The following is a 57,671-nucleotide window of genomic DNA, read 5'->3' on the forward strand; positions in this document are numbered from 1 at the left end:
CTGGACTGAGCGTAGCGAGGGAAGCGGCTCGGCCCCGCCCGCGGAAAGCGACCACCCGGAGTGGAAATCAACCTACACTATTTACCTATTTCTATTCTAAATGAAAAAAAACTGTAGGCAAACTCGAAAATCTTCGAGTTTGTCTACAGTCTGAACGTACTTCCATTGAGGAAGTACGTTTTATAATAGAAATCCCATAATTTTCTTTCGCCTTCTCGGTTTTTGGACTGGAGGTTCTATTTTAAGTGTCGTTTCCCTTTTCATGTTACGTCTTTCATTTTCTAATACTTGAATATAATCTTCTAATTGTTTTACCTTCTTCTGTAGCTCATCTAATTCATTGCGATGTTGAAGAAGTTGGTAGGAAACAACATCACTTGCTTTTGATTCAATCCTTCGTTCGTTTTGCTCAACTCTTTCAAGCAGTTTTGCAACTAGTTGCTCAACAGGCTGATCGGTGCCTTTTTGCATCGTTCGGACGGTCCCCTTTCTAGGTTGTTTTACTTTTGCTTTTATTTCATCGTTTGGAGTGCCGTTCTTTAATTGATCACGAATCTGATTGTAAAATGTGAGATCTTCATCAGTAAAAATAAAGTGTCCATACTCATTTTTTTGGCAAGGGATGTTATAATCCCTAATCCATCTTCTTATTGTTTTTGTAGATACACCTACTATACCTGCAAGCTCAGCTGTATTCACAATAACCACTCCCCTTTCCTTTTGTCATACCTATTCTCTCTTTATAATTGATATCCTTCACAGAAGACAAAACTAGTATTCATTCGGCAAAGAAAGAAGATAACCCCTCAATTTCTAATGAATTCGACAACAGGGAACGAAGTGTACATTTGGAAGACTATGAGGGTATATATGTTTGTGAAATTGCTTTGACGGGTATAGTAAACCTATACTATAATTAGACTGTTATGGACAAAATTTGAGGTGAAGCCCATGTTTGATCGTTTAGAAGCGACAGAAGCTCGTTATGAAAAATTGAATGAATTATTAAGTGATCCAGATATCGTTAATGATACTACGAAATTACGTGATTATTCGAAGGAACAATCAGATATACAAGATACTGTTGAAGCATATAGAGAGTACAAGGAAGTTAAGGAACAGCTCGATGATGCGAAGGTTATGCTTGATGAAAAGCTTGATGCTGAGATGAGAGAGATGGTAAAAGAAGAAATAAACGAACTAGAAGAACGTGTAGAAGCACTTGAAGAGCGAATGAGAATTCTCTTACTTCCGAAGGACCCGAACGATGATAAGAACGTTATTATGGAGATTCGTGGTGCTGCTGGTGGGGATGAAGCAGCTCTATTTGCTGGTGATCTATATCGTATGTATAGCCGTTATGCAGAAATGCAAGGCTGGAAGACAGAAGTAATGGAAGCCAATACGACTGGAGTCGGAGGCTATAAAGAAATCATTTTTATGATCAGTGGTAAAGGTGCTTATTCTCGCTTGAAGTTTGAAAATGGTGCCCATCGTGTTCAACGTGTTCCTGAGACGGAATCAGGTGGACGTATTCATACGTCTACAGCAACTGTTGCTGTATTACCAGAGGCGGAAGAAGTAGAAGTTGAAATCCACGAGAAGGATATTCGTGTGGATACATTTGCATCTAGTGGTCCTGGGGGTCAAAGTGTTAATACGACAATGTCTGCAGTACGACTAACTCACTTACCTACTGGTACGGTTGTTTCATGTCAGGATGAAAAATCGCAAATTAAAAATAAAGAAAAAGCAATGAAAGTTTTACGTGCACGTGTATATGATAAAATTCAACGAGAAGTTCAAGCAGAGTATGATCAAAACCGAAAGCAAGCTGTCGGAACTGGTGACCGCTCTGAACGAATTCGTACCTATAATTTCCCGCAAAATCGTGTTACCGACCACCGAATTGGATTGACCATTCAAAAGCTTGATCAAATTCTTACAGGTAAGCTTGATGAAGTAATTGATGCACTTGTAATGGAAGATCAGGCATTGAAAATGGAGCAAGCAGAGTAATGCAAGATTTTCAAAAAGTGTATGAAGCCCTCAAATGGGCTTCTTCTTTTTTAAAAGAAAATAGTCGGGATGAAAATACGGGTGAGTTGCTTTTATGTCATTATCTAGGTCAAAGTCGTGCGCAGCTTCTTGCAGATCTTCGGGAGGAACTGGATGAAGCGGTTAAGATGAAGTTTATCGAGGCAGTACAGCAAGTTGTAAAAGGGACTCCTCCCCAGCATATTATTGGCTACGAAGAATTTTATGGACGTAGGTTTATTGTGAATGAAGAAGTACTGATCCCGAGGCCAGAAACGGAGGAACTCGTACAAGGTCTATTAGAACGGATCAAAGGGAATTTTCGAGAAAATGTACCGGTAAGTGTTGTAGATGTCGGAACTGGGAGTGGGGCTATTTCGATTACATTAGCGTTAGAAAATCCTACCCTAGAGGTGGTGACAGTCGACATTGCCAAGGCTTCATTACAGGTAGCGAAGGAAAATGCTTTGAAGCTAGGTGCAGATGTAGGATTTCTAGAAGGTGACTTATTACAACCTCTCATTACAAATGGTGTTAGGGTCGATGTGGTTGTGTCAAATCCACCATATATACCTGAAGAAGATATTAACACCTTATCCACAGTTGTGAAAGATCATGAACCGATAAGGGCACTTGTAGGTGGACGTGATGGTTTAGATTTTTATCGGCGCTTTATGGTGGAGATCCCTCTTGTATTAAAGGAGAAAGGGATTGTCGCTTTTGAAGTTGGTGTTGGACAAGGGAATGATGTAGCCACCATGCTTAGAGGGACATTCCCGAAAGCAAAGATTGAGGTTGTAAATGACATTAATGGCAAGGATCGGATGGTATTTGCTGAAATAGGATTCAATTGAAAAAAGGTCGCTTGGACATTTGTCTTAGCGGCTTTTCTATACGCGGATGTCAGTACTATTGTGGATATGTGGCAATGTAGGTACATATATTCAAAGTTTCATAGAATTCGTAAATGGATTACTAGATTTTTTTATTTTGCTAGTTTAAGAAGTTGGTTTCCTGTCCACAATGGATTAGTGAAGGGGCGGTGCTAGTAAAATGAGAAAACAATATGCAATCATCTTTTTTATTCTATTATTATTTATCGGTGCAAATAGTCACTTATTTTTAGAGAAAACAAACGCAAGTGGGCCAACAGAAATTCCAGACGAGGCCATTCGTCTTCGCATATTAGCTAATAGTGATTCAGATGAGGATCAAGCGTTAAAACGATTAATCCGTGATGAGGTTAATAAAGAAATTACCAAATGGGTCGAGAAGTTAACATCGGTTGAAGCTGCTAGAACCCTAATCCAAGAGAGATTACCTGAAATTGAAGAGATTGTTAAAGATGTACTTGAGAATGAAAATAGTAACCAAACTTTTTCGGTGAAATATGGAAGCAATGTAAGCTTTCCGACAAAATTATATGGTGAATTTCTTTATCCAGCAGGTAATTATGAAGCCATTCTTATTTCACTTGGAGAGGCAAAAGGGGCGAACTGGTGGTGTGTGCTTTTTCCACCTTTGTGTTTCCTAGACTTTTCTAATGGTGAAGCAGTTGATACTTCTGGTGATAACAAAAAAGAAGAGAAGAAAGTTGTGTCAGTTGAAAAACAGGAAGATAAAAAGAAGAATAAAAAGATAGAGAAAAAAGATGAGGATGAGGTGGAGGTTCGTTTTTTCCTCGTTGATTTCTTCACATCCTTATTCAGTTGAAAATTCTAGTAAGCTGTTCTATTTTGTATAAATCCTCATAGAGTAGATAGTAGTAATCTATCAAATGAGGTGAATGATAATGAAGCAAATACGAATTGCAAATGTACAAGATATTGATAACATAAAGAGATTTTTAGGACGAGCCGATGTAAGTTCGGAGGGAATTGATTCAATCATTGATCATTTTATCGTGATGGAGGATGTTGACTACAATATTCTTGCAACAATCGGAATTGAGCGCATTGAAAAGGACGGACTTCTTCGCTCACTGGTGATTACACAAGGACTTGATCAAACGGAAGTTCTTGCACTATTTAAAAGTGTTCTATCTTTAGCTAAAAAGAAGGAATTGGAGCATTTATATTTGACAACAAACATAGAAGCTTCAATCCAATTTTTTGAGTTACTTGGGTTCACAAAAATAGATATGTGTGAATTACCTACTCACTTGCAAACATCTGACCATATTACACAGCTCTGCCATTCTGTAGAGCCAATGTTCATGTTCATTAAGGTTGCGTGAATTTCTTTACACATGATGCTTGCCACCATCTTACCCAAAAATGTGCATATCCACAAAGTTATCCACATTAAAGAAGGTATTATCCACAAATTGTGGATAATACTTGTTTTATGTTGTTGAGATAATTATAATTTCTTATATTGTGATTAAAATAAATGAGGCATTTTATATGGAAATTTGCCCAATTTAGATATAGGAGATGCTTGAAATGGACACGAAATATTGGGTTGTGGATAAGCAACTGGAACAACTAGAGGATTATCCACAGATTAAAGAAGCCGCCAAGCTTTTACAAGAAAATGAAGTAGTTGCCTTTCCTACGGAGACGGTATATGGTCTAGGGGCAAATGCTAAATCAGATGAAGCTGTGGATAAAATATATCAAGCAAAAGGTCGACCGAGTGATAATCCACTCATCGTTCATATTGCAAAAATTGAACAAGTAGACGAGATTGCGGAAGATATTTCAGAAACTGCTCGGAGTCTAATAGCTCATTTTTGGCCGGGACCGTTAACGCTTGTGCTTAAGAAAAAGGCAAATGCTGTTTCGGAAAAGGTTACACCTGGCCGTAACACAGTGGCAGTTAGAATGCCAGATCACCCACTTGCACTTGCATTAATCAGACGAGCGAATCTACCACTTGCGGCACCGAGTGCCAACCTCTCAGGGAAACCAAGCCCAACTTTAGCAGGTCATGTTAGTGATGATTTATCCGGCAGGGTTGCGGGTATTTTGGATGGAGGTGCAACCGGTGTAGGCTTGGAATCAACAGTGCTTGATTGCACTGACGAGATTCCGATCATTTTACGTCCAGGTGGTGTTACGAAGGAGCAGCTTGAAGAAATCTGTGGAAAAGTTGAAATTGATAGAGCTTTACTTGAAGAAGGACAGGCTCCAAAAGCACCAGGGATGAAATACAAACACTATGCACCGACTGCTCCACTATATATTGTGAATGGAACGCTACGTTTTATGCAGGCACTAATCGCAAAAAAACAACAAGAAGGTTATCGAGTAGGTGTATTAACAACAAATGAAAATGAAGTAAGCTATGTGGCAGATGCGGTGATTAGTTGTGGGACACTTCAAGACTTGCGTACGGTTGCAAGTAATTTATATGAAGCACTACGCTTATTTGATAAAAGAGGTGTAGACGTTATCTATAGTGAAGACTTTCCATCTGTGGGAATTGGCCAAGCTATTATGAATCGCTTGGAAAAGGCTGCAGCTCACAAGTTTATTTATGAGAATGAAGGACAAAATGAATAGTCTTAGTCTTATTTAATGCTTTACATTTTAAAACAGATTATTCTAATTCCTTTTGGACTTGCATATGTTGATATAGGCAAGTCCGAGGGGGTAGAAAATGGAGATAGCAGCAGTTTTAGGAGAGTTCTTAACTTTATTTGTAATGGCATTTGCCTTAGGAATGGATGCATTTTCCGTAGGACTTGGAATGGGTTTAATTCAATTACGGCTTAAGCAAATTTTTTCGATTGGATTGATAATTGGATTATTTCACATGTGGATGCCACTTCTAGGAATGGTTATTGGAGGATATTTATCATCACAGCTTGGGGTAATTGCGACATATATTGGTGGAGGACTTTTACTTTTATTAGGGCTACAAATGATTATTTCGTCATTCAAAAATGACGATAAAAGAATGATCACGCCTGAAGGGTTTGGATTATTTATTTTTGCATTAAGTGTAAGTTTGGATAGTTTTTCAGTGGGATTATCATTAGGGATATATGGTGCAAAAACTATTATTACTATTTTCATGTTTGGAATTGTGAGTATGTTTTTGACGTGGGTCGGTCTTTTACTGGGGCGTAAGGTACAAGCTTGGTTTGGAAAATATAGTGAAGCTTTAGGTGGCAGTATATTATTTGCTTTTGGCATCAAATTACTATTTCCCCTGTAAAAATTATAACAACTTTGTGAGCATGGGTGAAAATTCATGCTCTTTTTTTCATTTTAGACTATGTCTCCTTATACATGTGCTTTATAATAGTGGTAATATCAAAATTTGTCTATTTTTATCGATTCAAATAAAATGAAGACAAAATTATGAAAGTGGGCTTGTATGATGACACAAATATTATTTGTATGTACAGGAAATACGTGTAGAAGTCCAATGGCGGAAGCATTGTTACGTTTTAGAGCTGGTAACGATTTACAAGTTAAATCGGCGGGTCTTTTTGCTAGCGATGGTCATGATGTATCAACCAATACAAGATTAGTATTAGAAGAGAATGGAATTAAGTGTGACCACAAATCTTCTTTTTTAACTGATGATAAGGTAGAATGGGCTACTTATATTTTTGCAATGACAAATAGCCATAAGCAAGAAATCCTTTTTCGCTTTCCTAAAGCCGCTAGTAAAGTATTTACATTGAAGGAATTTGTGGCTAAAAATGGGGATGTTTCTGATCCATATGGAGGATCATTAGACATATATAGAGATACATTCGATGAAATGGTTCCATTAATCGATTCATTACTTTTGAAACTAACTTTATAAATATGTACCAGGGGGAGAACAAGTTGGAGGAAAAAAAGAGATACAAATTTGGGCTTAGGAAAAAATTGGTTTTGTTCATTACGGTGTTGGCGGTTGTAACATTTTCATCAACCGCGGTGTTTATTTATTTTCTATATAATTTTGTAGATCAGATGTTCAGTGAGCAAGTATTTACGGCTGCAACATTAGTAATGGGGATCTTTTGGTCTGGGGTATTGGCTTATTTTGCTGCAGGATTTATTACGAGGCCATTACAACGATTAGAAAGGGTTGCAATAAAAGCGGCAAATGGACAAATAAGTGAGGATGTAACAGTAGGAACATCAGATGATGAAATTCGCTCTTTAAGTCTTGCATTCAATAAAATGTTGCATAATCTTAGGGATATGGTACAAAATATTGAAGAAAATTTTGAACATACAAATAAAAAGGTAATTGATATTTCAAATGCATCTAGTTTAGCATCTGAACAGGCTGATAGCATTTCTCGGACTATTTCAGAAATATCAAAAGGTGCTGACAGCTCAGCGGTTTCAATTCAAGAAACGGCAGAATCAGTTGATGATGTTATTAAAATCGCTGAAGAAGTTCAAAAGAAAGCAGTTACATCAGAACAATTATCGATTGAAATGGTTGATTCATTGAATGATAGTAAGGAGATTATCCATTCATTAATTTCAGGTATTAATCAACTTGTTGAAAATAACAAAACATCCTTAGAGGCGGTTAATCGTCTTGAAACGAATGCGAGAAAAGTAGAGGATATTATCTCGTTAGTTGGCGATATCGCTGGACAAACCAACCTCTTAGCTTTGAATGCTTCGATTGAAGCTGCACGTGCAGGTGAGCACGGAAAGGGCTTTGCAGTTGTTGCTGAGGAAGTACGAAAACTAGCAGATGAAAGTTCTAAAGCAGTGCAAGGTATTTCTGAACTTATTGAAAATATTCAAATAGAAGTAGGTAATGTCGTGGTTCAAATCGCTGAACAGGTTGCTGCTGCAAATGAGGAGGCGAAAAAGGGAACTGTTACGAATGAGGCAATTGCCGAAATGACGGTTTCTGTTCATGAGGTTGCTGATGCAGTCAAACAAATTGCAGTTCTTGTGGAGAAGCAGATGGAAAATATCCAAGTAACAGCAACACAATCACAGGAAGTAGCAGCTATTGCAGAGGAAACATCAGCAGGTGCACAAGAAGTCAGTGCAGCTACACAACAACAAGCCAGTGTGATTGAAGATGTAAGTCAATTAGCTCAAGAACTAGCAGAACAAGCTGGAAAACTTAAGAAGACAATTTATCGATTTACTTTATAATATTTTTAGCGTGATTGATAATAAAAAGTAGACTCCCGCACAATTGGCGGGAGTTGCTTATTTGGAATACAATAGTAATAGGATTATTATTCAGGGGGGCTGTCAAATGAAAATAGCAATAGCATCTGACCACGGTGGATTAGTATTACGTGAAGAGATTAAAAAAGTAATGGATGAGCTCGAACTTCAGTATGAGGATTTTGGTTGTGACTGCACAACTTCTGTTGATTACCCAGATTACGGGATACCTGTTGCTGAAAAGGTTGCTAGTGGTGAATTTGACCGTGGAATTTTAATATGTGGAACAGGGATTGGAATGAGTATCTCAGCTAATAAAGTAAAAGGAATTCGCTGCGCACTTGTCCATGATGTTTTTAGTGCAAAGGCAACACGCGAGCATAATAATAGCAACATTCTTGCCATGGGTGAACGTGTCATCGGGCCAGGACTAGCAAGAGAAATTGCAATCGCGTGGCTTACAACTGAATTCCAGGGTGGCCGGCATGAAAACCGCATTAATAAAATAGCTGAATACGAGAATAAATAAGACGTGGCATCATGTGTACTATAATGGTGTCAGCAATAGTTGCAGAAAAACCCAATGAAGGTATGTATGCTGTTGAAAGGATGGACTAAACATGTCAGAGGAATTAGAGCAATGGCGTAGCCAATTGAAGACGGTACTTTCTGATTTGAATGAGCATGTGTCATTGACAGAAGATATGCTTCTTGTTGTTGGATGCAGCACAAGTGAAGTAATTGGGAAAAAGATTGGAACTGCTGGAACATTGGAAGTTGCCGAAATGATCTTCAGTGAAATCAAAGAAGTTCAGTCAAAGACAGGTGTTCAAGTTGCCTTTCAATGCTGTGAACACTTAAACAGGGCATTGGTAGTTGAAAGATCAACTGCAGTGAAAAAGAATTTCGAACTTGTAACAGTGACGCCAGTAAGGACAGCGGGTGGAGCAATGGCTACATATGCATTCGATCATCTGAATGACTCTGTTGTTGTCGAGTTTGTGAAGGCAGATGCTGGAATCGATATTGGTGATACCTTTATTGGCATGCACCTTAAGCATGTGGCTGTACCTATCCGAAGCAAGGTCAAGGAAATTGGCGGAGCACATGTGACATTAGCCAAGACAAGACCTAAGCTCATTGGCGGTGAAAGAGCTGTATATCCGAATAAAGAAGAAAATAGGAAGTGTTAATGGTTCAAGTTTAAAAAGGGAAATCAAGCTGCAAAACGTAGCTGAATTCCCTTTTTTCATCCCTAAACACAAACATTACTACATAAAAATGTTTTAATGTACGAAAATAAGGCGAAAAATATTTTAAAATCTACCACCAGTATCTTAAAAGTGATACAATGGAAAGGAATTTTCACAAAAGTATAAAAACCATTGGAAAATAGAGTAAAAGGAGGATTCCAAATGAAACATGTATCGGAGCAAGATCAGCAAGTATTTGCTGCAATTCAGGATGAGTTAAAAAGACAACGTACAAAAATCGAGCTAATAGCTTCTGAAAATTTTGTAAGTGAAGCTGTAATGGAAGCACAAGGGTCTGTGTTAACAAATAAGTATGCTGAAGGATATCCAGGGCGTCGTTATTATGGTGGTTGTGAGCATGTCGATGTCGTAGAAAACATTGCAAGGGATCGAGCTAAGGAAATCTTTGGTGCAGAGCATGTCAATGTTCAGCCACATTCAGGTGCACAAGCTAATATGGCTGTTTATTTTACAATTTTAGAGCCAGGTGATACGGTACTAGGAATGAATTTAACTCATGGTGGTCATTTAACACATGGTAGCGCGGTTAATTTCAGTGGGGTCCTCTATAACTTTGTTGATTATGGTGTAGATCCAGACACACATCGCATTGATTACAATGATGTATTAGAAAAGGCTAAATTACATAAGCCAAAACTTATTGTAGCTGGTGCTAGTGCATATCCACGTGCAATTGATTTTAAGAAATTCCGTGAGATTGCTGATGAGGTTGGCGCATATTTCATGGTTGATATGGCTCATATTGCAGGTCTGGTTGCAGCTGGCCTTCATGAAAACCCTGTACCATATGCTGACTTTGTAACAACGACTACACATAAGACATTACGCGGTCCGCGCGGTGGGATGATTTTTTGCAAAGAGGAATTCGCAAAGAAAATTGATAAATCGATTTTCCCTGGAATTCAAGGTGGCCCATTAATGCATGTAATTGCAGCTAAAGCAGTTTCATTTGGTGAGGCTCTTCAAGAGGATTTTAAAGTATACGCGGAAAATATTATTAAAAATGCTGCTAGACTTGCAGAAGGATTGAAAAAAGAAGGTTTACAATTAGTATCTGATGGAACAGATAATCACCTTGTATTAGTAGATGTACGTTCGTTAGGAACTACAGGGAAAGCTGCAGAACATGTACTTGATGAAGTTGGAATTACTGTAAATAAAAATACAATTCCATTTGAAACAGAAAGTCCATTTGTCACTAGTGGTATTCGGATTGGTACAGCAGCTGTTACAAGTCGTGGATTTGGTCTTGAAGAAATGGACGAAATCGCTTCGATCATTGGGTTTACATTGAAAAATGCTGACAGTCCTGAAAAACTTGAAGAAGCCAAACAACGTGTTGAAGCATTAACAGCTAGATTCACATTATATAAAGAATATTAAAAGTGCGTGTTCAAAAAGGAGGATAAAAAGGATCGAGAAGTTCGAGGCGGCGCAGCTTTGAGTAGCGAGCCTACTTCTGCGCATAACTTCTTTGCTGGCTTGCACCGAGGAATGAACTTCCTCGATTCAGCTAGTAGACGCAGGTGCAGAATGCTTTTTACGTATGGGGTTAATACGTGAGCAGACGCTCTTGCACACAGGAAAAGTACATTTCTTTTCCAAGGAACGTAAAAGCAAGCCAACGAAGAAATTCGATGTGTCATTTTTACCGGACTTTTTGAACAACCTCTAAAATGTAAGAGGGGGTAGCTCTATATTGTAGAGTCTACCCCTTTTACATCATTCTTTGTCCTTCTTTGTCCTTCCCGCACGTTTGGCGGCATCACGGAGAAGGTATTCAATATGACTATTTACACTCCTAAAATCGTCAGCAGCCCATTTTTGAATAATTTCATAGAGGTCAGGGTCAAGTCGTAGCGGAAAGCTTTTCTTTTTAGCCATTGGATTCGCTCATTAATAGAGAGTCCCAGCGTTTATAACGGGCTGTGTTGACTTTTCTGAAACGATCGCAACGAGTAAATTGTTAACCATTTGAACTTTTCTTTCATCATCAAGTTCAATCGTACGATCATTTTCAAGCTGTTTGATCGCCATTTGTGCCATACCGACTGCACCCTCAACAATTTTGTGCCTGGCTGCAATAATAGCAGATGCTTGCTGGCGTTGCAGCATCGCTTGGGCAATTTCAGTAGAATAAGCAAGGTGAGTAAGGCGAGCTTCGATTACTTGAACACCAGCAACATTTAACCTTGCTTGGAGTTCGGCAGTCAGCTCATTTGAAACCTCCTCGGAATTTCCACGTAATGTTAACTCGACATTTTCGAATGTATCATATGGATATTTTGTTGCAACATGACGGATTGCTGTTTCACTTTGAATTTCTACAAATTCTTCATAATGATCAACATCAAATACTGCTTTTGCTGAATCAATCACCTTATATACAACAACTGCAGCAATTTCGATCGGATTACCCTCTACATCATTCACCTTTAATTTTTTACTGTTAAAATTATTCACACGTAATGATACAGTTCTTCTTGTTGAGAGTGGTACAGTTAAAAATAAGCCACTTTCACGAATTGATCCAAGATATTTACCGAAAAAAATAACGACACCAGCTTGGTTAGGTTGAACAATTGTAATGCCTGAAGCAAGGAGAACTGCGATTACTAAAAAGGCAATTGCAATAACAATCTGTGTGTTCAGGAACATAAAGAATGCGAGCCCGCCAAGAACTGCAATCGTCAATATTCCTAAAAATCCATTTATTCTAAATGCCTGATTTTCTTTCATATACTCATCTCCTATTCATATTATTTCTATATCATTATGATATCACTTTTGTATAAAACTGTAAATTGAAATATGGAGAGTATTCAAATTTTTTTCATCTATCTTGAACATGGGTTTGTTTTTCTGTAAAATCAATTGAAGTAAAACGAGAAAGAGCACCCGTAATGAAATACAAATAAAAGGAGAGATCGTACAAATGGGCAAGGTATATGTCTTTGATCACCCACTTATTCAACACAAGCTTACATACATCCGGGATAAAAATACGGGAACAAAAGAATTTCGTGAATTAGTAGATGAAGTTGCAAGTTTAATGGCATTTGAAATTACCCGGGACCTTCCTCTTGAGGAAGTTGAAATTGAAACCCCAGTTAAATTAGCAAAATCAAAGGTATTAGCGGGGAAAAAGCTAGGTATAGTTCCAATTCTTCGTGCAGGATTAGGAATGGTGGATGGTATCTTAAATCTAATTCCGGCAGCAAAGGTTGGGCATATTGGTCTTTACCGTGACCCAGCGACATTGAAGCCAGTCGAGTATTATGTGAAACTTCCTTCAGACCTTGAAGAACGTGAATTTATTGTTGTTGACCCAATGCTTGCAACAGGAGGATCTGCGGTTGAAGCGATTAACTCGCTGAAAAAGCGTGGAGCCAAAAATATTAAATTCATGTGTCTCATTGCAGCTCCAGAAGGTGTTGAAGTAGTTAAACAAGCACACCCTGATGTTGATATCTACATCGCAGCACTAGATGAAAAGCTTAATGACCATGGTTACATTGTACCGGGCCTAGGTGATGCAGGCGACCGTCTTTACGGTACAAAATAAGTTGAATATGAATAATTCATATTTGTCCACTTTTTGAGAGAAACTATCTCAAGGAGTGGATTTTTTGTGTGGAGAAAACTACTAATTGCTTTAATAAGTATCATCATTTTCAATTCTTTTCCCAATCAAATAGAAGCTACAACTTTTCCAAATCGTCCGCCCTTTCCAAAGGAGGACCTAAACGAAGTAGTGGAAAAAATCATCATCACTGACAAAGAAAATATCAAATCAATACTTCAACGAACAAAAGAAAAATACCCTTCAATCAAAATTAATCACATTTATAAGTATGTTTTTAATGGCTTTTCAGTAAAAGGAAAACGAAAAGATTTACAACAACTTGAAGCAGAAGAAGGAATACGACATAGCTCTCCTGTTACTGCCTATAAGGTTTCACTTGATAAAAGTGTACCTTTTATAGGTGGGGATGCAGTTCGAGGGCATTTTGATACCAAGGACCATCGAATAACTGGGAGAGGAGTTAAAGTCGGCATCATTGATACAGGGGTTGATTATACTCACCCAGATTTACGAATGAATTATAGAGGTGGATATGATCTTGTTGATGGAGACGATGATCCGATGGAAACAAAGGGTTCTTCAGTACATAATACGGTTCATGGTACACATGTTGCAGGGATAATAGCAGCTAACGGAAAACTAAAAGGAGTAGCGCCAGAGGCTGAAATTATCGGATACCGCGCACTAGGACCTGGAGGTATGGGAACATCTGAGCAAGTGATTGCTGCAATTGATCGTGCCATCGAAGATAAGGTTGATATCATTAATCTTTCACTCGGAAATACAGTGAATGGACCAGATTGGCCTACAAGTCTCGCACTTGATAAGGCAACCGAAAATGGAATAATTGCTGTGACATCAAGTGGGAATTCTGGGCCAAATGTATGGACAGTAGGATCTCCAGGTACCTCATCAAAGGCAATTTCAGTTGGAGCAACTACCCCTCCTATGAAAGTCCCGTATCTTACAATTGGGATTGAAGATAAAAAAATACAGCTAGCCTTATTACAGGGTTCGAAGAAATGGGACTTTTCAAAGAAACAGGAAATTGTAGTAGCGGGTATTGGAGATGAAGAAATATTTCCTGATGTTACTGGTAAAATCGTGTTAATGCAAAGAGGGAAAATAACATTTACTGAAAAAGCACGTAGAGCCTATAATGCTGGGGCGATCGCGGTATTAATTTATAATAATACAGATGGTAATTTTGAAGGTGGACTCGATTCAGAGCTACCTATTCCAGTTGCATCCATTTCAAAAGTGGATGGTAATTGGTTGAAAAAACAAATAAAGGATGGGAATACGCATGTAACAACGTTGTTTAATGTACTAGAGGATACGCTCGCTGAATTTAGCTCTAGGGGGCCGGTAACTAATTCATGGGATATAAAGCCTGACATCGTTGCTCCCGGAGTAGCGATTGAGAGTACCATACCAGATGGTTATATCGAATTACAGGGTACAAGTATGTCCGCTCCTCATGTTGCAGGGGCTGCCGCTCTTTTAAAACAAGCTCATCCTAATTGGTCACCATTACAAATAAAAGCAGCTCTAATGAATACAGCTCTCCTATTAAAAAATGAACAGAATACGTATTATGCACCATATGAACAAGGTGCCGGAAGAGTTCAATTACATGAGGCTATCCACGCAGAAACACTTGTATATCCAAGCTCTCTTGCTTTTGGTATGCTCCATCATAAGGATCCGAGAACTGAGAAAAAGATAAAGATAATAATTGAAAATAGATCGAACACTTCTAAATACTATTCGTTTGAAGTTCCCAATCATATACAGGGTATTCAGTGGAAAATCCCTCACCCATTCTATTTAAAACCAGATGAAAAAATACAAGTAACACTAACAATTGATGTAACTCCGAGCATTATCGGTGCAGGTCTTCATCACGGTTATCTATTCCTAAAAGATGGGGACAAGCGAATTCAACTACCATATATGTACGTAATTGAGGAGCCCGATTACCCGAGAATCATGGGATTTCAATTTGGAAGAGACGATAAAAAGGGGACATTCCATTATGAGTTGTATTTACCGGGAGGGGCTGAGGAATTCGGGATTGCACTATACGACCCTGATACATTCAGGTTTGTAATGTTTTTAGATTGGAAACGGAATGTCACGAGGGGATTAGTTGATAGTGAAATTAACCTGGATAAATTAAAGCTTGTAGGAGTATATAAAGCACTAATCTTTGCTAAAAAGGCAGGAAAAGAAGACACGTTAGAAGTCGAACTAAATTTCGACAATACCGTGGTAGGCAGCCAATAAAATATATTCACATGATCCCCAACGGTGTTAGGCGCTAAAAAAGATGATGTAACTGACACGTTGGGGAATTGTGAACTTTATGTGAACATTATTCCACTTAGGTTTGAAGTGGTTTTTACTATTTGGATAGGAGTAACTGAAAATATTGATAGATAGGTAATTTGATTAAATAAATTTAGTGTTAAGTGTGTGAACTTTTTCATTGCAAACAATTGACATTACTAGGTGCCTATTGTATGCTTACAAAGGGTATAAATGATAAGGTTTTCATAGGGGTAGAGTTATGATGATTTTGTATTTTCTGACTGCTTTTAAAACCATTATTTTTCATAGGTGTAAGGATTTCTTAACCTATATGAATGAAACCCAATATATCCAGAAAAACTGTATTTATCTGGTAGTCTAGCTTAACAAGTAAGGTTTAAGTAACCTCTAACTAGGCTCTGCATTACTTTTTGAAATAATCAGCCCTCAAATAGGACTGGCAATTAGGGGTTATTCAACACTCTGATTGCTCCACCACTTTTTCTCAGGAGATTAATTTGATATGCAAGATTTGGCCGAAATGTTTACGAGGTATCGTAAATACATAATGTTCCTTCTAGCAATTTATGTTATAGGCTGGGGGTTTACGGCATACCAATCTATCTTCTTAGGACTGATACTTGGTACTGTAATTAGTCTGTATAATTTGTTTACGTTGGCACGAAAAAACAAGCAGTTTAATGAAGCAATTGAAGAGGGACGTAAGATGCGTTCACTTGGAACTCTTTCTAGGATGGCAGCAGCAGGTTTGGCTGTGTTAATCGTTATGGAGTATCCTGACAAGTTTCATCTAGTAAGTACTATTTTGGGATTAATGACATCCTATATCGTCATTATGATAGATTTCTTTTTTCAAAACATACGTAAATAGACTTAAGAGGCAAAGGTGCACTTGGAACGTTAATGAGGTAATAGTCTCTACTAATTGTGTTTCAAAATGCCTGGAGCTGAAAGAACGGGAAGAGAGGTGAATACTGTTGGGTCACGAAGCACCTACATTTGAATTATTAGGACTTTATTTTAGTAAATCCAATATTATGATGATTACAATTGCGAGTGCGATTGTGTTTATCGTTGCTGTTTTAGGTACTCGTACTCTCGCGATGAAACCAACTGGAGTTCAAAACTTCATGGAATGGGTTATCGATTTTGTTAAAGGGATTATTGATAGTACGATGGACTGGAAGACAGGCGGTCGCTTCTTAACATTAGGGATTACATTATTAATGTATATCTTCGTTTCTAACATGTTAGGATTACCGTTTGCAGTCATTATTGATGACCATTATCTATGGTGGAAATCTCCGACTGCAGATCCAACAATTACATTAACACTGGCAGTTATGGTTGTTGGTTTAACACATTATTATGGAATTAAGATGAAGGGTGCAGCTGAATATGGCAAAGATTTCTTTAGACCGATGTCTTTCATGTTCCCACTTAAAATTATTGAAGAGTTTGCAAATACATTAACTCTTGGTCTTCGTCTATTCGGTAATATTTATGCAGGTGAGATTCTATTAGGGCTTCTAGCAACTATGGGTTCAAGCGGATGGGCTCAAGACTTTATGAGTGGTATCTTCGGATCACTTGGTGCTATTATTCCGATGCTTGCATGGCAAGGATTCAGTGTGTTTATTGGAGCAATCCAAGCATTCGTTTTCGTTATGTTAACAATGGTTTATTTCTCACACAAAGTGAGTACAGACCATTAAAAATATAAAACGTGTCCAAAATGACACTTTTTGGACATAAAAAACAATAATAATTTACTTTTATACAATTTAAAGGAGGACTTTTAAAATGGCTTTATTAGCAGCTGCAATCGCAGTAGGTTTAGCGGCACTTGGTGCTGGTATTGGTAACGGACTTATCGTATCTCGTACAGTTGAGGGAATTGCTCGTCAACCTGAAGCACGTGGAACTCTTACAACTACAATGTTAATCGGGGTTGCGTTAGTTGAAGCGATGCCTATCATCGCAGTAGTTATCGCGTTCATGGTATACGGTGCTAGATAATTTTTGTAATGAAATGCCTTAAGGTGCATTTGATCAAATGGCGAAGATCATTCCATGAGAACCTTCGCCATTCCTTTGTAGTAATCACAATAAACTAATTTTTCAATAAAAAATAAAAAGCAAGAGAAACTGTCTTTCTTGTTATGAATCTGGGGGTTTCCTTTCTAAGGAGATCTGAAAGGAGTGAATATGACTGTGTTTACAAACCTTTTTGTATTGGGTGCTGCCGCTGGAGATGGTAAACTTCCAGTAAACCTAGGAGATATTATTTTCCAATTGGTTGCATTTCTTATATTGCTAGCATTACTTCGTAAATTTGCATTTGGTCCATTAATGGGCATTATGAAACAACGTGAAGAGCATATTTCAAATGAAATTACAGCTGCTGAGCAAAATCATCAAGAAGCGAAGAAACTTGCAGATGAGCAACGTGAATTTATGAAAAACGCTCGAGTTGAAGCAACTCAACTTATTGAGAATGCGAAGAAATTAGGCGATGAGCAGAAGGAAGGAATTATCCAAGCTGCTCGTGAAGAAGCAAATCGCCTAAAAGAATCTGCGAAAAAAGAAATCGTTCAAGAAAAAGAGCAAGCAGTTACGGCATTACGTGAACAGGTTGCTTCACTATCTGTATTAATTGCTTCTAAAGTAATTGAGAAAGAACTTAGTCAAGCAGACCAAGAGAAGTTAATTAACGAGTATATTCAAGAGGTAGGAGAAGGGCGATGAGCAAAGGAATCGTAGCAAAGCGATATGCAGTAGCTCTTTTTCAATTAGCGAAGGAACAACATGCACTTGATCAGTTTGAAGGCGAACTTCGAACAGTCAAGCAAGTATTCGCTGAAAATGAAGATTTTCTTACGGTACTTAGCAATCCGAAACTATCAATTGATAGAAAGAAATTGATAGTGAAAGAAGCATTTACATCCTTCTCGCAAACGACGCTTAACACTTTGTGTCTTTTATTAGATCGTCATCGTGAAGAACTTATTCTTGACGTTGCTGATGAGTTTATTGAATTAGCAAATAATGAACGTGGTATTGCAGAAGCAAAGGTATTCTCGATTCGCCCACTTTCAGAGGATGAGAAAGCTGGTCTATCATCCGTATTTGCCGCAAAAGTTGGTAAAGCATCACTAAAAATTGAAAATGTCGTTGATAAAAGTCTGATCGGTGGCGTCAAGCTGCGTATCGGAAATCAAATATTTGATGGAAGCGTAAAAGGTAAGTTGGAACGTCTAGAACGTGAACTTATCGCGAAAAGATAGGGGTGAAATTCATGAGCATCAAAGCTGAAGAAATTAGTGCGCTGATAAAAAAGCAAATTGAGAACTATCAGTCTGAAATAAAAGTGAGCGAGGTGGGTACGGTTATCCAGGTTGGGGACGGTACTGCACGTGCTCATGGCCTCGACAATGTCATGGCTGGAGAACTTGTTGAATTTTCAAATGGTGTCATGGGAATGGCACAAAACCTTGAAGAGAACAACGTTGGTATTATCATCCTAGGACCATACACTGAAATTCGTGAAGGTGACGAAGTTCGTCGTACTGGACGTATTATGGAGGTTCCAGTTGGTGAAGCATTGATCGGCCGTGTTGTTAACCCGTTAGGACAACCAGTAGATGGACTTGGTCCAATCGAAACTACAAAGACTCGTCCAATTGAGAGTCCAGCTCCTGGAATCATGGATCGTAAATCTGTTCATGAACCACTACAAACTGGGATTAAAGCAATTGACTCATTGATTCCAATTGGTCGTGGTCAACGTGAATTGATCATCGGTGACCGTCAAACTGGTAAAACATCAGTAGCAATCGATACCATTCTTAACCAAAAGAATGAGAACATGATTTGTATCTATGTTGCAATCGGTCAAAAAGAATCAACTGTTCGTGGTGTTGTTGAAACATTACGTAAAAATGGTGCATTAGATTATACAATCGTTGTAACAGCTTCTGCATCTCAACCAGCTCCTTTATTATACTTAGCTCCATATGCTGGTGTAACAATGGGAGAAGAGTTCATGTACAATGGCAAGCACGTTTTACTTGTCTATGATGACTTAACAAAACAAGCTTCTGCATATCGTGAACTTTCATTACTATTACGTCGTCCTCCAGGTCGTGAAGCATATCCGGGGGATGTATTCTACCTGCACTCACGTCTACTTGAGCGTGCTGCAAAGCTTAGTGACGCAAAAGGTGGAGGCTCATTAACAGCATTACCGTTCATCGAAACACAAGCTGGTGACGTATCTGCATATATCCCGACAAACGTAATCTCGATTACGGACGGACAAATTTTCTTACAATCTGACCTATTCTTCTCAGGTGTACGTCCTGCTGTTAACGCAGGTTTATCTGTATCACGTGTTGGAGGATCTGCTCAAATCAACGCAATGAGGAAAGTATCAGGTACTTTGAGACTTGACCTTGCTTCATACCGTGAATTAGAAGCATTCTCTCAATTCGGATCAGATCTTGATAAAGCAACTCAAGCAAAACTTAACCGTGGAGCTCGTACAGTAGAAGTGTTAAAACAAGGTCTTAACAAACCATTAGCAGTTGAAAAGCAAGTTGCCATTCTTTATGCACTAACTCGTGGATTCTTAGACGATATTCCATTGGTAGACATTGGTCGTTTCGAACAAGAATACTACACATGGTTAGATCATAACCGTAAAGAATTACTGGATCACATCCGATCAACTGGAAAACTTCCAGAGGATGAGGATTTCAAAGCAGCGATTAACGACTTCAAGAAAACTTTCGCAGTATCCGAGTAAATAAACGAGCGGCGTGCTTATGCCCGCCGCTAAATGAAATATACATGCTTGCGCGCTAATTCGCCAAGGAGCATTTGATCAAAAAAGGTGGTGAGAACCTTTGGCATCCTTACGTGATATAAAAAATAGAATCACATCTACAAAAAAGACTAGTCAAATAACAAAAGCTATGCAGATGGTTTCAGCATCGAAGTTTAGCCGTGCTGAACGAAATGCAAAAGCATTTGTACCTTATATGGAAAAAATCCAAGAGGTAGTTGCGAATATCGCACTTGGTAGTTCTGATGCAAGTCATCCGATGCTAACTAGCAGAACTGTTAAAAAGACAGGATATATCGTAATTACGGCTGACCGAGGACTTGTTGGTGGATACAATGCGAACGTACTTCGTGGGTTGTATCAAACGATTCAACAACGTCATAAAAGCCCTGATGAATATACAATTATCGCGATTGGCCGTGTTGGGCGTGATTTCTTCGTTAAACGTGGAGTTTCTGTTTCTTTAGAAATCACTGGATTATCCGATCAACCTTCTTTTGCTGAAATTAAGCAAATTGCTAATAATACAGTAAATATGTTTTCGGAAGAAACATTTGATGAGCTTTACATGTGGTATAACCACTTCGTAAGTGCGATTCAACACGAAGTTACCGAAAAGAAATTATTGCCATTAACAGATTTGGCTGCTAATAAAAAGCAAACTTCTTATGAATTTGAACCTTCACAAGAAGAAATACTTGAAGTGTTACTACCACAGTATGCTGAGAGTCTCATCTATGGTGCACTTTTAGATGGTAAGGCTAGTGAACATTCTTCTGCGATGACTGCGATGAAAAACGCAACAGACAACGCGAAGGAACTTATTGATTCACTTACACTTTCATATAACCGTGCCCGCCAGGCGGCAATCACACAAGAAATTACCGAGATCGTCGGTGGAGCAGCTGCTCTAGAATAGAAATTAATAAAAAATTGATAGCTTTGTTTAAAATAGAAGTTAAAAATAGGCTGACGAAGGATTTCGACCGGACTTTTTGAACTTCCGATAAGCAAGTTAGGAGGGAAATCGATGACAAAAGGATACGTAACCCAAGTTATGGGTCCTGTTGTAGACGTTAAGTTTGACAGCGGGCATCTTCCTGAAATATATAACGCCCTTACGATTAATCATAGTGCGCGCAATGAAAATGAAGTTGACATCACTTTAACATTGGAAGTTGCACTTCACCTAGGTGACAATACTGTACGTACAGTTGCAATGTCATCAACAGACGGTGTTGTTCGTGGATTAGAGGTAACTGATACTGGAAAACCAATTTCCGTACCGGTTGGAGACGTAACATTAGGTCGTGTATTTAACGTATTAGGTGAAAATATCGACTTAGACGAAGCAATTCCTGCTGACGTACGTCGTGATTCAATCCATAGAGAAGCTCCATCATTTGAGCAACTTTCAACTGAGGTTGAAATTCTTGAAACAGGTATTAAAGTAGTAGACCTACTTGCACCATATATTAAAGGTGGTAAAATCGGTCTATTCGGTGGTGCGGGTGTTGGTAAAACAGTTCTTATCCAAGAACTTATCAATAATATCGCGCAAGAACACGGTGGTATTTCCGTATTCGCTGGTGTAGGTGAACGTACTCGTGAAGGAAATGACCTATACTATGAAATGAAAGACTCAGGTGTTATTACTAAAACTGCGATGGTATTCGGACAAATGAACGAACCACCAGGTGCACGTATGCGTGTAGCACTAACAGGTCTTACAATGGCAGAATATTTCCGTGATGAACAAGGACAAGACGTGTTATTCTTCATGGATAACATCTTCCGATTCACTCAAGCAGGTTCTGAGGTTTCGGCTCTTCTTGGTCGTATGCCATCTGCGGTAGGTTACCAACCAACATTGGCAACTGAAATGGGTAAATTACAAGAACGTATTACATCTACAAGTGTTGGATCTGTTACATCAATCCAAGCAATTTACGTACCTGCCGATGACTATACTGACCCGGCTCCAGCTACAACATTTGCTCACTTAGATGCAACTACTAACCTTGAGCGTAAGCTTTCAGAGATGGGTATTTACCCAGCGGTTGATCCATTGGCATCAACTTCTCGTGCACTTTCTCCTGAAATCGTTGGAGAAGAGCATTACCAAGTAGCAACTCAAGTTCAACAAACATTACAACGTTACAGAGAATTACAAGATATCATTGCAATCCTAGGTATGGATGAGCTTTCTGATGAAGATAAATTAGTCGTGGCACGTGCACGTCGTATTCAATTCTTCCTATCTCAAAACTTCCACGTTGCTGAGCAGTTCACTGGACAACCAGGTTCATATGTACCAGTTAAAGAAACTGTCCGAAGCTTCAAAGAAATTCTAGAAGGAAAATACGATCACCTTCCAGAAGATGCATTCCGTCTAGTGGGTGGCATTGAAGATGTTATCGAAGCTGCAAAGCGTATGGGTGTTGAAGCATAATTAATGGGACTTAGGAGGGTTTAAAATGAAGACAGTAAAAGTCAATGTCGTGACTCCTGATGGCCCAGTTTATGAAGCTGATGTGGAAATGGTAAGTGCAAGAGCTCAGAGTGGTGAGCTTGGAATTTTACCAGGACACATTCCAATGGTTGCTCCTCTTCAAGTTGGAGCAGTCAGATTAAAAAATGGAAGCAACACTGAACTTGTGGCTGTAAGTGGAGGCTTTCTCGAGGTTCGCCCTGATCAAGTAACAATCCTTGCCCAGTCTGCTGAAACAGCTGAGCATATTGACATTCATCGCGCACAGGAAGCAAAACGCCGTGCCGAGGAACGCTTACAGGCGAAACAAGATCAAGTAGATTTTAAGCGAGCTGAACTCGCCTTAAAACGCGCCATCAACCGTTTGAACGTAACACAGAATAAATATTAATAATGTAAGTAACCCCGGAGCCGAGTGGCTTCCGGGGTTTTTGTGTTTGGCCTACATATTGTAGAGGTGGAGTATGTTAACCGGATTTTTCGCTCCGCTCCTTCCCCGTTTTTTTACGTTATAGAGATTGGGTTAATTAAGATCCAAGTATGTCTAAGCAATCAGAGGTCATACTGTATTTAGATGTAGTTGAAGAAGCATTTAAAATTTAATTGAAAACGTTCATCAAGTACACTCCCTTGGAACAACTATTAACATTTTTATTTGTAAAGTTCCACTGCTCCCTCTAAAAATTTTACATATTTTACAATAAAACCTTTTGGCCTTATAATCTTAACTTTATTACCGAATCCTGCTAAAAATTGATAAGCATATTGATTCTCAGGCAATTCAATTGTTGCAAGGTAACTACTTGCAGTTTCTTTTATAACGGCAGTTTTTCCGTATCTTTCGATAAATTGATCTCTTACAGCAACATCTATCGATAGCTGTACTTTAACCAATTTGATTTGTTCATTGTGTTGTTTTTCATGTTTAAATTCCTGATCAGTCCTTGGAACAAAATAACCGTCTTTTTGGATATTTAGTATCCTCGTCAATTTAAATGTTCGATAGTCTCTTCGTTCTAAACAATAACCAAAAAGATACCAATACACCTCCCTAAAATGTAACTTATAGGGTTCTACGATTCTGTACGTTTTGTTTCCTATTTGATCCACATATTCAAATTTTAATAACCAATTGTTCTCAATTGCTTGCCTGATAAATAATATTTCTTCGTTAATCTGACTTCTTCCAGGCCAATCATAGAAAGTTAAATCAAGCATTGGAGAAATATCTGCGCTGGTCATTCCTTTGATTTTTTGTATAGTCGTTTGAATATCTTGATTGGTAATCAGTCCCTCAAAGCCACCTAAAGCTACAAGTATATTTTCAATATCCTTGTGATTTAGTAATCGTTTATCGAATTTATACTCTTCCATTAGCGCATATCCCCCTTCAGTACCATATTTTGCATAAATAGGGATGTTTGCATAACTTAATGTTTCCATATCACGTTGAATTGTTCGTTTCGTTACATGAAAAAGTCGACTAAATTCTGATGCTGAAACAACTTCTTTTTGTAACAAAATCATCACTATCGAGATAAGTCTCTCAATTTTTTTCATATTACCCTCCAATATACGACATACATATGTCGCCTATGTCCTATTATACTTCAAATATGAAAAGGAGGAATAAAATATGAAAGCAATAACTTATCTACAATTTGATGGAAAAGCAGAAGAAGCATTGTCCTATTATGAAAAGGCATTACCAGCAACTAGCGTAAAAATGGTGAGATTTGGTGCCTTTGGTCAAGATCCAAATGCCCCATTAACGAAAGAGGAACAAAACATGATTATGGAATCTCGTATTGAATTTTCAGGGAATATTTTAATGATCTCTGATGTTCCGCCTTTTATGCAAGCTGTGACAGGCAAAGTCACAAAAGGGAATACTGTCTTAATCAGTATTATTGATGCTGATTCAGAAATGAATAAGCAAATTTTTGAAGGGCTTTCAGAAGGTGGGACTGTGATCATGCCGATATCTTCTACGCCATGGTCAGCAAGTTTTGGAATGTTAGTCGATAAATTCGGGATAATGTGGAAGTTTAATAGTGAGGCAAGTAAATTTCTAGATGCTTTTGTAGAGTAATCTTGTATTATTAGGGGTCTCTCCAACATTTTGACGGAACACTTGCAAAATTCAACACCAATACTAGGCTATGACCCTGAATTACCCAAAAATCAACAAGTTTTAAGAGAAGTTAAATAGCATACGATAAAAAAATAGCAGAAGATTTACAGGTAAGTGTATTATCAAATTGTCATTAGCCAAACGGTAGCTTAGTTCGATAAGATATTATAAAACAAAACGCTTCGAGATAAAAATCCAAGCGTTTTGTGTGCTATTTGTATTGTTATTTATGTTTTAAAAGGCAATTGTATTCTTCATACCACGCGTCAATCGCATTAGAGGTTAACAGATTTGCCATATTAATCTGATTCACATTTTGGTATTCATGCAGACACTTATTTAGGAATTACTGGAACCCAAAGCTCACTATTTGGAACTCTATCAGGTGCTAGATAATTCTCGATACAAGGAAGATCTGCTAATTCGTATCCTGAAGTAGGTAGCCATTCAGTATACAGACGTTGCCATGCATCAGTAATATTTGGAAAAACAGCCCATGTACTTTTAGGTAGGACTATTTTCTCCATATCACTAGAAAATTCATTTGCATAACGGCAGCCCATGAAATAGTCAAACTCTTCATCCGTAATTGTAGCTTGTTTCCCACATACACCTAAAATTCCTTCCATTTTACATTGTGGATTTTCCCATGACATATCGATGAGCTTATGTATAAATCCGTTTGTACTCGCTTCTTCCCATAACTTAGGAATCATCATAAAAGCATCCTTTGTTACGACCTTTTGTTTAACTCCTACAATCTCAATCTCAAATTCTAAAACTTCAATTCTGTAGTCCATCTCTACATCCCCTTTAATCGTAATTTGAAAGGAAAGTCTCGGAATGGCTTTTAAATCAATTCCTATACTTCTGGCTTCTGTTGGAGTAGTCCCATGGAGGTTCTTAAAAGCACGACTGAAAGCATCCGGGGAATCATATCCATATTTCAGGGCAAGGTCAATGATTTTAACGCTAGAGTTATTTTGAAGTTCAAATGCTGCTTGCGAAAGACGTCTCCGCCTAATGTATTCTGATAAAGTCAATCCTGTCATAGATGAAAACATTCTTGGAAAATGATACTCTGGACAGCAAGCTAGTTTTGCTACTTCCTTCCCATTAATTTCACCTGCTAAATTTTGTTCAATATAATTCATTGCACGGTTCATTCTCTCTAGCCAATCCATTTGATTCCAATCTCCTTTCAATACCATCTTAAATGAAAAAGGGTTTTTCAATCCGTCATTTTACGCTCAAAAAAAGTCGGCTATTCCTGAATAGTAATTACTTTATCGAATTACATTCGATAAGAAATGTATAATCCCTTCTTTTGCTAACCTAGCTTTGTCAATTCACACTATTAAGGCTCCTTTCTTGGATTCTTCAGGGATTAGGAGGTTTTACAGCTAAAGTTAACCAAAAATCTATTTAAGTTAGGCTAATTTGGTCTATTTTTATGGGAAGGCTATAATTTGATTAAAAATAGCACGTATGAAAGGAAAAAACATGTCCAATTTTGAGGATATGCACGTTATTTATTATATTTGAACGATAGTTTGAAATAATGCACGATAAAAAATTTTTATGCTTGTAATTAAAAATAAATGCGCGTTAACACAAATATATGCACATTACGATATTTTCGGAGCAAAAAGTAATATTTCCAAAAATGAAAATGAACAAAATTGCTTAATTAATATACAGTTTAAAAATATTGACGTATTTTGACGAAAAAATGTGATTATTGTCATTGACATAAAAATGATAATTTAATAACTTAGCAGAGGATAGGATTATAGTAGAATGAACACTCCCATTTAAAGACTGAATTGCTGAATTGCCAGATTGATTAGAACCTTCCTTCTGTAAAAAGTCGCCCATAATCCTTCGGCTTTTGGGCTGGGGAGGGGGACGAAGTGCGACGATTGGTACACGAGCACTGAACTGGGGCGGGGACGAAGTGCGAAGACTGGTACCCGAGCACTGAATAAGGACGGAAATGATCATTTCGATGAAGTGAGTGGTTTATTGTTGTGGAACTGGTGAAAGAGGTTTGAATTGAAATTCTCTTTCGAGAATTTAAGTGAATGAAGGGCGACTGAGTTAAGGGGAGTTCGATGTAAAAAGTCGCCCAAAATCCTTCGGCTTTTGGGCTGGGTAGGGGGACGAAGTGCGACGACAAGTACTCGAGCACTGAACTAGGACGGAAATAACCATTTTGATGAAGCTAAAGCTTCATCATTTCAGCTTTGCTGAAACAGGAAAATAAATAAGAAATTGCTTGGAAAAGCTAGCTTTTCCCGCAGATTTCTTATTTATTTTTCTGAAATGGTAATTTCCTAGAATAAGTGCGGGGTTTGGTCGCACTTCATTGTAAAAAGTGCTATAATGTTATCGGTTACAAGTTTAATAATTTTGGGTTTTTAAATTTTTTTGAATATCGGAGGGGGCTGCATGGGGGATTTTTTGAATCAGTATTTGAATAATTACTTGATAGTGTTTGTCTTCTTGTGCTTAGGCATTTTGTTGCCGATTGTTGCTTTGACTGCTGGTCGTTTATTACGACCACATGCGCCAAACCAAGCGAAGCAAACTACATATGAGAGTGGAATTGAGCCATTCCACGATTCACGGGTTCAGTTCAATGTACGGTATTATATTTTTGCGCTTATGTTCGTAATTTTCGATGTTGAGACAGTATTTTTATATCCATGGGCTGTTGCGTATGATAAATTAGGTATTTTTGCCTTGATAGAGATGTTTATCTTCGTAGTAATGCTTGTTATCGGCTTAGTATATGCATGGAAGAAGAAGGTGTTGAAATGGATCTAAAACTAGATGGAATCTCAGAATTGGAAATGGAAGAGTTGAAGAGAAGTGTTTTTTTAACAACTCTTGAACAGGTGAAAGGATGGGCACGGAGTAATTCAATTTGGCCAATGACGTTTGGTCTTGCTTGTTGTGCGATTGAAATGATGGGTGTAGGTTCATCTCACTATGACTTGGATCGTTTTGGGTCGTTTTTCCGTACGTCTCCGCGTCAATCGGATTGTATGATTGTATCAGGAACGGTAACAAAGAAAATGGCACCTGTTTTAAAAAGGCTATATGACCAAATGCCTGAACCAAAATGGGTCATTGCGATGGGTTCATGTGCGACTGCAGGTGGTCCATACGTGAAATCATATGCAGTCGTTAAAGGTGTGGACCAAATTGTACCTGTAGATGTATATATCCCTGGTTGTCCACCGAATCCGGCTGCACTTATTTATGGAATTAACAAACTGAAAGAAAAGATACGCTATGAGGCTAAGACAGGGAAGAAGGTGATCTAGCGTGAGCGATAAAGACCTTGAACAGCAAAAACGTGAGGCTGCGGAGCTCGCGAAAAAGAAAGCCGCAGCAGCTGCAAAAGCAAAGGCTGCAGCACTAGCGAAGCAAAAGGCAGCGGAGCAAGCACCTGAGTCGTCTGATGCACCGGAAACAACAGCAGGAGCAGAGGATCCAAAGGAGCTTGCGAAGAAGAAAGCCGCAGCAGCAGCGAAAGCAAAGGCTGCAGCACTAGCGAAGCAAAAGGCAGCGGAACAAGCACCTGAGTCGTCTGATGCACCGGAAACAACTGATGGGGCAGAGGATCCAAAAGAGCTTGCGAAGAAGAAAGCCGCAGCAGCCGCGAAAGCAAAAGCTGCAGCACTTGCAAAAGCAAAAGCATCAGGGGCAGAACTTGATGAACCAGTTGGTGATGATGATCTAGCCAAAGCCAAGGCCAAGGCAGTTGCCGCAGCAAAAGCAAAGGCTGCAGCATTAGCGAAGCAAAAGGCATTAGAAAAAGCTAGTGGGGCTGCAGATGATGATGATGATGCTAAGGCAAAGGCGAAAGCTGCAGCAGTAGCAAAAGCAAAAGCCGCAGCAGCCGCGAAGGCAAAAGCAATGGCGGCAGGTGGTGCAGGTGAAGATGATCTAGCGAAGGAAAAGGCAAAAGCGATTGCAGTAGCAAAGGCAAAAGCAGCCGCAGCAGCAAAAGCAAGAGCCGGAGCTGGAGGGGCAACAAATGATGAACCAGCTGAAGAAGTAAAACCATCACCGAATCAACCATACTTAGACAAATATGAAAAGGTAATTAAAGAGCATTTAGGGGAAGAAGTATTAGAGAATTCTTATATTAATACCTTATCAAAGGATGTACCAACCCTTGTTGCGAAGCCAGATACATATTACAAAGTAGCTGAGTTTTTAAAATATAATGAGCAACTAGGATTTGATTATTTATCAGAATTACACGGAACAGATTTCCAGACTCATATGGAAATATATGTTCACTTGTTCTCTTATAAAAATAGACAATCTGTTGCACTCAAAGTAAAAATAGACCGTGACAATCCTGAGACTTACTCCTTACAACCACTATGGGAAGGTGCAAATTGGCCTGAACGTGAGGCATATGATCTGCTAGGAATTAACTTCATCGGTCACCCTAATATGACACGAATCATGTTACCAGATGACTGGGTAGGACATCCGCTCAGAAAAGACTATGAACCGTATGATGTGGAGGTGTAGCAAATGATTCGTACAGAAGAAATGCTCCTAAATGTAGGACCACAGCATCCTAGTACACACGGAGTATTCCGATTAGTTGTAAAAATTGATGGAGAAATAATAACTGAAGCTACACCAGTCATTGGTTATCTTCACCGTGGAACTGAAAAACTAGCAGAGGATCTGCAATATACTCAAATCATCCCATATACAGACCGAATGGATTACCTATCTGCTATGACAAACAATTATGTCATTTGCCATGCAGTTGAAACAATGATGGATATTAAAATTCCTGATCGTGCAGAGTATCTACGTGTGCTTGCGATGGAATTAGGAAGGGTTGCAAGTCACCTTGTCTGGTGGGGTACGTACTTACTTGACCTCGGTGCTACAACACCGTTCTTATATGCATTTAGAGAACGTGAAATGATTATTAATCTATTAAATGAGCTTTCAGGTGCACGTCTCACATTTAACTATATGCGTGTAGGTGGTGTGAAGTGGGATGCTCCAGAAGGTTGGATTGATAAGGTTAGAGAATTTGTACCATATATGAGATCGCAGCTACCGGGATACCACGAGTTAGTGACTGGAAATGAAATTTTCATGGACCGTGTAAAAGGTGTTGGAAAATACACGAAGGAAGACGCACTCGCATACTCACTAAGTGGTGCTAATCTCCGTTGTACAGGTGTGAAATGGGATCTTCGCAAGGATGAGCCTTATTCCATTTATGATCGATTTGATTTTGATGTACCGACAAGAGATGGTGGAGATGCATGGGCACGTTATCACTGCCGTTTGGAAGAAATCGAAGAATCACTTAAAATCATTGAACAAGCCGTAGAACAATTCCCTGCAGAGGGAGAAATTATGGCCAAGGTTCCAAAAATTATAAAGGCCCCAAAAGGTGAGGCATATGTAAGAATTGAATCACCTCGTGGGGAAATTGGCTGTTATATTTCGAGTGATGGGAAAAAAGAGCCTTATCGATTAAAGTTCCGTAGACCCTCATTCTATAATTTGCAAATACTTCCAAAATTATTAAAAGGTCAAAATATGGCAAATCTAATTGCCATTTTAGGCGCAATAGATATTGTTCTCGGGGAGGTTGATGGTTAATGATCGATCAATTATTGAATTCACCTCCAAGCTGGCTTAACTTTGGAATTTTCTTCGGTCTAGCAACGATATTGTTACTAGTTATACTAGGATTTGTAACATATGGAATTCTTGCCGAGCGTAAAGTAATGGGCTTTATGCAGGCGCGTCAGGGTCCTAACCAAACCGGTGGGCGTTGGGGACTGTTACAAACAGTAGCAGACGTATTGAAGCTTTTAATTAAAGAGGATACGATTCCAAAATTAGCAGATCGACCACTGTTCATAATTGCACCAGTCATTGCATTTGCACCGGCTTTCATGGTAGTCGCAGCAATTCCATTTACTGATAATTATAAGTTTGCAGATATTGGGGTTGGTTTGCTCTATTATGTTGCGGTGTCAGGTATTACAACGGTTGGAATTGTGACGGGTGGTTGGGCATCAAATAATAAATACGCACTCATGGGTGGTATGCGTGCAGCCGCACAAATGATATCTTATGAGATTCCACTTGTTATGTCTGTGATTGGAATTATTTTATTAACTGGTAGCTTAAATTTATCTGATATCGTCAACGCACAAGAAAATGTTTGGTATATTTTTGTACAGCCAGTTGCTTTTTTCGTATTCTTTATTGCATCTGTCGCAGAGCTGAATCGTGTGCCATTTGACCTACCGGAAGCTGAATCAGAGCTAGTTGCTGGTTTCCATGTTGAATATTCAGGCTTTAGATGGGCATTCTTTATGCTTGCAGAGTATGTGTATATGTTCGCGATGGCTGCTTTAACAACGGTATTATTTTTAGGCGGATGGCAACCAATTGCATTCTTAAGCTTTATACCTGGAGCTGTATGGTTTGCATTAAAATTCAGTGTAGTCATTTATATTTTAATCTGGTTCCGTTCCACATTTCCACGGTTACGTGCTGATCGCTTGATGGAATTTGGTTGGAAGGTACTACTACCAATTGCACTCGCTAATATTTTCTTAGCAGCACTAATTAAAGAGTTATTTTATTAAGTTCAAGCCCATTCAAAAAGGAAGACAAAAAGGGCGGAGAAGGTCGAGGAACGATAGTCACGAGGAACGGAGGGGCAGAGTGACGAAGAGATTCGACAGGTATTTTTCCCGGACTTTTTGAATTTCAATCTCAAACAAAGGGGTGACATTACATGCTTGGTCTAGCGAAAGGTTTGAAATATACCCTGAAACAACTAACCTTTAAAAAGGTTACCTATGACTATCCGAATGAACCGCTACCACTACCGGATCGCTTTCGTGGGATTCAGAAATTTTATCCGGAAAAATGTATCGTATGTAATCAATGTGCTAACATTTGTCCGACCGACTGTATTCAGTTGACAGGAAAAAAACACCCTGACCCTATGAAAAAGGGGAAAATTATTGATACGTATGATATTAACTTTGAAATTTGTATTCTTTGCGACTTGTGTACAGAGGTCTGTCCAACTGAAGCGATTATTATGACAAATAACTTTGAGCTAGCAGAATATAGTCGTGATGAATTATTTAAGAATTTGGAATGGTTAGATGAGAACGATACAAACTTGCGAAAGGAGAATAAAGCGTGAGTTTGACAGGAGAATTTCTAGCGTTTTTAGTCCTTGCATTAAGTGCGATTGGCGGCGGAATTTTGATGCTCAATCTTCAAAAGGTTGTCCATATGGTCGTCGCACTTGTATTTACATTTATTAGCATCGCTGGTTTGTATGTATTACTTCATGCAGAATTCCTTGCAGCGGTCCAGGTCTTAATCTATTCTGGAGCAATTACAATTCTGATGTTATTTGGAATCATGCTTACAAACCATAATGCCACAAATGAGAAAAAAATCAGTATGGGTCGAAATATTATAATCCTTTTAGGAATTATAGGCTTCGGTCTTGCTATTTATTTCGGTATTTACGATTTGGAGCTTGGGGAACAAGCAACAGATTTACATGTAGACAATACTGAAAAAATTGGATTGGCGCTTTACTCGAAATTTGTCATTCCTTTTGAATTAATGTCGGTTGTACTACTTGTAGCTTTAGTCGGTGCGATTGTATTAGCAAAAAAAGATAAAGAAGAGGAGGCGAATGAGGAATGAGTTCAATTCCATTGTCAGCCTACCTTTTATTAGCATTAATTTTATTCTGTATTGGTTTATACGGTGTTTTAACAAAAAGAAATACAGTAATCGTGTTAATCTCCGCTGAATTAATGTTGAATGCTGCAAATATTAACTTTGTTGCATTTAGTAAATATGGAGTTAATCCAAATATTACAGGTCAAATCTTTTCATTGTTTGCGATTGCAATTGCTGCGGCGGAAGTTGCAGTAGGTTTAGCGATATTAATGGCATTATATCGGAATCGTCGAACCGTTAATGTTGATGAAATGGATACAATGAAACAGTAAAGAAGGGGATTGTGATACGATGATGGAAAATGCATGGATCATACCGCTTTTCCCGCTTATCTCTTTTTTGTTCCTTCTTCTATTTGGTAAACGACTGAAGGAGTCCAGTGCCTATGTTGGTATGGTGCTCACATTAGCAGCATTCGTTTACTCATTGTTGGTTCTTTTTGAGCGCTTTAAGAATCCAACATATAAATACGAAGGTACTTGGTTATCAATCGGGGATGTGCACTTAACAGCGGGTTTTGAAGTCAATCAATTAAATGCACTTATGTTAGTGGTAGTATCGCTTGTCAGTTTTCTTGTACATATGTATTCAAAGGGATATATGCATGATGATAAGCGTTTTCCAGTATTTTATGCTTATTTAGGACTTTTTACGTTTGCAATGCTGGGCTTGGTCATTTCTCCAAATCTACTACAAACGTATATTTTCTGGGAACTTGTCGGAGTTGGTTCCTTCCTATTAATTGGCTTCTATTTTTATAAAGAAGAAGCAAAAGCAGCTGCGAAAAAAGCGTTTATTATGACGAGAATCGGAGATGTTGGTTTATTAATTGGGATGATTCTATTATTCTGGCAAGTTGGTAGTTTCGAATATGATGAGATATTTAAAGCCGTTGAAGCGGGTTCAATCTCATACACAATGATTACGTTAACAGCCATTTTAATTTTTGTCGGAGCAGTTGGAAAATCTGGTCAGTTTCCATTACATACATGGTTACCAGACGCGATGGAAGGTCCGACACCTGTTTCAGCGTTAATCCATGCCGCAACAATGGTTGCAGCTGGTGTGTATTTAGTTGCCGCGACCTTCCCATTGTTTGCAGCTAGTAAAGCAGCAATGATGACAGTTGCAATTGTTGGTGGAATTACAGCCATTTTTGCTGCTTCAATTGGTTTAGCTCAAAAGGATATCAAACGTGTACTTGCGTATTCAACGGTTAGTCAGTTAGGCTACATGATGCTTGCGTTAGGTTCAGCAGGTTATGTGGCAGGAGTATTTCATTTAATGACACATGCATTTTTTAAGGCATTGCTATTTTTAGCAGCAGGTAGTGTCATCCATGCAGTGTCGACTCAGAATATTGAAGAAATGGGCGGTCTATGGAAAAAGCTTCGCATTACTGGTCCATTGTTCTTAATTGGAACACTTGCAATCAGTGGTGTACCACTATTTTCAGGATTCTTTAGTAAAGATGAAATCTTAATTGCGACATGGGTACATGGAAACTATGCGTTATTCTGGTTAGCGGTGATAGCAGCGTTCTTTACTGCATTCTATATGTTCCGCTTGTTCTTCATGGTATTTACTGGTGAAGCAAGAGGTAACCAGTCCAAGGTTCATGAATCACCATCTGTTATGACAATTCCAATGATTGTTCTTGGTGTTCTTGCAGTTGTGGCGGGATATGTGAATACACCTTGGTTTGGAACATTCCTTGGTGATTGGTTAACGGAAGGTACTACCAATCTAGGTCATGGCCATATTGATGGTCCAATCTGGATCATGATTGTTGCTACAGTTGTTTCTTTACTTGGAATATTGCTTGCATACTTCATGTATGGGAAGAAATCAATTGCAAGAGATTGGTTCAGCTCACGAGCACCGCTTACGTACAATATTGTGTACAACAAGTATTATATTGATGAGTTTTACAATGGGACAGTTGTGTACGCAACGAAAGTACTAAGCCTATTCTTAAAATATATCGATGTGTTCTTAGTGGGTGGCATTGTAAAAGGTGTGGCAGCGGCTACTCAAGGTATTGGAAAACTTGGTGCTAAGCTTCAAAATGGTCAAGTACAAATGTATGGCTCAATCGTATTTATTGGATTGGCTATTCTACTAGTATTTGTCGCGTTAACAGGGGGGTACTTGAAATGAGTTCATTTTTATTATCACTTTTAGTATTCTTCCCACTTTTAGGTATTATCTTACTAGCCTTCGTACCAAAGACGGAGGAAAAGACGATAAAGCTTGTTGGCTTTCTAGCAACACTACCGACGCTAGGAATTGCGTTATACACGTACTTTTTCTATAGTGGTGGTGGAGATCTTGCAAAGCTGAATGAAAAGCATTACTGGTTCGGATTTCTTCCGAAGGGAAATCCATGGGAAGTTAATTATGAACTAGGACTTAATGGCTTTTCATTAGTACTGATTGTGTTAACAGCTGTGATTGCAACACTTGCAGCAATCGCATCCATCCATATTAAAAAGGAATGGAAAGGCTATTTTATGCTTTTCTTATTACTTGAAGTAGGGATGCTTGGTGTTTTCGCAGCAGGAAACCTAATATTGTTCTTCTTATTTTTTGAGATGACATTAATTTCAACCTTCTTCCTAATTGGAAAATGGGGTTATTTAGAAAAGGAAAGGGCAGCTTTTAGCTTTTTGCTTTTCAATGGAATTGGTTCGGCAATTCTTTTAATCGTAATTATGATTTTATTTGCGAAGACGGGAACAACGAATATTTCAGCATTAGTCGCAATTTTCGCTAGTCCTGAGGGCACACTTCCGATGGAAATTTCAGGGGATTTGCGAATGGGACTTTTAATCGCAACCTTAATAGCATTTGGAATTAAACTACCTGTATTTCCATTACATACATGGATGCTTCGTGTTCACGTACAAGCACCTCCTTCAATAGTAATGATACACTCAGGTATTTTACTTAAAATTGGTGCATATGGGATGATCCGTTTTGGAATGGAATTTTATCCTGAGGAATTTAACACATTGGCACCTATTGTAGCGATACTGGGAGTTGTTAATCTATTGTATGGTGCGTTTTTAGCATTTGTACAGACAGATTTTAAAATGGTTCTCGCTTACTCAAGTATTTCACATATGGGGATTGTTTTGATTGGGCTTGGAGCAATGAATGAAGCGGGAATTCAAGGTGCACTCTTCCAGGTTGTATCACACGGATTAATTTCAGCACTGATGTTCTTCCTGATAGGTGTCATTTACGAGCGTACTGGAACATCGTATATTGGCAAGCTAGGTGGTCTTGCAAAAGCTATGCCGCTTACAGCTGGGTTTTTATTAGCGGGAGCAATGGCATCTTTAGGTCTTCCTGGTATGTCAGGGTTCGTGAGTGAATTCATGGCATTTTTAGGACTATTTAAAGAAATGCCAATCGTGGCGGCAATTGGAGCAATCGGTATTATAATGACAGCAGTCTATTTATTACGCGCTGTATTGAATGTGACTTATGGAAAAGCAAATAATTTGTACGATGATGCATTTGATTTACGTCCAGTTGAAATGGTGCCGGTAGTCATTTTACTTGGTTTGATCATCTTAATTGGTGTAATCCCAAGCGTGCTTACGGAGCCACTGCAAACTGCACTTGAAACTATTATGCTAGGATTAGGGGGGTAAGCCGGATGGATCTAGATGCTTTGTTCAGTTATGAATGGGGAGCCATGGCACCAGAGTTCATCATCCTCGGTGTTGCAACCCTCCTATCATTACTTGATTTATTTATGGGGAAAGATAGGGATCGCAAGCCATTGGCATGGATTGGGATTGCAGGTATTGTTATTGCAATTGGATTTGTCGTTAGTATGGTAGGGAATGATGTGACATCAATCCTTCATGATACGTTCAGACTTGATTCCTTTGCGATTGCCTTTAAATTAATATTACTTGTCGGAACTGGAATGGTTCTGTTATTAGCGATGAATTATGATCCTAATGACGGGATCGAATATCGAGGCGAATTTTATTATTTAATACTTACCGCTCTTTTAGGCGGTATGATTATGACATCAAGTGGTGATTTAATCACACTGTTTGTCGGGTTGGAATTGCTTTCTATTTCTTCATATATTTTGGCGGGACTTAGAAAACGAAATAAGCTTTCAAATGAATCAGCTATGAAATACGTAATAAATGGTGTGCTTTCTACGGCAATCTTTTTATTCGGGCTTAGTTATGTGTATGGATTAACAGGTACATCGAATTTAAAAGAGCTACTCTATGCGATAGCCGGAATAACTGATAAGCAGCAAATGTATATTTTAGCGATTGCCTTTATAATGATTTTTATTGGGCTTGCCTTTAAAATTGCGTCTGCACCATTTCATATGTGGGCACCAGATGTATATCAAGGCGCACCAACGCCTGTTACCGCTTTTTTAGGGGTTGTTTCAAAGGCAGCTGGATTTGCAATCATTTTACGTATCATTGTAACGATTTTTGGCCAAGCACCTTCAGGAGATGGAGAGTCAGGGTTATTATTATTCCATCTTCAAGATTATTTAGCCTTCTTGGCGGGTGCGACAATGATCATTGGGAACACAATTGCATTGAAGCAACGCAATATTAAGCGGTTAATGGCTTATTCAAGTATTGCTCATGCTGGGTACTTATTAGTAGCATTTGCAACCTTATCCTATTTTATGTTAGATACAGTTTGGTTTTACCTAGTGGCGTATTTATTCATGAACCTTGGATTCTTTGCGATTTTACAAGTGTTATCTGACAAATCAGGTTCAGAGGATATTAGTCAATTTGCAGGTCTATATAAGCGCTCACCATTAACAGCAGTTGCTCTTGGGATATTCATTTTGTCACTTGCAGGATTCCCAGGAACAGCAGGGTTTATTGGGAAAATCAAAATATTTATGGGTGCGTTGATGACACCATCACATTACGTCCTTGCATCAATTATGATTGCAACAACCGTAATTTCGTACTATTATTATTTTGGAATGCTTACGCAGATCTTCTTCAGGCCTGCAGCAGATGACAGTAAAATTAAGTTGCCAATAGGAGTCTTAATTGTCATCATTTTAGGGGTTGTCGGCACTATCCTGTTCGGAATCTTACCGGGAATTGCGCTCGACTTCTTGCAACAATTCGAAAACTTTGGCGATTTCATAGGTTAATTGGGAGAGTTTCGCGAAACTTAAGGGGTATAAAGAAAGGAAGGGGTATGGGGATGCCCCTTCCTTTAGTATTTTTTAATATTATCGAAACATACATAGGGGAAATTATTAGGTAAAAGGAGAGAGGTAAATTTGCTTGCGGGTTTTGGTTATCAGGCATTAATCAGTATTATTTCGCATTTGATTTTTATGACGATAACATGGTGGGCCCTTCAGGGAATACGGTATGAAAAGCTAATTAAGCCGAATCATGTTATTCAAGCTCGAGTGCTATTAATTTTTATAACAATTGCTATAGGAACAACAGTAAGTAACTTTTTTCTGGATTATTTATTATGGTCGCAACAGCTGCCAAGTTTATTCTAATGATTGATTAGAACACCACTAAATTCCACGTATTACAACGTGTCTTCTGGCAAAAATGAAAGTATGGAGAGGAAGTACCGTAATAGATAACGACACTATTTTTACCTGAAGTTAGAGAAGTATACCCTCAAAAAAAAGAAGGTAAATTCGAACAAACTGTATCATGTGATTAAATGTACTCAGTATTGTAATATTCAGCCTTCCATTAAAAAAGTATATATATGACAATTATTGAGCATTTCCCACAAATTTCACTTGTATAAATGGTGAATACAATGATAAGATGAGAAGGGATTTTGTGTGTAATTCGATATTTATTTAGTGACGCAACAACCCATGAGATGCAATTAGATTCAAATAGAGACATTTGCTGAGGGTTTTGCATATACTACAGCATTGTGAAAGGTTTTTTACCACAATGACTTGAGAAATGACTATAAAATCGTGTGATTAGACAAAGATTTGGGTTCGAAACTACATTTGTAGGTGGAACACCAAATGGAAGGCATGAATATTAATATAGAGAAAATGGGACGCGGAGGGGAATACCTTGGAAAAAATCATCGTCCGTGGCGGTCGCAAACTAAACGGCACAGTTAAGGTAGAAGGAGCTAAAAATGCCGTTTTGCCAGTTATCGCTGCATCCTTATTAGCTAGTGAAGGAAAAAGTATTATAAATGATGTACCCACGCTCTCAGATGTGTATACGATTAATGAGGTATTGCGTTATTTAAATGCGGAAGTGACATTTGCAAATAATCAAATCGTTGTCAATGCATCAAGAGAGCTTAAAACAGAAGCACCTTTTGAATATGTTCGTAAAATGCGCGCATCTGTTCTTGTAATGGGATCACTTCTTGCACGTCATGGGCATGCAAGGGTCGCACTTCCTGGTGGATGTGCAATTGGTTCACGTCCAATTGATCAGCATTTAAAAGGTTTTGAAGCAATGGGTGCTATTGTAAAAGTAGGAAATGGATATATAGATGCTGAAGTGAATGGAAGACTTCAGGGTGCAAAAGTATACTTGGATTTTCCAAGTGTAGGAGCAACTGAAAATATCATGATGGCTGCTACATTAGCAGATGGTATTTCTACGATTGAAAACTGTGCAAAAGAACCAGAAATTGTTGATTTAGCAAACTTCCTTAACGCAATGGGCGCAAAGGTTCGAGGTGCAGGTACAGGAACGATTCGAATTGAAGGTGTTGAAAAGTTGTATGGAGCAAATCATACGATCATTCCGGATCGAATCGAGGCAGGTACATTTATGGTTGCAGCTGCGATAACAGCTGGAAATGTACTTGTTCAAGGAGCAGTGCCTGAGCATTTGAGCTCATTAGTTGCGAAAATGGAAGAAATGGGAGTAACGATTATTGAAGAGCATGATGGTCTACGTGTCATAGGACCAGAAAAGTTGAAAGCTATTGATATAAAAACAATGCCACATCCTGGATTTCCAACAGATATGCAATCGCAAATGATGGCATTATTATTACGTGCCGGGGGCACAAGTATGATTACAGAAACTGTATTTGAAAATCGCTTTATGCATGTCGAAGAGTTTCGTCGCATGAATGGTGATATTAAAATTGAAGGTCGTTCGGTTATCATTAATGGTGAATCACAACTTCAAGGTGCTGAAGTGGCAGCAACTGACTTACGTGCAGCCGCAGCATTAGTCCTATCGGGCTTAGTTGCTGATGGCTATACTCGTGTTACAGAACTCAAGCACTTAGACCGTGGTTATGTGAACTTCCACCAAAAGCTTGCTTCAATAGGTGCAGATATTGAACGAATTAATGAGTTTTCAGATATCCTTCTAGAACAAGAAGAGGTAAAAGTAAATTTTTGACTAACTAAAAAAAGCTAGGGACCTTACCGAAGTCGGTAATATCTCTAGCTTTTTTTGTTTGAAATGGGAAAATCCACGACAAAGTGGACAGAATAAAAGTGTCATAAATGCTTGTCCATCCCCATAGTATTAGTGTAGGTGCATGTTTTCGTTTGCATGAATTTACATTTGGAGGCCAAGATCCATGAAACCAATAAAACCATTCATTGTACTAGTCGCTATTTTATTTGTCGTTATTTTGATGATTCCAACTTTACTCGTAATCCCTTTTTCAGAAGAAAAGGCAAGTGGTAAGTTGGAGGAAGCGCCAAAATCTAATCCAGAAAGCTTAAGTGTCTCAACAGAGCCAGCTGTTGAAGTGGCCGTATATCGCGCAAATATGGGAAATACAGTGGATATCCCTTTGGAGGAATATGTGATTGGAGTGCTAGCTTCAGAAATGCCTGCTAGCTTTGAACTTGAGGCATTAAAAGCCCAAGCTTTAGCTGCACGTACATATGTTGTCAGACAAATGTTAAGTGAGCAAAAGGTTGGTGTTCCTAAAGGCACTAACGCAGATGTAACAGATACGACAAGTCACCAAGTATATAAAAGTAAAGAAGAGCTGAAAAATGAAATGAAGGAAGATTATGATTGGAAGATGGAAAAGCTTATAAAGGCAGTTACCGAAACAAAAGGACAAATTTTAACATATGATGGAGCACCAATTGATGCTTCCTTTTTCTCTACTAGTAACGGGTACACCGAAAATTCAGAGGACTATTGGAAAAATCCTTATCCATATTTAAAAAGTGTTCCTAGTCCATGGGATAAGAATTCAAAAGAGTTTCATGGTCAAATAACTATGTCGGTCAAGGACTTTGAGCAGCGTCTAGGTGTAAAAATTGGAGACAGCAAAGAAATTGGTAAGATAATCGAACGTACATCTTCAAACCGTGTGGCAACTGTCGAGATTGGAGGAAAAACATTCTCAGGCAAGGAGATTCGAGAAAAATACTTAGATTTGAGGTCATCTGATTTTTCATGGGAACGGAAGGGTGACCATATCATTATTGATACGAAAGGCTATGGACATGGAGTAGGTATGAGCCAATACGGAGCAGATGGAATGGCAAAGGAAGGGAAATCATATAAAGACATTGTTACGTATTATTATCAAGGAGTTCAAATATCATCGGCAACCGATTTTCTCAATAAAATAACTGCAAAAAAATAATACGTAGAGGGGCTAATTACCCTTCTACGTATTTTTTCCTTTTCGCCCAGTGGATTCAATCCAATTTAAAAATCTTCGGACTCGAGGTAATTTCTCTCCGAAATAACTTATTTTGATGATATAGAAAAATACGAGAACACCAATTGTATCTTTTATAAGATCTATCACAGTTGCAGAGCGATATGGAACAAAATATTGATGAGCTTCATCGACAAAGCCGTAGCAAATTGCAAGTACTGCAGCAAGGATGCTTGTCTTATGTGTTAATTTTCTATCAACACAGAAAAATAGTACCCACAATCCGTATAAAATGGCAAACTCAATTAAATGTAAGGATTCCTTAAATGTATGATCCCATGAAAATGAAGTGTTAACGATTGCGTCTGAAGGAAGGCTTGATAAAATCCAAACAAATGCCATATATGCGAAAGGGGATAATTTTATAATAAATCGGAACAGCGATTTCACGATTTTTAGTCTCCTTTTATAAAATTTTATCAACTAAGTATACCATTTTTAAAAATATTTTCGGAAAACATGAATATTATTTATCCATTTGTCGAAAAATAATCTAAAAAAATTTTTTTGAAATGTATATATTTCCGTGAATGTGTTCAGAATGGTTGCTGAGGTGATGAAAGATGAGAGAGGAAGAAAAGAAACGTACTTCTCAAAAATCAAGTTTACAACGCTTTTTTAGAAAACGTTGGGTATTTCCAGCAATCTATCTTGTCAGTGCAGCAATTATCCTAACCGCAGTCTTATGGTTCCAAAGTAATAATGATGTGTCTGAGAAAAAGGATGACTTTAAAACTGGTGAAAATTCACCAGGTACTGCAAATGGCGACACATCTAGTATTCCGGTTAACCTAGCGGCAGGAAATTTTAAAATGCCAGTCATTGACAAAGATGCAATTGAAGTTTTTAGAGAGTTTTATGATGAAGATGCATCATCTGAGAAGCAAGAAGCAGCTCTCGTATCCTATGAAAACTCATATCAGCCTAATAAAGGTATCGATATCGTAGCTAAGGATATGAAGACTTTTGATGTTGTGGCTTCATTAGGTGGAACAGTATTACGAGCAGAAAAGGATTCTCTACACGGTCACATCGTTGAAATTGAACATACTGATGGAATTGTAACAATGTATCAGTCACTTGCTAATTTAAATGTAAAACAAGGTGACACTGTTGAACAAGGTGATGTTCTTGGAAAAGCAGGCCAAAATCTTTATGACAAAGATGCGGGGATCCATGTTCACTTTGAACTCCGTAATAGTGGCAAGGCGGTAAATCCACTTGATTACTTCGGAGAGCCAATTACTTCTTTAGAAGATCATAAAGATGCTGCTGATGATAAAGCTTCAGAAGATGAAGATAAGGATAAGTCAGTAGAGGAAGAGAAACCAGATAATACGAAGACGCCAGCAGATGAGGATAAGGAAACACCACCTGTGGACGATGAAAATTCAGAGGATGGAAAAAAAACAAACTCGACCGATGCCTCAATCGGAATGGCGAAAGCATAAGTACACTGGGAAGTAAATTTTTAATACAGTGTTGGCAATGAATAGTAAACCGATTACTCATAATGATGGAGTAATCGGTTTTTTGCTATATTTTATGATTGATTTAAAACTTTGTGATTGTAGTGAAAGGCGTCCGCCTGTAACGTAAATCAACAATATCGTTTAACTGAGCGTATTTTAAAAAAATTTTTTTTACAATGAACTTTTTTACCATTAGCACCGTATTATCATTGAATCAAAAGTGGAGAGGAAGATGGCATATGGAAGAATTAGCACAAGTTCCGTGGGCAGCAATTGCTCCGATTATTGTAATTCAACTTATATTAATGGTAACGGCACTCGTTGATATAGCCAAAAGTGAAGCAACAAAGGGACCAAAGCTAATATGGGTATTCATTTCAATTTTTATCAGTATTTTTGGTCCAATCCTATATTTTGTGATTGGAAGGAAGAGATAATATGACACTCGTATCATTGGAATCACTCGTTAAAAGATTTGGAAAAGAAACAGCAGTGAAGGATTTAAGCTTTCAGATTAAGGAAGGAAGCTGTACAGCATTACTTGGTCCAAATGGAGCCGGTAAGACAACAACACTTCGTATGCTAGCGGGGTTGCTCCAACCAACAGACGGTAAAATCAGATTTACGGGTATGAAAGATGGTGATAACCGACAATATATCGGGTATCTACCACAACATCCAGTGTTTTATAACTGGATGAATGCGAATGAATTTCTCATTTATGTTGGCCAGCTAGCTCATTTAACGAAGAAGGAGTCACAAATTAGGGCAGATAAATTACTCGAGCTTGTTGGGTTGGCGGATGCAAAAAAGCGTAGAATTGGTGGTTTTTCAGGCGGAATGAAACAACGATTAGGAATTGCACAAGCAATGATTCATGAGCCAATGCTTCTTATGCTTGATGAGCCGGTCTCAGCTTTGGATCCAGTTGGACGGCGTGAGGTTATTGAGATGATGAGAGAATTGAAAAAGAAAACAACGATTCTTTTTTCAACGCATGTTCTCCATGATGCCGAAGAGGTATGTGATGAAATTGTCATCATGCAGAAAGGCAAGCTTGCATTAAGCGGGTCATTGGATGAATTACGTAAAAGGCATCAGCATGATGTAATTATCATTTCCGCAGATGGAGATATAACAGAGTGGGCACAAGGTTTGAAATCAATTGATGTAATTACTGATGTGCGAACTGAGCGTACGACTGCTACGATCACGGTTTCACGACTTGAAGCAGCTAGAGAGGGAATTTTACAAGATATTCTTGATAAGAGAATTCCAGTTATTTCTTTCCAAGTGGGGCAATCCTCATTGGAGGATGTATTTATGAAGGTGGTGAGCGAATGAGTCAGTGGATTGTATTGTTTAAAAAGGAATGGCTTGAAATGATTCGCAATTATAAAATGCTATGGATGCCACTTGTCTTTATTTTATTGGGCATTATGCAGCCGGTCTCCTCTTATTATTTGCCCGAAATTCTTGACAAGGCTGGGAATCTTCCGGAGGGGGCTGTGTTTGAAATCCCATTACCAACCCCATCTGAAGTGATTGTCTCAACACTTGGGCAATATAGTCAGATAGGGATACTAGTACTTGCATTGGCATTCATGGGGATTGTGGTTGCTGAAAGGAATAGTGGGGTTAGCGAAATCATTTTGGTAAAGCCTGTCTCATTTTTTAATTATATTACCGCGAAATGGGTAAGCATCGCAATCATAACAATCGGCTCCTTTTTACTTGGGATGTTTGCATCGTGGTATTACACGGAATTGCTAATTGGTGAGGTAGTATTTATTGACTTTTTGAAGGGATCACTCGTATATGGACTCTGGCTATTGTTTTTAGTTACTGTGATCTTATTGCTTAGCACTGTGTTAAAAAATAGTGGACTTGTTGCGTTCCTAACGATACTTGTAGCTATTGCATTGTCAGGCATAACCTCATTATTTTCAAAATGGATGTTGTGGAGCCCTGCTCGATTATCGACTCACGCAAGCCAACTCATCCTTACTGGAAGTCCTGATAATAGCTTTATTTTGGTCTTTATCATTACAGCACTACTCATCATTGGATTTATAAGTCTTGCAATCTATTTTTTCTCAAAAAAAATAAGAACTGCATAATGGCACAAAGCTTGATGTGAACAAGTTACTAACCAGATAATCGTGATTATTTGGTTGGTAACTTTTTTTTAACTTTATTCAGCTGAAGTCTTCCACTTTTATAAGTTGAGAGATGAATGCAAAGAAGTTTCCAATTCAGTGGGGGTTCAAACCCCGACTGAATAAAGTTAAAGCCTCCGGCGGATGCCTCAGATTTTTAAAGGAAGCTTTTCGAGCAAGCTCGAAAAAATCTGGGCGCAAATACGCCAAGGCGCATTTGATTAGCCCCTTTTGTGAATTGGAAGAAACAATAATTGACTAGTCTCGTCAAAAAGCTACAAAAGTATTGAAGTTATAAAGGAATAATTGATTTAATTGTCTAAATAATGGGATAAATATTTCAAGGAATCGTGTACATGCACGCAGAATTTAAATATTATTGAGTATTTGCCTAAGTACGTCAAACAAAGGGGGGACTATGTTGGTTATCAGGCAACCTCAATCCTAATACAATTTCAAAAGGGAGCTGGGACTTATCTATGTATAAAAAGAGATCATTACGAACTTCATTAATGCTATTAGTCTTTCTACTTGCGTTTTCCTCATTTAGTATGGGTGCATTCGCAAAAGGAAAAGAGCCAAACTCTGATTCTGTTGCTCAAAAACTAGCAGAGCTAGTTGGAGATATTGACGTAAGATCCACAAAGTCAACTACGGTCATCGTTGAAATGAATGAACAATCAATTGTAGAAGCAAAGCATACAGGAAAATCCCAAACAAAAGCAAATTTAGCAAAAGAGAGAAATAAGGTTAAAGATGCTGTCGTAAAAGCAGCTAAATCAAGTAAGGTTAATCGTGAATATGATTATGTATTCTCAGGTTTCTCAGTAGAGTTAAAAGCAAGTGAAATTCCAGCACTACTTTCAGTTCCAGGTGTAAAAGCCGTATATCCTGCGGTTACATATACTGTGACTGGTGAAGAAAGTGAACTCGTTACACCTGAAGTGTATAGCCCTCAAATGATGAATAGCGCTCCACATATTGGAGCAAATGATGCATGGAAATCTGGTTACACGGGTAAAGGAATCACTGTTGCGGTAGTTGATACTGGAGCAGACTACACCCATCCTGACCTAGCTCATGCATTTGGAGAATATAAAGGCTATGACTTTGTCGACAATGATAATGACCCGCAAGAAACACCAAAAGGGGACCCACGTGGTGAAGAAACAGCACATGGTACCCACGTTTCTGGTACAGTCGCAGCTAATGGAGAAATTAAAGGTATTGCACCTGATGCTACGCTTTTAGCATATCGTGTACTTGGACCAGGTGGAAGTGGATCAACTGAAAACGTAATTGCTGGTGTAGAACGAGCTGTACAAGATGGTGCAGATATCATGAACCTTTCGCTTGGAAGTTCATTTAACTACCCAGACGATGCGTTAAGTATTGCACTTGATTGGGCAATGGCTGAAGGAGTTGTTGCAGTCACTTCAAATGGTAATGCAGGCCCTGATAATTGGACGGTTGGAACACCGGGAACTTCCCGTGAAGCAATCTCAGTTGGGGCTACACAGCTACCGTTTAACGTGTATAATTCAAAAATATCAACAAGTGAAGGTGTGAATTATCCTTCTGCTAAAGTTCAAGGTTTCCCAAGTGATGAAGCTATACTTGCATTAAATGGTAAAGAGTATGAATTTGTTCATGTTGGACTAGGCGGTCCAAGTGATTTTGAAGGGAAAGACCTAACTGGAAAAATAGCTTTAATTAGTCGTGGTGATTTTGCATTTGTCGATAAGGCAACCAATGCTAAAAAAGCAGGTGCAGTTGGTGCGATTATCTATAATAATGTGGCTGGAGAACATGCAGATGTGCCAGGTATGGATGTACCGACAATTAAAACGACATTAGAAGATGGAAAGAAACTCCTTGCTGAATTAGAGAAAGGAAATAATAAAGTCACGTTTAATATTGAGTTTTCACATAAAGTTGGCGAAATGATGGCTGACTTCTCATCTCGTGGACCAGTTGTTAAAACTTGGATGGTCAAGCCTGATGTTTCTGCTCCTGGGGTAAATATTGTAAGTACAGTTCCAACTCATGACCCTTCAAATCCACATGGTTATGCAGCATATCAAGGAACAAGTATGGCATCACCACATGTAGCTGGAGCATCAGCATTGCTTTTACAAGCTCACCCTAACTGGAGTGTACAAGATGTAAAGGCTGCTTTAATGAATACAGCTGAAAACTTAATTGATCCCGCGACAGGTGAGGACTACCCGCACAATACACAAGGTGCAGGAAGCATTCGTGTACTTGATGCAATTAATGCTAAAACATTAGTAACACCAGGTAGTCACTCATTTGGAGTATTCTACAAGGACAAAGGAAAGCAAGTTGAAAAGCAACATTTTACAATAAAAAATCTTTCAAATGAAAGAAAGTCTTATAGTTTTGAAGTGAAATTTGATGGAAATCCAAATGGAATTAAAGTGATTACAAGTAATAATTTAAAAGTAAATGCAAATAAATCACAAAATGTTAATCTTAATGTGCAAGTGGATGCCGGGAAATTACAACCTGGGTATTATGAAGGAACAATTGTGATAAGTGATGGGGAACAGACTTTTGATGTATCAACCATTTTATTTGTAAAAGAACCAGATTATCCACGTGTATCAGGTATGGATGTAACACTTGGAAGTGATGGACCAACTGCAATAGAAGCATATTTCCAAGGTGGAGCAGAAGTTGTGGATCTATTTGTTTATCTATCTAATAAAGACGGTGAACCGCTCGCATATTTAGGTGATATTGGAGTCTATGAAAATATCCCAGCAGGATTCCAAACTTTTGAGTGGGATGGAACATTAAATGATGGCTTCAAGCTGCCAAAAGGCTATTATTACAATGTATATGCATATGCAACATATGATGGCATTACATCTCTAGCTGGAGCAAACTTCTTAAACGAATAAAAGTAGTTCTGTTGTGAACTAGTTACCTACCAGATAATCGTTATTATTTGGTAGGTAATTTTTTTTTCGCTATTATCGAAAGTGTTTTAATTTTTTGATATAATAAACAAAACTATTTCGATATTCGAAACAAAAGGAGAAAATAAGAAATGGACTACTTACATAATCCATATACATCTAATCGATTAGCTACCTTTGCCAGAAATGGTATGGTTGCTACGTCACAGCCACTGGCAGCTCAAGCGGGTCTAGATATTTTAAAGAGAGGTGGGAATGCAATCGATGCTGCTATCGCAACAGCAGCATGTCTTACCGTAGTTGAACCGACCTCGAATGGGATTGGAGGAGACGCATTTGCACTCGTATGGGTAAATGGCCAGCTTCATGGTTTAAATGCTAGTGGTACTGCACCTAAAAATATATCCATTGAGGCACTGAAAGAAAGAGGCTACGAAAGTATTCCAAAATACGGATTAATACCTGTTACTGTACCAGGTGTACCAGCAGCATGGGCAGAACTTTCCAAGCGTTTTGGAAAGCTACCATTAACTGATGTACTTCAGCCAGCAATTGAATATGCTCAAAATGGCTTTCCGTTATCTCCGATTTTAGGGAAGTACTGGAAGGGTGCATATAATAACTATAAAAAGAATCTGATAGGAGAGGAATTTGCTAGTTGGTTTGAAACATATGCTCCAAACGGTCGTCCTCCTGAAATAGGTGAATTATGGCGTTCTGAGGATCATGCTAGAACCCTTCAATCAATAGCTGAGACAAATGCCGAAAGCTTTTATCGTGGTGAATTAGCGGATAAAATTATATCCTATATAGAGCAATATGATGGCTTCCTATCTGCTGAGGATCTAGCAAACTACAAACCTGAATGGGTTGAGCCAATATCGGTTAATTATCGTGGCTATGATGTATGGGAAATTCCACCTAATGGCCAGGGATTAGTGGCTTTAATGGCGTTGAAAATGTTAGATGGCTTTGAGTTAACTGAAAAGGAATCCGTGGAAACATATCATAAACAAATTGAAGCTATGAAACTAGCATTTGCCGACGGTAAAACGTATATTACGGATCCGAAAGAGATGTCCAGGTCTGTTGAACAACTTATGTCAGAAAAATATATGAATGAACGGAGAAGCTTAATCGGTAATGAGGCACTTATGCCAGAACCGGGCACACCTCCGAGTGGAGGTACTGTTTATTTAGCAACAGCAGATGAAGAAGGAAATATGGTTTCCTTCATTCAAAGTAATTATTTCGGATTTGGATCGGGTAATGTTGTTCCAGGGACAGGCATAGGATTACAAAATAGAGGCTTTGACTTTTCGATGGATCCAACACATGAGAATGCATTAAGACCAGGTAAAAAACCATTTCACACAATCATTCCAGGATTTTTAACGAAAAATGGAGAAGCAGTGGGACCGTTTGGTGTAATGGGTGGGTTTATGCAGCCTCAAGGACATGTCCAAGTGGTGATGAATACGGTAGATTTCCATCTCAACCCGCAGGCTGCTTTAGATGCTCCAAGATGGCAATGGGTAGAGGGAAAGAAAATTCACGTTGAACATAGCTTTCCACAGCATATAGCGCAGGCACTTTCAAGAAAAGGACATGACATACAAGTGGCATTAGACTCTGGCGGGTTTGGACGAGGTCAAATGATTTGGCGTAACCCTAATACTGGTGTCTTAATTGGTGGAACTGAACACCGTACAGACGGAGCCATTGCCGCTTATTAGCCTGTCTGGGTGCTATGTCAGACGTGGCTGTTAACATATTGATGTTTCGGGCATTATAGGGTTGGTGTTCTCAATTAGGATAAAATTAACCCCTCTAATGAGGAGGAATTCACCTTCAGAAAGGATATATTATGAAACAGTTTCAATTGTTTTATGCATTTTTAAAGGTTGGTCTGCTTGGTTATGGTGGTGGACCATCCTCCATTCCACTTGTTCACAAGGAAGTTGTTGAACGATATAAGTGGTTAAGCGACGATGAGTTTGGTGATATTCTCGCACTTGGAAATACACTTCCAGGACCAATTGCAACAAAAATGGCCGGATATATAGGGTACCGTGTTGGTGGTGTGCTAGGAACGGTGCTATCGCTTATCGCAACAACGGTTCCGACGATTATTTTAATGATTGTTCTCCTTACATCACTTTCATCCTTCAAAGACCTTGATTGGGTTCAAGGTATGACAAAGGCGGTTGTACCAGTCGTTGGTGTAATGCTCGCAGTTTTAACATGGCAGTTTTTTGAAAATGCAAAAAAAGGACTTGGTTGGGTGAAAACAGTTATATTTGGTGTTGCAAGTTTACTATTACTCGAGTGGCTAAATGTACACCCAGGAATTTTAATCGGAGTGTTACTTGTTGCAGCATTAGTGAAAAAAAATAAGAAGGAACAAGAAGGAGGTTCATCTTCATGATCTATTGGCAACTTTTCCTTGCCTTCTTCCTACCGGGAATATTGGGCTACGGAGGTGGACCAGCATCTATTCCACTTGTTGAAAATGAAGTTGTACATACATATCATTGGCTTTCAGTTCAAGAATTTAGTGAGGTACTTGCACTCGGAAATGCCTTGCCAGGACCTATCGCTACAAAAATGGCTGGATATATCGGCTATCAACAGGCAGGGATACTCGGTGCATCAGTCGCTATTTTTGCAACAGTAGCACCATCACTTATTTTAATGATTGGGCTTTTAAGTATCTTATATAAATTTAAGGATTCACCAAAAGTTAAACGAATGACAAACTACATTCGTCCAACAATCGCCATTTTGTTAGGAGTCATGGCATACCGTTTTTTTTCAGAATCATATGAGGGCACAGGATTAGGGCAGACGATTTTTCTTATCGTTGCAAGCTTTCTTCTCTTAGAAAAATGGAAGATCCACCCTGCATACGTCATAATAGGAGCCTTAGTCTACGGAGGAATATTCCTATAAATTAACGTCATTAATAAGTGAAGAAGAAAGGAAGAAAGAAAACGTATGAAGAAATTACTTCTAACTGGATTTGAGCCGTTTTTAGATTTCCCAATCAACCCAACTGAGGAAATAGTGAAAAGGATTGATGGATCAACTATCGGTAACTATCAAATCATTGGACGACTTTTACCAGTTGATTTCTCGGAATCAGCAAAACAAATTCTTAACCTAATTGACGAGGTTAAACCGGATGTAGTGATTTCCTTAGGGTTAGCAGCTGGCCGTTCAAAAATCACACCAGAACGAATCGCAATCAACTGTTGTGATGGCGCAGCAGATAACAAAGGGATAAAACTAGAGGATTCACCGATTGAAGATAATGGCCCTGTAGGATATTTTTCAACCCTTCCAATACGGAAGTTTGTAAATACACTTAATGAAAATGGATTACCTGCCACAATCTCTAATAGTGCTGGGACCTATTTATGTAACAATGTTATGTATTCAACTCTTCATAAAATTGAACAGGAAAGCTTATCGATTCAAGCGGGTTTTATTCATATCCCTGCGTCACATCAACTCGCTATAAAAAAACCAAATCTTCCAAGTTGGTCTAATAAAGATTTAGAGGCAGCAATAGCGATAATGATTGAAACCCTTGGTGGTGAAAAATAGGGCAACTTGTCCTATTTTTTTCTTGACTGTTAAAAAAAATAAATACATAATAATAATTATTATCAATTTTCGTAATATTATAATTATAAGATAGTACTATAATTGTAGCTAATGATAATACATACCCAAAATGATAACGCTTTCATAAAAAGGAGTTGTCCTTTATTCATGATTTTATTCTTACTTCTTATTGTCACTGCTTTAAGTTTATTTTTCGGTTTAAAAAAGAAACGTCCAATCTTTTTACTTATTCCTTTCGCATCAATATTTATCTATTTCATTATTGAAGTAATACTATTCCCGGCACCAATAGGTGAGACAATTCGTTTTATCTTTTCATTAAAATAACAAGCTATGTTTTAAGGAGGTGGTCCATGAAAGGAATTAGAGCTGAAGTCTAACGCACAATTAAAATAATAACTTAGTGGAGGTGCTAACATTTGAAAAAAATTGACAAGAAAATTGCTGATGCTTATTTTAAAGAGCGTACAAGAAATATTGCAATTTATTTAATTATCGGGTTTCTAGTTTCATTTGGAGTGGTATTGTTTGCAGAGCCATTTTCCAAATTCTCCGTAAACGGTCTTCCATTTCATTATTTCATGGGTGCCCAAGGAGCTGTATTAACATTTATCATTGTATTATTTGTTAATGCAAAAGTAAGTGATAGCATTGATAAAAAATATGGTATTGATGAAAGTAAGAATGAACAAATCAGTTCAGGAAAAGTATTAGATCATTAACCTATCAGACCAGCATAAAACCTCTACATCTGAGACTTTCAAAAGCAAATAATCAATCAAATGAGTCTCGGCCCTAGTAAAAATTCATTTTGCACATACTTCTACATACACCACAACATACTCAGTACAAAACTTACAAATGCCGAAAACACTTCAATTCAAAGGGGGATGAAGTTTGGATACACAGTTTTTGGTCTCATTATCAATTATTTTAGCGTCGTTTGCTCTTTATATTGGGATTGCGATCTTCAATCGAGCGAAAGCAACCTCAGATTTCTATGTAGCTGGTCGTGGAGTGCCACCAGTCTATAACGGAATGGCCATTGGAGCGGACTGGATGAGTGCGGCTTCCTTTATTGGAATGGCTGGAACGATCATGGCACTTGGATATGGTGGTCTAGCCTACATCATGGGCTGGACAGGTGGATATCTGTTGCTTACTTTCCTACTTGCGCCTCAGTTGCGGAAATATGGAAGATATACGGTTCCAGAATTTATAGGTGACCGATTCAATAGTCATACGGCACGTATTATTGCAGCAATCTGTACAATCATTATCTCATTCACCTATTCAATTGGTCAGCTATCAGGTTCTGGAGTTGTTATTGGGCGTCTATTTGAAATCGACGCGAAAATAGGAACGATGATTGGAGTAGTCTTGATTGCTTTCTACGCAGCAATGGGTGGTATGAAGGGAATTACATGGACACAGGTAGCACAATATCTTGTATTAATTATTGCTTACTTAATCCCTGTTATTTTTATTTCACTACAGCTAACAAATAATCCATTGCCATGGTTATCCTATGGAAATATTGTTGAACAAATCGGTGAGCTTGACCGTGAACTAGGCTTTACCGAGTATTTCGCACCATTTACAACGGGTACAAAGTGGCAGTTCCTAGCATTGATGTTCACATTAATGGCAGGTACGGCAGGTTTACCACACGTAATTGTTCGCTTTTATACAGTTTCTACAATGAAAGCAGCACGCTGGTCTGGTGCATGGGCACTGCTTTTTATCGGTTTCTTATATTTATCTGCACCTGCATATGCGGCGTTTTCTCGGTTTATTTTAATGACACAAGTAGCAGGTCAAAAAATAGCGGAATTGCCTCATTGGACTCAATCTTGGATTGATGTCGGAATGTTAAAGCTTGCAGATACGAATAGTGATGGTATTTTACAATGGACGGAAATGACAATTGCGAATGATATCGTCGTAATGGCTACTCCAGAAATTGCAAATCTCGGAGTATTTGTAATTGGATTAGTAGCAGCAGGAGCGATGGCTGCGGCATTATCAACTGCTGGTGGATTGATGATTTCACTCTCATCATCGTTTGCACATGATATTTACTACCGTGTTCTTAAGCCTGACGCTACTGAGAAAAAACGTCTAAATGTTGCACGATGGTCGATTGCAATTGCAACATTATTAGCCGGACTTGTTGCCTTAAACCCTCCAGGAGCGATTACCCAAATTGTAGCTTGGGCATTTGCAATTGCATCGGGTACATTTTTCCCAGCACTACTATTAGGTGTTTGGTGGAGGCGCTCAAATGTGTATGGAGTTATTTGGGGAATGATAGTTGGATTAGCAGTAACATTAGGGTACATCTTTGCTGCGAAATACGGAGGCTTCACGATTGCAGGAATTATCGATACAGGAGCAGGTATATTTGGTGCTACAGCAGCAATACTTACAAACGTCATTGTCTCACTATCAACTCCAGCACCATCTCAAGAAATTCAAGGTTCAGTAATGGATCTCCGCTACCCTGAACAAATGACATATAAAGATGGTGAGGTTTGGTTAAAAGAAGAAGCATAATTGTTGAAAAATATACTGATGTTACGATTGTAAAATGTCGTAGCATCAGCATTTTTAATGCCAAAATTGCTCTAAAGAAGGTATGAAAATGAAAAGACTTTATGAGGATGTTAACAAGCATCCATTTTTTCAAGGCTTATCAAAAATTGAGTTACAACAATTACTGGAAAAATGTCAATCGAAGGAATTTAAACGTTTTGATATTATTTTTCATGCGAATGAGCAGCGGAAGGGATTACTTCTGCTGCTTTCTGGCTTTGTTGAAGTTTGTGTAGGCAGGAATGATAAAAGAGAGGTGTTGGAAGTACTTCAACCCGGTGAATTGATTGGACTTTCGAGTGTAGCTGACTTTTTAGGTGAAGTGAAAAGTGACTTTGAATATGGAGTTGAGGTAAGGGCAATTGAACAGGCAGAAGCCATTTTTATTCCATATCCAGTCATTGAGCTTCTGTTAAAAGAAAAGGAGATCTATGATTATCTTTTCACACAATTAGCAGTTCGATTGAAAGATATTTATGGTTCATTAGCAGAGCAAGTTGTACTTTCACGAAAGGTAGACCATTCTGGCTCATTAGTCACAACGGTTAAAGATATGATGTCAAAGACAATTATTTCAGTCGAATCAATGGCCCCAATTGAAACAGCAGCATTTCGAATGGCAGATGAACGTACGAGTTCGGTTTTAGTGTTGGAACATGGGGAAGTTCTAGGAATTATTACAGAGCGGGATATTGTGTCGAGAGTAATCGCAAAAAAGAAAGCGTATGATGATCCGGTCAAAGAAATTATGACGGAAAACCCATACACTATTTCACAATTTGTATTTTATTATGAAGCACTGTCAACAATGATTTTACATGGAATCAAACACTTGCCAGTTACACAAGATGAGCAGGTTGTAGGGATAATTACGTTATCAGATTTGATGAGAAAAAAGAGTGACAATATGATACGAACAATCCGAACAATTGAACAATCAGAAGAAGAGACAATACCGGTTATTAAGAAGGCGATATATGAAGTAGTTGAAGCTCTTCTTCAGGATGATGTCCCTGTCTTTAAAATCCTCGAAAGCATAACAAAACTCTATGATCGTCTTGTTAAAAGATGTATTGAAATTGCAGTCAATAAACTTAGGGTAAAAGATGGATTAACACCACCTGTTTCATTCTGCTTTTACCAAATGGGAAGTGCAGGTAGGGGGGAGCAATTTTTATTAACCGACCAGGACCATTTTCTCGTATACGAACAGACTGAAGAAGATCAACACGAGTATTTTGCTAGATTGAGTGAAGAAATCGTTCATTTACTAGAAAGATCTGGATTTGAACGTTGCCAAGGGGAAATGATGGCAAGTAATCCACGTTGGAGAGGATCAATTGATACATGGATAGGACGGATCCATTCTTGGAGTATTCATTCATCCCCGCAAAATATGCTCCTAGCTCAAAACTTTTTTTCATATCGATTCCTATATGGAAATGAACAACTTCACCAAAAATTTGAAAAAAGCATACAGCAGCAGATGATAGGTGCGAAAATATTTCTATTTCATCTTCATGAACAGGAAAAGGAAAGTCTAATACCGACTTTAGACCATCCCATTCGGTCTTTATTCAGGCTAGAACGCAAATCGCTTGATATTAAAAAGGAAATCCTCTTTCCGTATCACCATAGTCTTCAACTATTATCTCTCTTACATGGCATTGTAGTTGGAACACCATTTACTAGAATCGATAGATTAGTTCAGAAAAAAGTGTTTAGTGAAGACTTTGCGAAGGATGTTAAAACAGCTATCGGAGAAATCATGTGTTTTTATGTAAAGCAAAGATGGAAGCAGCATAAAAATAATGAGAAATTGACTTCTGTATTAGTATTCACCCATTTAACAACAAGAGAAAAGGAAGACTTACTTTTAAGTGTAAAGACTTTGAAGGAAATGCAGAATTTAGTGAATGTGTATTTTTGAAAAGAGGAGGGATATTGTTGTTTTTTGCAAAAAAACTGGTCATGCCCCAATTTTATTTAGAGATTCCATTGTCTACTCCAATCGAAGAAATTTCTTTCACAGTATTTGATACAGAAACAACGGGTTTCCAAATAGGAACTTCTGATCGTATGATCGAAATTGCTGCCGTTCATGTGCAAGGGTTTGAGGTAGATGAATTCGACATATACCAGTCATATATCAACCCACAACGACAAATTTCTCGGGAAATAATCGAATTAACCGGTATATCCAATGAAAAGGTCGAAAATGCCCCATTCTCAATCGAGGCTATTACTCAATTTTTTACATTTGCGGAGAAATATCATACTGCCTGTTTAGTAGGACATTATGTCTCTTTTGATATTCTCACGCTAAAAAGTGAGCTTAAGCGGGAAAGAATCGCTTACAGAAAGCAACCTACAATTGATACATTAGATTTAATAGGATTTATTTCACCATCCTATGACATGCGTGATTTACATAAATATGCACAAAACTTTGGTACAAGGATTTATGAACGGCATACAGCAAGAGGAGATGCCCTTACCACCGCATATCTTTTTGTTGAACTTCTATATCTGTTCAAAGAACGGGGAAATCACACATGGGGTGATTTACTTCATGCAGCCGAAAATCAAAGTCGGTATTTCTAAGACTTACTTTTACCTTTAAATGTTAAAATAACAATAAAACAGCCACATATTTACATGTAAACAAGCCATTTTTAAAAATATTTAGATAAAACCCTTGTCCCTCTTGAGTTTTTAGCATAATCCCTCAACCAAGCTAATAAAATGTTACAAACCTAACAAAGAGAGTGTTTGAGGTGAGGGGTCGTATATTCGTCTTCGAAGATCCAGTAAATCAAATTGAGTTTAGTAATAAACAATGAAACGTATTCGTTGAAGCGTAGGGACGAGTCTCATTTCACACTTCTCACATCCATATAGGGAGGGCGAGTGGTGTGCACGATTACATCAAAGAACGTACTAACAAGATTGGAAAGTATATCGTGGAGACAAGGAAAACAGTTCGCGTTATTGCGAAAGAATTTGGAGTTTCCAAAAGTACTGTCCATAAAGATTTAACCGAGAGGCTACCAGAAATTAATCCCGAATTAGCAAATGAAGTAAAAGAAATTCTTGATTATCATAAATCAATCCGACATTTACGGGGTGGGGAAGCTACAAAGCTTAAGTATAAGAAAGAAGAAGAGCTTCAAGAAGAACCAGTGAAATGAAAACTAATCATAAATAATTCACCTAATTGCCCAGTCTTATTATATATTTGACTGGGCAATTATCGTGTTACTTCAATCCTCATTTTATTAGGTCGACATATTCCAACATATTATTGTAATTTTTTTTACAAAAAACGCTTTTTTATAGCAATTTGTGATACAATATATTATTAGGGAAATATGTACGCATTGGCGATTTAACTTTATTCCGCAGAACAGAATGAAGGTGAAATCTGGACGCAAATACGTCAAGGCGCATTTGATAGAGGGAGGAAGTAACACGATGTTAGCTAGGGATATCGGAATAGATCTTGGTACAGCAAATGTACTAATTCATGTAAAGGGGAAAGGCGTTGTTTTAAACGAGCCTTCTGTAGTTGCAATTGACAAAAACACTGGAAAA

The 57,671-nt window shown here is 38.3% G+C and carries 59 protein-coding genes (1 of these 59 running past the window's edge); 53 read left to right on the forward strand and 6 right to left on the reverse strand.

Going from position 1 to position 57,671, the window contains the following annotated elements; genetic code table 11:
• Window positions 1–180: 180 nt before the first annotated feature.
• A complete protein-coding gene (locus MJG50_RS07255; RefSeq protein ID WP_240254125.1) occupies window positions 181–699 on the reverse strand; it encodes a MerR family transcriptional regulator in 519 nt (172 codons plus the stop codon).
• Window positions 700–951: 252 nt separating this feature from the next.
• Between MJG50_RS07255 and prfA the strand changes: the two genes are divergently transcribed.
• From prfA to glyA, 11 genes are all read left to right on the forward strand, one after another.
• A complete protein-coding gene (gene prfA / locus MJG50_RS07260) occupies window positions 952–2,019 on the forward strand; it encodes a peptide chain release factor 1 (RefSeq protein WP_240254127.1) in 1,068 nt (355 codons plus the stop codon).
• The gene (gene prmC / locus MJG50_RS07265) at window positions 2,019–2,891 is read left to right on the forward strand and encodes a peptide chain release factor N(5)-glutamine methyltransferase (protein WP_240254129.1); all 873 of its coding nucleotides are present in this window, start codon (window positions 2,019–2,021) and stop codon (window positions 2,889–2,891) included. Before prfA ends, prmC begins: the two co-directional genes overlap by 1 nt.
• A 199-nt stretch (window positions 2,892–3,090) precedes the next feature.
• Window positions 3,091–3,750 (forward strand): stage II sporulation protein R, encoded by a 660-nt coding sequence (gene spoIIR / locus MJG50_RS07270; RefSeq protein WP_240254131.1) that lies wholly within the window; start codon window positions 3,091–3,093, stop codon window positions 3,748–3,750.
• Window positions 3,751–3,829: 79 nt separating this feature from the next.
• Window positions 3,830–4,273 (forward strand): GNAT family N-acetyltransferase, encoded by a 444-nt coding sequence (locus tag MJG50_RS07275; protein WP_240254133.1) that lies wholly within the window; start codon window positions 3,830–3,832, stop codon window positions 4,271–4,273.
• 208 nt (window positions 4,274–4,481) lie between these two features.
• Complete coding sequence (locus MJG50_RS07280; RefSeq protein WP_240254135.1) at window positions 4,482–5,543, forward strand: L-threonylcarbamoyladenylate synthase; 1,062 nt, start codon at window positions 4,482–4,484, stop codon at window positions 5,541–5,543.
• A 97-nt stretch (window positions 5,544–5,640) separates the two neighbouring features.
• Window positions 5,641–6,201, forward strand: a complete 561-nt coding sequence (locus MJG50_RS07285) for a manganese efflux pump MntP (protein WP_240254137.1) — start codon at window positions 5,641–5,643, stop codon at window positions 6,199–6,201.
• A 162-nt stretch (window positions 6,202–6,363) separates the two neighbouring features.
• Window positions 6,364–6,801: a low molecular weight protein arginine phosphatase gene (locus MJG50_RS07290; RefSeq protein WP_240254138.1), complete on the forward strand. Its 438-nt coding sequence runs from the start codon at window positions 6,364–6,366 to the stop codon at window positions 6,799–6,801.
• Window positions 6,802–6,803: 2 nt separating this feature from the next.
• Window positions 6,804–8,114, forward strand: coding sequence for a methyl-accepting chemotaxis protein (locus tag MJG50_RS07295; RefSeq protein ID WP_431307264.1), 1,311 nt, complete (start codon window positions 6,804–6,806; stop codon window positions 8,112–8,114).
• A 106-nt stretch (window positions 8,115–8,220) separates the two neighbouring features.
• On the forward strand, window positions 8,221–8,661 hold the full coding sequence (gene rpiB / locus MJG50_RS07300; RefSeq protein WP_240254140.1) for a ribose 5-phosphate isomerase B: 441 nt from the start codon (window positions 8,221–8,223) through the stop codon (window positions 8,659–8,661).
• Between the two features lie 91 nt (window positions 8,662–8,752).
• On the forward strand, window positions 8,753–9,325 hold the full coding sequence (locus MJG50_RS07305) for a TIGR01440 family protein (protein ID WP_240254141.1): 573 nt from the start codon (window positions 8,753–8,755) through the stop codon (window positions 9,323–9,325).
• A 222-nt stretch (window positions 9,326–9,547) separates the two neighbouring features.
• Window positions 9,548–10,789, forward strand: a complete 1,242-nt coding sequence (gene glyA / locus MJG50_RS07310) for a serine hydroxymethyltransferase (protein ID WP_240254142.1) — start codon at window positions 9,548–9,550, stop codon at window positions 10,787–10,789.
• Between the two features lie 339 nt (window positions 10,790–11,128).
• Here the strand turns inward: glyA and MJG50_RS07315 are convergent, their stop codons facing one another.
• Together MJG50_RS07315 and MJG50_RS07320 are read right to left on the reverse strand one after the other, a co-directional pair.
• On the reverse strand, window positions 11,129–11,290 hold the full coding sequence (locus tag MJG50_RS07315; RefSeq protein WP_240254143.1) for a type II toxin-antitoxin system antitoxin: 162 nt from the start codon (window positions 11,288–11,290) through the stop codon (window positions 11,129–11,131).
• 12 nt (window positions 11,291–11,302) lie between these two features.
• A complete protein-coding gene (locus MJG50_RS07320) occupies window positions 11,303–12,145 on the reverse strand; it encodes an SPFH domain-containing protein (RefSeq protein ID WP_240254144.1) in 843 nt (280 codons plus the stop codon).
• Window positions 12,146–12,341: 196 nt separating this feature from the next.
• Here MJG50_RS07320 and upp point away from each other — a divergent pair, with 196 nt between their 5' ends.
• From upp to MJG50_RS07375, 11 genes are all read left to right on the forward strand, one after another.
• Window positions 12,342–12,971, forward strand: a complete 630-nt coding sequence (upp, locus tag MJG50_RS07325; protein ID WP_240254149.1) for a uracil phosphoribosyltransferase — start codon at window positions 12,342–12,344, stop codon at window positions 12,969–12,971.
• Between the two features lie 189 nt (window positions 12,972–13,160).
• On the forward strand, window positions 13,161–15,281 hold the full coding sequence (locus tag MJG50_RS22130) for a S8 family serine peptidase (RefSeq protein WP_345893217.1): 2,121 nt from the start codon (window positions 13,161–13,163) through the stop codon (window positions 15,279–15,281).
• 547 nt (window positions 15,282–15,828) lie between these two features.
• The gene (locus MJG50_RS07335; protein WP_240254151.1) at window positions 15,829–16,197 is read left to right on the forward strand and encodes an ATP synthase subunit I; all 369 of its coding nucleotides are present in this window, start codon (window positions 15,829–15,831) and stop codon (window positions 16,195–16,197) included.
• A gap of 106 nt (window positions 16,198–16,303) precedes the next feature.
• Window positions 16,304–17,041: a F0F1 ATP synthase subunit A gene (gene atpB, locus MJG50_RS07340; RefSeq protein WP_240254153.1), complete on the forward strand. Its 738-nt coding sequence runs from the start codon at window positions 16,304–16,306 to the stop codon at window positions 17,039–17,041.
• Window positions 17,042–17,129: 88 nt separating this feature from the next.
• Complete coding sequence (atpE, locus tag MJG50_RS07345) at window positions 17,130–17,345, forward strand: F0F1 ATP synthase subunit C (RefSeq protein WP_240254155.1); 216 nt, start codon at window positions 17,130–17,132, stop codon at window positions 17,343–17,345.
• A gap of 189 nt (window positions 17,346–17,534) precedes the next feature.
• Entirely contained in the window at window positions 17,535–18,074 is a 540-nt protein-coding gene (gene atpF / locus MJG50_RS07350) for a F0F1 ATP synthase subunit B (protein ID WP_240254317.1), read from the forward strand.
• Window positions 18,071–18,613 carry a F0F1 ATP synthase subunit delta gene (locus MJG50_RS07355; protein WP_240254157.1) on the forward strand — a complete coding sequence of 181 codons (543 nt, stop codon included), beginning with the start codon at window positions 18,071–18,073 and terminating at the stop codon, window positions 18,611–18,613. Before atpF ends, MJG50_RS07355 begins: the two co-directional genes overlap by 4 nt.
• Before the next feature lie 11 nt (window positions 18,614–18,624).
• Window positions 18,625–20,133 carry a F0F1 ATP synthase subunit alpha gene (atpA, locus tag MJG50_RS07360; protein ID WP_240254159.1) on the forward strand — a complete coding sequence of 503 codons (1,509 nt, stop codon included), beginning with the start codon at window positions 18,625–18,627 and terminating at the stop codon, window positions 20,131–20,133.
• A 100-nt stretch (window positions 20,134–20,233) separates the two neighbouring features.
• Window positions 20,234–21,091, forward strand: coding sequence for a F0F1 ATP synthase subunit gamma (locus tag MJG50_RS07365; RefSeq protein WP_240254161.1), 858 nt, complete (start codon window positions 20,234–20,236; stop codon window positions 21,089–21,091).
• A 111-nt stretch (window positions 21,092–21,202) separates the two neighbouring features.
• The gene (gene atpD, locus MJG50_RS07370; RefSeq protein ID WP_240254163.1) at window positions 21,203–22,624 is read left to right on the forward strand and encodes a F0F1 ATP synthase subunit beta; all 1,422 of its coding nucleotides are present in this window, start codon (window positions 21,203–21,205) and stop codon (window positions 22,622–22,624) included.
• Between the two features lie 25 nt (window positions 22,625–22,649).
• Entirely contained in the window at window positions 22,650–23,054 is a 405-nt protein-coding gene (locus MJG50_RS07375) for a F0F1 ATP synthase subunit epsilon (RefSeq protein WP_240254165.1), read from the forward strand.
• A gap of 260 nt (window positions 23,055–23,314) precedes the next feature.
• Here MJG50_RS07375 and MJG50_RS07380 read toward each other — a convergent pair whose 3' ends face one another.
• Complete coding sequence (locus MJG50_RS07380; RefSeq protein WP_240254167.1) at window positions 23,315–24,223, reverse strand: helix-turn-helix transcriptional regulator; 909 nt, start codon at window positions 24,221–24,223, stop codon at window positions 23,315–23,317.
• Between the two features lie 76 nt (window positions 24,224–24,299).
• Between MJG50_RS07380 and MJG50_RS07385 the strand changes: the two genes are divergently transcribed.
• Window positions 24,300–24,755, forward strand: coding sequence for a VOC family protein (locus MJG50_RS07385; protein ID WP_240254168.1), 456 nt, complete (start codon window positions 24,300–24,302; stop codon window positions 24,753–24,755).
• Between the two features lie 377 nt (window positions 24,756–25,132).
• Here MJG50_RS07385 and MJG50_RS07390 read toward each other — a convergent pair whose 3' ends face one another.
• Window positions 25,133–25,981 carry an AraC family transcriptional regulator gene (locus MJG50_RS07390; protein ID WP_240254169.1) on the reverse strand — a complete coding sequence of 283 codons (849 nt, stop codon included), beginning with the start codon at window positions 25,979–25,981 and terminating at the stop codon, window positions 25,133–25,135.
• A gap of 1,267 nt (window positions 25,982–27,248) precedes the next feature.
• On the opposite strand from MJG50_RS07390, the gene MJG50_RS07395 reads away from it, so the two are divergent.
• The 14 genes from MJG50_RS07395 (at window position 27,249) to spoIID (ending at window position 41,198) form a co-directional block, all read left to right on the forward strand.
• Window positions 27,249–27,626 (forward strand): NADH-quinone oxidoreductase subunit A, encoded by a 378-nt coding sequence (locus tag MJG50_RS07395; protein ID WP_240254170.1) that lies wholly within the window; start codon window positions 27,249–27,251, stop codon window positions 27,624–27,626.
• A complete protein-coding gene (locus MJG50_RS07400) occupies window positions 27,617–28,129 on the forward strand; it encodes a NuoB/complex I 20 kDa subunit family protein (RefSeq protein WP_240254171.1) in 513 nt (170 codons plus the stop codon). The genes MJG50_RS07395 and MJG50_RS07400 overlap by 10 nt, the downstream gene beginning before the upstream one ends.
• 1 nt (window position 28,130) lies before the next feature.
• Window positions 28,131–29,354 carry an NADH-quinone oxidoreductase subunit C gene (locus MJG50_RS07405; RefSeq protein WP_240254172.1) on the forward strand — a complete coding sequence of 408 codons (1,224 nt, stop codon included), beginning with the start codon at window positions 28,131–28,133 and terminating at the stop codon, window positions 29,352–29,354.
• A gap of 3 nt (window positions 29,355–29,357) precedes the next feature.
• Window positions 29,358–30,458, forward strand: a complete 1,101-nt coding sequence (locus tag MJG50_RS07410) for an NADH-quinone oxidoreductase subunit D (RefSeq protein ID WP_240254173.1) — start codon at window positions 29,358–29,360, stop codon at window positions 30,456–30,458.
• The gene (nuoH, locus tag MJG50_RS07415) at window positions 30,458–31,459 is read left to right on the forward strand and encodes an NADH-quinone oxidoreductase subunit NuoH (protein WP_240254174.1); all 1,002 of its coding nucleotides are present in this window, start codon (window positions 30,458–30,460) and stop codon (window positions 31,457–31,459) included. Before MJG50_RS07410 ends, nuoH begins: the two co-directional genes overlap by 1 nt.
• A 152-nt stretch (window positions 31,460–31,611) precedes the next feature.
• On the forward strand, window positions 31,612–32,031 hold the full coding sequence (nuoI, locus tag MJG50_RS07420; RefSeq protein ID WP_240254175.1) for an NADH-quinone oxidoreductase subunit NuoI: 420 nt from the start codon (window positions 31,612–31,614) through the stop codon (window positions 32,029–32,031).
• Between the two features lie 2 nt (window positions 32,032–32,033).
• Entirely contained in the window at window positions 32,034–32,549 is a 516-nt protein-coding gene (locus tag MJG50_RS07425; protein WP_275695538.1) for an NADH-quinone oxidoreductase subunit J, read from the forward strand.
• The gene (gene nuoK, locus MJG50_RS07430; protein ID WP_240254177.1) at window positions 32,546–32,860 is read left to right on the forward strand and encodes an NADH-quinone oxidoreductase subunit NuoK; all 315 of its coding nucleotides are present in this window, start codon (window positions 32,546–32,548) and stop codon (window positions 32,858–32,860) included. The genes MJG50_RS07425 and nuoK overlap by 4 nt, the downstream gene beginning before the upstream one ends.
• 19 nt (window positions 32,861–32,879) lie before the next feature.
• Window positions 32,880–34,748: an NADH-quinone oxidoreductase subunit L gene (gene nuoL / locus MJG50_RS07435; RefSeq protein ID WP_240254178.1), complete on the forward strand. Its 1,869-nt coding sequence runs from the start codon at window positions 32,880–32,882 to the stop codon at window positions 34,746–34,748.
• Complete coding sequence (locus tag MJG50_RS07440; RefSeq protein WP_240254179.1) at window positions 34,745–36,250, forward strand: NADH-quinone oxidoreductase subunit M; 1,506 nt, start codon at window positions 34,745–34,747, stop codon at window positions 36,248–36,250. Before nuoL ends, MJG50_RS07440 begins: the two co-directional genes overlap by 4 nt.
• A gap of 5 nt (window positions 36,251–36,255) precedes the next feature.
• Window positions 36,256–37,761: an NADH-quinone oxidoreductase subunit NuoN gene (gene nuoN / locus MJG50_RS07445; protein ID WP_240254180.1), complete on the forward strand. Its 1,506-nt coding sequence runs from the start codon at window positions 36,256–36,258 to the stop codon at window positions 37,759–37,761.
• Window positions 37,762–37,893: 132 nt separating this feature from the next.
• The gene (locus MJG50_RS07450; RefSeq protein ID WP_240254181.1) at window positions 37,894–38,127 is read left to right on the forward strand and encodes a DUF1146 family protein; all 234 of its coding nucleotides are present in this window, start codon (window positions 37,894–37,896) and stop codon (window positions 38,125–38,127) included.
• A gap of 550 nt (window positions 38,128–38,677) precedes the next feature.
• The gene (murA, locus tag MJG50_RS07455; protein WP_240254183.1) at window positions 38,678–39,982 is read left to right on the forward strand and encodes a UDP-N-acetylglucosamine 1-carboxyvinyltransferase; all 1,305 of its coding nucleotides are present in this window, start codon (window positions 38,678–38,680) and stop codon (window positions 39,980–39,982) included.
• Between the two features lie 184 nt (window positions 39,983–40,166).
• A complete protein-coding gene (gene spoIID / locus MJG50_RS07460; RefSeq protein WP_240254184.1) occupies window positions 40,167–41,198 on the forward strand; it encodes a stage II sporulation protein D in 1,032 nt (343 codons plus the stop codon).
• Between the two features lie 24 nt (window positions 41,199–41,222).
• Here spoIID and MJG50_RS07465 read toward each other — a convergent pair whose 3' ends face one another.
• Window positions 41,223–41,666 (reverse strand): VanZ family protein, encoded by a 444-nt coding sequence (locus tag MJG50_RS07465; protein WP_345893218.1) that lies wholly within the window; start codon window positions 41,664–41,666, stop codon window positions 41,223–41,225.
• A gap of 173 nt (window positions 41,667–41,839) precedes the next feature.
• Here MJG50_RS07465 and spoIIQ point away from each other — a divergent pair, with 173 nt between their 5' ends.
• The 16 genes from spoIIQ to MJG50_RS07550 all read left to right on the forward strand — a co-directional run.
• Window positions 41,840–42,727 carry a stage II sporulation protein SpoIIQ gene (gene spoIIQ / locus MJG50_RS07470; RefSeq protein ID WP_240254188.1) on the forward strand — a complete coding sequence of 296 codons (888 nt, stop codon included), beginning with the start codon at window positions 41,840–41,842 and terminating at the stop codon, window positions 42,725–42,727.
• 260 nt (window positions 42,728–42,987) lie between these two features.
• Window positions 42,988–43,185 (forward strand): PLD nuclease N-terminal domain-containing protein, encoded by a 198-nt coding sequence (locus tag MJG50_RS07475; RefSeq protein ID WP_240254189.1) that lies wholly within the window; start codon window positions 42,988–42,990, stop codon window positions 43,183–43,185.
• A gap of 1 nt (window position 43,186) precedes the next feature.
• Window positions 43,187–44,092: an ABC transporter ATP-binding protein gene (locus MJG50_RS07480; RefSeq protein ID WP_240254193.1), complete on the forward strand. Its 906-nt coding sequence runs from the start codon at window positions 43,187–43,189 to the stop codon at window positions 44,090–44,092.
• Window positions 44,089–44,868: an ABC transporter permease subunit gene (locus MJG50_RS07485; RefSeq protein ID WP_240254196.1), complete on the forward strand. Its 780-nt coding sequence runs from the start codon at window positions 44,089–44,091 to the stop codon at window positions 44,866–44,868. Before MJG50_RS07480 ends, MJG50_RS07485 begins: the two co-directional genes overlap by 4 nt.
• Before the next feature lie 518 nt (window positions 44,869–45,386).
• A complete protein-coding gene (locus tag MJG50_RS07495; protein ID WP_275695535.1) occupies window positions 45,387–47,834 on the forward strand; it encodes a S8 family peptidase in 2,448 nt (815 codons plus the stop codon).
• A gap of 149 nt (window positions 47,835–47,983) precedes the next feature.
• Window positions 47,984–49,588: a gamma-glutamyltransferase family protein gene (locus MJG50_RS07500; protein ID WP_240254203.1), complete on the forward strand. Its 1,605-nt coding sequence runs from the start codon at window positions 47,984–47,986 to the stop codon at window positions 49,586–49,588.
• A 131-nt stretch (window positions 49,589–49,719) separates the two neighbouring features.
• Entirely contained in the window at window positions 49,720–50,280 is a 561-nt protein-coding gene (locus tag MJG50_RS07505; RefSeq protein WP_240254205.1) for a chromate transporter, read from the forward strand.
• Window positions 50,277–50,804 (forward strand): chromate transporter, encoded by a 528-nt coding sequence (locus tag MJG50_RS07510; RefSeq protein ID WP_240254207.1) that lies wholly within the window; start codon window positions 50,277–50,279, stop codon window positions 50,802–50,804. The genes MJG50_RS07505 and MJG50_RS07510 overlap by 4 nt, the downstream gene beginning before the upstream one ends.
• Window positions 50,805–50,849: 45 nt before the next feature.
• Window positions 50,850–51,461: a pyroglutamyl-peptidase I gene (gene pcp / locus MJG50_RS07515; protein WP_240254209.1), complete on the forward strand. Its 612-nt coding sequence runs from the start codon at window positions 50,850–50,852 to the stop codon at window positions 51,459–51,461.
• A gap of 168 nt (window positions 51,462–51,629) precedes the next feature.
• The gene (locus MJG50_RS07520) at window positions 51,630–51,809 is read left to right on the forward strand and encodes a hypothetical protein (RefSeq protein ID WP_240254211.1); all 180 of its coding nucleotides are present in this window, start codon (window positions 51,630–51,632) and stop codon (window positions 51,807–51,809) included.
• A gap of 92 nt (window positions 51,810–51,901) precedes the next feature.
• On the forward strand, window positions 51,902–52,204 hold the full coding sequence (locus MJG50_RS07525) for a DUF4212 domain-containing protein (RefSeq protein WP_240254213.1): 303 nt from the start codon (window positions 51,902–51,904) through the stop codon (window positions 52,202–52,204).
• A gap of 175 nt (window positions 52,205–52,379) precedes the next feature.
• Entirely contained in the window at window positions 52,380–54,038 is a 1,659-nt protein-coding gene (locus MJG50_RS07530) for a sodium:solute symporter family protein (protein ID WP_240254215.1), read from the forward strand.
• Between the two features lie 88 nt (window positions 54,039–54,126).
• Window positions 54,127–56,007, forward strand: a complete 1,881-nt coding sequence (locus MJG50_RS07535; RefSeq protein ID WP_240254217.1) for a DUF294 nucleotidyltransferase-like domain-containing protein — start codon at window positions 54,127–54,129, stop codon at window positions 56,005–56,007.
• Between the two features lie 17 nt (window positions 56,008–56,024).
• Entirely contained in the window at window positions 56,025–56,681 is a 657-nt protein-coding gene (locus MJG50_RS07540) for a 3'-5' exonuclease (RefSeq protein ID WP_431307265.1), read from the forward strand.
• A gap of 311 nt (window positions 56,682–56,992) precedes the next feature.
• Complete coding sequence (spoIIID, locus tag MJG50_RS07545) at window positions 56,993–57,268, forward strand: sporulation transcriptional regulator SpoIIID (RefSeq protein ID WP_240254219.1); 276 nt, start codon at window positions 56,993–56,995, stop codon at window positions 57,266–57,268.
• A 283-nt stretch (window positions 57,269–57,551) separates the two neighbouring features.
• Window positions 57,552–57,671: the start of a rod shape-determining protein gene (locus MJG50_RS07550; RefSeq protein ID WP_240254221.1), read on the forward strand. Its footprint extends 882 nt past the window's final position; only the first 120 of its 1,002 coding nucleotides appear in the window; its start codon is at window positions 57,552–57,554; its stop codon lies off the right edge, out of view.

The sequence above is a fragment of the Fredinandcohnia quinoae genome (genome assembly GCF_022427965.1).
Classification (GTDB): Bacteria; Bacillota; Bacilli; order Bacillales; family Bacillaceae_L; genus Ferdinandcohnia; species Ferdinandcohnia quinoae.

What these genes read in the sequence shown, in the direction of transcription:
- prfA (WP_240254127.1), top strand. Translation starts at nt 952, where the DNA reads ATGTTTGATCGTTTAGAAGCGACAGAAGCTCGTTATGAAAAATTGAAT.
- prmC (WP_240254129.1), top strand. Translation starts at nt 2,019, where the DNA reads ATGCAAGATTTTCAAAAAGTGTATGAAGCCCTCAAATGGGCTTCTTCT.
- spoIIR (WP_240254131.1), top strand. Translation starts at nt 3,091, where the DNA reads ATGAGAAAACAATATGCAATCATCTTTTTTATTCTATTATTATTTATC.
- MJG50_RS07275 (WP_240254133.1), top strand. Translation starts at nt 3,830, where the DNA reads ATGAAGCAAATACGAATTGCAAATGTACAAGATATTGATAACATAAAG.
- MJG50_RS07280 (WP_240254135.1), top strand. Translation starts at nt 4,482, where the DNA reads ATGGACACGAAATATTGGGTTGTGGATAAGCAACTGGAACAACTAGAG.
- MJG50_RS07285 (WP_240254137.1), top strand. Translation starts at nt 5,641, where the DNA reads ATGGAGATAGCAGCAGTTTTAGGAGAGTTCTTAACTTTATTTGTAATG.
- MJG50_RS07290 (WP_240254138.1), top strand. Translation starts at nt 6,364, where the DNA reads ATGATGACACAAATATTATTTGTATGTACAGGAAATACGTGTAGAAGT.
- MJG50_RS07295 (WP_431307264.1), top strand. Translation starts at nt 6,804, where the DNA reads ATGTACCAGGGGGAGAACAAGTTGGAGGAAAAAAAGAGATACAAATTT.
- rpiB (WP_240254140.1), top strand. Translation starts at nt 8,221, where the DNA reads ATGAAAATAGCAATAGCATCTGACCACGGTGGATTAGTATTACGTGAA.
- MJG50_RS07305 (WP_240254141.1), top strand. Translation starts at nt 8,753, where the DNA reads ATGTCAGAGGAATTAGAGCAATGGCGTAGCCAATTGAAGACGGTACTT.
- glyA (WP_240254142.1), top strand. Translation starts at nt 9,548, where the DNA reads ATGAAACATGTATCGGAGCAAGATCAGCAAGTATTTGCTGCAATTCAG.
- MJG50_RS07315 (WP_240254143.1), bottom strand. Translation starts at nt 11,290, where the DNA reads ATGGCTAAAAAGAAAAGCTTTCCGCTACGACTTGACCCTGACCTCTAT.
- MJG50_RS07320 (WP_240254144.1), bottom strand. Translation starts at nt 12,145, where the DNA reads ATGAAAGAAAATCAGGCATTTAGAATAAATGGATTTTTAGGAATATTG.
- upp (WP_240254149.1), top strand. Translation starts at nt 12,342, where the DNA reads ATGGGCAAGGTATATGTCTTTGATCACCCACTTATTCAACACAAGCTT.
- MJG50_RS07335 (WP_240254151.1), top strand. Translation starts at nt 15,829, where the DNA reads ATGCAAGATTTGGCCGAAATGTTTACGAGGTATCGTAAATACATAATG.
- atpE (WP_240254155.1), top strand. Translation starts at nt 17,130, where the DNA reads ATGGCTTTATTAGCAGCTGCAATCGCAGTAGGTTTAGCGGCACTTGGT.
- atpF (WP_240254317.1), top strand. Translation starts at nt 17,535, where the DNA reads ATGACTGTGTTTACAAACCTTTTTGTATTGGGTGCTGCCGCTGGAGAT.
- MJG50_RS07355 (WP_240254157.1), top strand. Translation starts at nt 18,071, where the DNA reads ATGAGCAAAGGAATCGTAGCAAAGCGATATGCAGTAGCTCTTTTTCAA.
- atpA (WP_240254159.1), top strand. Translation starts at nt 18,625, where the DNA reads ATGAGCATCAAAGCTGAAGAAATTAGTGCGCTGATAAAAAAGCAAATT.
- atpD (WP_240254163.1), top strand. Translation starts at nt 21,203, where the DNA reads ATGACAAAAGGATACGTAACCCAAGTTATGGGTCCTGTTGTAGACGTT.
- MJG50_RS07375 (WP_240254165.1), top strand. Translation starts at nt 22,650, where the DNA reads ATGAAGACAGTAAAAGTCAATGTCGTGACTCCTGATGGCCCAGTTTAT.
- MJG50_RS07380 (WP_240254167.1), bottom strand. Translation starts at nt 24,223, where the DNA reads ATGAAAAAAATTGAGAGACTTATCTCGATAGTGATGATTTTGTTACAA.
- MJG50_RS07385 (WP_240254168.1), top strand. Translation starts at nt 24,300, where the DNA reads ATGAAAGCAATAACTTATCTACAATTTGATGGAAAAGCAGAAGAAGCA.
- MJG50_RS07390 (WP_240254169.1), bottom strand. Translation starts at nt 25,981, where the DNA reads ATGGATTGGCTAGAGAGAATGAACCGTGCAATGAATTATATTGAACAA.
- MJG50_RS07395 (WP_240254170.1), top strand. Translation starts at nt 27,249, where the DNA reads ATGGGGGATTTTTTGAATCAGTATTTGAATAATTACTTGATAGTGTTT.
- MJG50_RS07400 (WP_240254171.1), top strand. Translation starts at nt 27,617, where the DNA reads ATGGATCTAAAACTAGATGGAATCTCAGAATTGGAAATGGAAGAGTTG.
- MJG50_RS07410 (WP_240254173.1), top strand. Translation starts at nt 29,358, where the DNA reads ATGATTCGTACAGAAGAAATGCTCCTAAATGTAGGACCACAGCATCCT.
- nuoH (WP_240254174.1), top strand. Translation starts at nt 30,458, where the DNA reads ATGATCGATCAATTATTGAATTCACCTCCAAGCTGGCTTAACTTTGGA.
- nuoI (WP_240254175.1), top strand. Translation starts at nt 31,612, where the DNA reads ATGCTTGGTCTAGCGAAAGGTTTGAAATATACCCTGAAACAACTAACC.
- nuoK (WP_240254177.1), top strand. Translation starts at nt 32,546, where the DNA reads ATGAGTTCAATTCCATTGTCAGCCTACCTTTTATTAGCATTAATTTTA.
- nuoL (WP_240254178.1), top strand. Translation starts at nt 32,880, where the DNA reads ATGATGGAAAATGCATGGATCATACCGCTTTTCCCGCTTATCTCTTTT.
- MJG50_RS07440 (WP_240254179.1), top strand. Translation starts at nt 34,745, where the DNA reads ATGAGTTCATTTTTATTATCACTTTTAGTATTCTTCCCACTTTTAGGT.
- nuoN (WP_240254180.1), top strand. Translation starts at nt 36,256, where the DNA reads ATGGATCTAGATGCTTTGTTCAGTTATGAATGGGGAGCCATGGCACCA.
- spoIID (WP_240254184.1), top strand. Translation starts at nt 40,167, where the DNA reads ATGAAACCAATAAAACCATTCATTGTACTAGTCGCTATTTTATTTGTC.
- spoIIQ (WP_240254188.1), top strand. Translation starts at nt 41,840, where the DNA reads ATGAGAGAGGAAGAAAAGAAACGTACTTCTCAAAAATCAAGTTTACAA.
- MJG50_RS07475 (WP_240254189.1), top strand. Translation starts at nt 42,988, where the DNA reads ATGGAAGAATTAGCACAAGTTCCGTGGGCAGCAATTGCTCCGATTATT.
- MJG50_RS07480 (WP_240254193.1), top strand. Translation starts at nt 43,187, where the DNA reads ATGACACTCGTATCATTGGAATCACTCGTTAAAAGATTTGGAAAAGAA.
- MJG50_RS07485 (WP_240254196.1), top strand. Translation starts at nt 44,089, where the DNA reads ATGAGTCAGTGGATTGTATTGTTTAAAAAGGAATGGCTTGAAATGATT.
- MJG50_RS07495 (WP_275695535.1), top strand. Translation starts at nt 45,387, where the DNA reads ATGTATAAAAAGAGATCATTACGAACTTCATTAATGCTATTAGTCTTT.
- MJG50_RS07500 (WP_240254203.1), top strand. Translation starts at nt 47,984, where the DNA reads ATGGACTACTTACATAATCCATATACATCTAATCGATTAGCTACCTTT.
- MJG50_RS07505 (WP_240254205.1), top strand. Translation starts at nt 49,720, where the DNA reads ATGAAACAGTTTCAATTGTTTTATGCATTTTTAAAGGTTGGTCTGCTT.
- MJG50_RS07510 (WP_240254207.1), top strand. Translation starts at nt 50,277, where the DNA reads ATGATCTATTGGCAACTTTTCCTTGCCTTCTTCCTACCGGGAATATTG.
- pcp (WP_240254209.1), top strand. Translation starts at nt 50,850, where the DNA reads ATGAAGAAATTACTTCTAACTGGATTTGAGCCGTTTTTAGATTTCCCA.
- MJG50_RS07520 (WP_240254211.1), top strand. Translation starts at nt 51,630, where the DNA reads ATGATTTTATTCTTACTTCTTATTGTCACTGCTTTAAGTTTATTTTTC.
- MJG50_RS07535 (WP_240254217.1), top strand. Translation starts at nt 54,127, where the DNA reads ATGAAAAGACTTTATGAGGATGTTAACAAGCATCCATTTTTTCAAGGC.